Here is a 56,657-nt window from a genome sequence, read left to right on the forward strand (position 1 = left end):
ACGATGAATGTGCGTTGACAGTTGCGGTGTGTCGGCGTTAGAAGCCCCTCCACCGACGGGCGCTGCGGACTTGATCTGAGGCGCTTGGACGGGTAGATTGGATGGCCTTGCTACGAACCTTTTGGTTCGCAGGTTGAGATTTTCCTCTCTAGCTCTTTGACAATTGCATAGGCTGGGAAGGGATACGCTGGTGGCGTTTCTGGGGATTGGTTTACTGATCTCTGCTGGGTGATTTGGTTCATCTGGGTGATGATATGAGGGCGGGATTAAGTTTCTGTTTTTGCCTCTGTCGTTATGGAAGCGTGGCTGGAGTATTTCTTTTGAAATTACGTACAGAAACGCTTCGAATATTCTTGGTCTTTGACTGAGAGACGACATGTTTGAGCAGGGCTTTTTTCATTTATATTTAGTGCCGGTTAGGCGCTGGGTAGGATGAACTTGAGAGTTTGATCCTGGCTCAGAGCGAACGCTGGCGGCATGCTTAACACATGCAAGTCGCGCGGTCAGCAATGGCAGCGGCGGACGGGTGAGTAACACGTAGGAATCTATCCCAGGGTGGGGGACAACAGCGGGAAACTGCTGCTAATACCGCATGATACCTGAGGGTCAAAGGCGCAAGTCGCCTTGGGAGGAGCCTGCGTCTGATTAGCTTGTTGGTGGGGTAAAGGCCTACCAAGGCGACGATCAGTAGCTGGTCTGAGAGGATGATCAGCCACATTGGGACTGAGACACGGCCCAAACTCCTACGGGAGGCAGCAGTGGGGAATATTGGACAATGGGCGCAAGCCTGATCCAGCAATGCCGCGTGTGTGAAGAAGGTCTTCGGATTGTAAAGCACTTTTGGCAGGGACGATGATGACGGTACCTGCAGAATAAGCCCCGGCTAACTTCGTGCCAGCAGCCGCGGTAATACGAAGGGGCTAGCGTTGCTCGGAATGACTGGGCGTAAAGGGCGCGTAGGCGGCATGTACAGTCAGAAGTGAAATTCCTGGGCTCAACCTGGGGACTGCTTTTGATACGTGCAAGCTAGAGTGAGGAAGAGGGTTGTGGAATTTCCAGTGTAGAGGTGAAATTCGTAGATATTGGAAAGAACACCGGTGGCGAAGGCGGCAACCTGGTCCTTAACTGACGCTGAGGCGCGAAAGCGTGGGGAGCAAACAGGATTAGATACCCTGGTAGTCCACGCTGTAAACGATGTGTGCTGGATGTTGGGGAACTTAGTTTCTCAGTGTCGTAGCTAACGCGATAAGCACACCGCCTGGGGAGTACGGCCGCAAGGTTGAAACTCAAAGGAATTGACGGGGGCCCGCACAAGCGGTGGAGCATGTGGTTTAATTCGAAGCAACGCGCAGAACCTTACCAGGATTTGACATGGGAGGACCGGTACAGAGATGTACTTTTCCCGCAAGGGACCTTCCGCACAGGTGCTGCATGGCTGTCGTCAGCTCGTGTCGTGAGATGTTGGGTTAAGTCCCGCAACGAGCGCAACCCTTGCCTTTAGTTGCCATCATTTAGTTGGGCACTCTAGAGGAACTGCCGGTGACAAGCCGGAGGAAGGTGGGGATGACGTCAAGTCCTCATGGCCCTTATGTCCTGGGCTACACACGTGCTACAATGGTGGTGACAGTGGGAAGCTAGGTAGTGATACCGTGCTGATCTCTAAAAGCCATCTCAGTTCAGATTGTACTCTGCAACTCGAGTACATGAAGGTGGAATCGCTAGTAATCGTGGATCAGCATGCCACGGTGAATACGTTCCCGGGCCTTGTACACACCGCCCGTCACACCATGGGATTTGGTTTGACCTTAAGTAGGTGCGCTAACCGCAAGGAGGTAGCCTACCACGGTCGGGTCAGAGACTGGGGTGAAGTCGTAACAAGGTAGCCGTAGGGGAACCTGCGGCTGGATCACCTCCTTTCAAGGATATGATCCTGAGCATTGGTTGGCTTTGGCTGACTGATTTGGGATTTTCCTGAAAAAAAGACCTGGATCGGATGATCTAGGCAACACATCCTGTCCGGATGTTGTCATGAAGCGCCATCAACGTATCCCTTTCCTGTAACAGCGGCGATGTCGGCCTTTGGGTCGATATCAACCGATGCGGACTTTAGATCTCGGGCTAGTAGCTCAGTTGGTTAGAGCACACGCTTGATAAGCGTGGGGTCGGAGGTTCAAGTCCTCCCTGGCCCACCATGATTGGTGGTGGTGTTCGTGAGGATGCCATGCCTGCCGATGACGAAGCAGCTTGCTGCGAAGTCTGAATCGGCCAGGCCAGTTTAACTTGCTGGGGATGTAGCTCAATTGGTAGAGCACCTGCTTTGCAAGCAGGGGGTCGTCGGTTCGATTCCGTCCATCTCCACCAGATTTTGGTTGGTTTTGGGTGTAGGGCCTTGAGTGGCCTTGCGCGGATGTCTGTTACAGGTAAGCACGAGTTTCGAGCTGATTTACCTTGTTCCTGAAAAGGTCAAGGCGAAGAGGCTTGGATGTTTGTTCCCAGCTGCAATGTCGGGAACGAATTTGTTCTTTGTCATGGTGAATAGGTTTTGGTGCATCTGGATGCGCGCATTGGTTTTTGGGCTTTGGCCTTGAGGATCGGTCCGGGCTTCTTGTGTTGGGTTGTCTGACCCGTGGACGGTGAAAGCCGGAAGCGAGACACAAGATGGTTCGAGTGTTCAGTGCATGTGTGATCTCATCTGCCTAACAGTCAAACGCTGTTGGACGTTGGGTTTGCTCGATGAAGCGATTTTGGTTTTTGCCGTACCTAGCGGTGGAGCTGAAAGAGCGGAGGGTGAGCCGGAACGCCGATGGATGGTTCCTGTTTATGGTGGGTAGCGCGTTATTGTGTGTTCAATGCGATGACGTGTGGTGAGAACGAATTGAACGACAAAAGGGCATTCGGTGGATGCCTTGGCACCAGGAGGCGATGAAGGACGTGGCACGCTGCGTAAAGCTTTGGGGAACCGCGAGCAGGTTTTGATCCAAAGATATCCGAATGGGGAAACCCCTCCGCAAGGAGATCTCTATCTGAATACATAGGGTAGAGAGGCAAACCCGGGGAACTGAAACATCTCAGTACCTGGAGGAAAAGACATCAATTGAGATTCCGCTAGTAGTGGCGAGCGAACGCGGAGCAGGCCAGTGCCTCAAATGACGTTAGCAGAACGGTCTGGAAAGTCCGGCAATATGGGTGATAGCCCCGTATGCGAAGACAACATTTGAGGACTTGAGTAAGGCGGGGCACGTGAAACCCTGTCTGAACATGGGGGGACCATCCTCCAAGCCTAAATACTCCCTGGTGACCGATAGTGAACAAGTACCGTGAGGGAAAGGTGAAAAGCACCCCGACAAGGGGAGTGAAATAGACCTGAAACCGGATGCCTACAAGCAGTCGGAGCACCTTTTGGTGTGACGGCGTACCTTTTGTATAATGGGTCAGCGAGTTTCTGTTCGCGGCAAGCTTAAGTCGTTAGACGTAGGCGCAGCGAAAGCGAGTCTGAATAGGGCATTCAGTCGCGGGCAGAAGACCCGAAACCAAGTGATCTAGCCATGGCCAGGCTGAAGGTGGGGTAACACCCACTGGAGGGCCGAACCCACGCCTGTTGAAAAAGTCGGGGATGAGCTGTGGCTAGGGGTGAAAGGCCAATCAAACTTGGAGATAGCTGGTTCTCCGCGAAATCTATTGAGGTAGATCGTCGTATGTATGCCCTGGGGGTAGAGCACTGGATGGGCTAGGGGTCCCAAAGACTTACCAAACCTAACCAAACTCCGAATACCCAGGAGACTTGTACGGCAGACAGACGGTGGGTGCTAAGGTCCATCGTCGAGAGGGAAACAGCCCAGACCACCAGCTAAGGTCCCCAAATTATGGCTAAGTGGGAAAGGATGTGGGAATTCCAAAACAACCAGGAGGTTGGCTTAGAAGCAGCCATCCTTTAAAGAAAGCGTAATAGCTCACTGGTCTAATAGAAATCCTGCGCCGAAAATGTAACGGGGCTCAAGCCATATACCGAAGCTGTGGGCGTGATTTATCACGCGGTAGCGGAGCGTTCTGTAGGCCTGCGAAGGGATACGGGTGACCGGTCCTGGAGGTATCAGAAGTGCGAATGCTGACATGAGTAGCGACAAACAGTGTGAGAAACACTGTCGCCGTAAGTCCAAGGGTTCCTGCGCAAGGTTAATCCGCGCAGGGTGAGCCGGCTCCTAAGGCGAGGGCGAAAGCCGTAGTCGATGGGAAACAGGTGAATATTCCTGTGCCTGCTAGAAGTGACGAATGCGAGATGTTGTCAGGTCTTATTGGATTGATCTGGCTTTTTAAGCATTCCAGGAAATAGCTCTAGCATATAGACCGTACCCTAAACCGACACAGGTGGACTGGTAGAGTATACCAAGGCGCTTGAGAGAACTATGCTGAAGGAACTAGGCAAATTACTCGCGTAACTTCGGGATAAGCGAGACCCAATTGTGGGCAACCATGATTGGGTGGCACAAAAGAGGGGTAGCGACTGTTTAGTAAAAACACAGGGCTGTGCGAAGTCGAGAGACGACGTATACGGTCTGACGCCTGCCCGGTGCCGGAAGGTTAAGAGGAGGTGTGCAAGCACTGAATTGAAGCCCCGGTAAACGGCGGCCGTAACTATAACGGTCCTAAGGTAGCGAAATTCCTTGTCGGGTAAGTTCCGACCTGCACGAATGGCGTAACGACTTCCCCACTGTCTCCAGCGTAGGCTCAGCGAAATTGAATTCCCCGTGAAGATGCGGGGTACCCGCGGTCAGACGGAAAGACCCTATGAACCTTTACTGCAACTTTGCAGTGGTATTAGGAGAGTGCTGTGTAGGATAGGCGGGAGGCATTGAACCCGAGGCGCTAGCTTCGGTGGAGCCAACCTTGAAATACCGCCCTGAACTCTTCTGATATCTAACCGAATCCCGTTATCCGGGATCGGGACCCTGCATGGTGGGCAGTTTGACTGGGGCGGTCGCCTCCCAAAAAGTAACGGAGGCGCGCGATGGTGGGCTCAAGCCGGTCGGACATCGGCTGTTGAGTGCAATGGCATAAGCCCGCCTGACTGCGAGAGTGACAGCTCGAGCAGAGACGAAAGTCGGCCATAGTGATCCGGTGGTTCCGCATGGAAGGGCCATCGCTCAACGGATAAAAGGTACTCTAGGGATAACAGGCTGATCTCCCCCAAGAGTCCACATCGACGGGGAGGTTTGGCACCTCGATGTCGGCTCATCACATCCTGGGCTGGAGCAGGTCCCAAGGGTTCGGCTGTTCGCCGATTAAAGTGGTACGTGAGCTGGGTTTAGAACGTCGTGAGACAGTTCGGTCCCTATCTGCCGTGGGTGTTGGAGGCTTGAGAGGATCTGTCCCTAGTACGAGAGGACCGGGATGGACGTACCTCTGGTGTACCGGTTGTCGCGCCAGCGGCATAGCCGGGTAGCTAAGTACGGAAAAGATAACCGCTGAAAGCATCTAAGCGGGAAACTTACCTCAAAACTAGGCCTCCCTGAGGGTCGTGGTAGACCACCACGTTAATAGGCCGGGTGTGGAAGCGCAGTAATGTGCGAAGCTAACCGGTACTAATCACCCGATAGAGTTCAACATCGTCTCACCAACCCCATAAGCAGCAATCATCCATCCGGACGATACGCTGATATGAAAAGCAAACGAGATCACACACACCAAAACCTCAACCAGACAGCATATATTGATAGGCTGGACGACCTGGTGGCTCTGGCGGGGAGCCTACACCCGATCCCATCCCGAACTCGGACGTGAAAATCCCCAGCGCCAATGGTACTGTGTCTTAAGGCACGGGAGAGTAGGTCGCCGCCAGGTCTTCCAGCCTATCAATACAAAAATAAAAAAACCGCCCAAGGACACCAAGGGCGGTTTTTTACTCGGTGACGCGGGGTGGAGCAGCCCGGTAGCTCGTCAGGCTCATAACCTGAAGGTCCCTGGTTCAAATCCAGGTCCCGCAACCAAATTATCCAACAATTCCAATGCATAATGGCCCCGAACAAGGGGCCGTTTGCGTATCTAGGTCCTAATGCAGCATTAGGGCATTTTAACTCGAAATCCTAAACCTGACAGCCTATGGTCGTATCGTAGCCATTGATCCTCAACCAACGCGGACGCCGACACCGCGGAAGGGGGCAACATGCCGACGATCGATTTGCTGGGCGGGAAGGTCCAGATTTACCAGCGCGACAATAGCCGGTTCTGGCAGGCCAGGGCCTCTGTTGGCGGTAAGCAGCGCCAGTTCAGTACCAAGCAGGAAGGCCAGGAGCTGGCCGCCAAGGCGGCGGAGAGCTGGTACTTCAAATTACACGGCCAGGCCGAAGCGGGTGTATTAAATGACCGTCCGACCTTCAGGAAGGCGGCCGAGCAGTTCCTGAAGGAATATGGCGTCATCACCGAGGGTGAGCGGTCCGAGAAATGGACCGAGAGCCACGCGATCAGGTTGCGGGTGCATCTGTTGCCGTTCTTTGGGGCGTTACCGTTGGACAAGGTGACGCCCGGCAAGGTGCAGGAATACCGCGTGCACCGGATGACGAGCTATGCAGCGCCGAACCCGCATTCGAAAAGCCAGCACAAGCCGAAGGCCAAGCCGCCGGCGCGCAGTACGCTGCATGATGAGGTGGTGACCCTGCGCATGGTGCTCAAGACCGCCATCCGGCATGGCTGGCTGGAGCATCTGCCGGATCTGACGCCGCCTTACCGGACGCAGGGTAAGATTACGCATCGGCCCTGGTTCAGCCCGGAGGAGTACAAGCAGCTTTACGAGGCGGCGCGGGCTTATGCGAAGGAGCCGTTCCGTTCGCACCTTAAATGGAACGCCGAGCAGGTTTATGACTTCGTGCTGTTCATGGCCAATACCGGGTTGCGCCCGGATGAGGCGTTCAATCTGCAGCATCGGGATGTGACGATTGCCGAGGGGGACGGCAAGCAGGAACTGCTGGAGATTGAGGTCCGCGGGAAGCGCGGCGTCGGGCATTGTAAGAGCATGCCGGGGGCGGTGCGGGTTTATCAGCGGCTGCGGGCGCGGGCCAAGCCGGTGCAGGCGGAATCCCGCCGGGAGCGGCAGCACCGGCGCAGGACTGGCGGGGACGCGCCTGTCCCGTCCGCGCCGGAATATCCGGCGGCGATGGATCTGGTATTCCCGGGAAATCACATCAAGCTGTTCAATAATCTCCTGGCCCGGACTGGGCTCAAGCTGGACCGGGATGGCAAGGCCCGGACCGCCTATAGTTTGCGCCATACCTATATCTGCATGCGGCTGATGGAAGGGGCGGATATTTATCAGGTCGCCAAGAATTGCCGCACCTCGGTCGAGATGATCGAAAAGCACTATGCGGTCCACCTGAAGAACACGCTCGATGCCACCGCTATCAATGTCATGCGTAAGCGGGCCGGGAATAGGAAAACGACAACCGGTGCGCGGAAAGGCGCGTGGAAGGCAGGTGAACTGGATGACGCGGATTGATGTTCGTTAAGCGCCGGGCGTAGGCCCGGCCAGAGAGCGAGCCGCTTGGCGGATCGCCAAAAGCGCCCCCCTTGCGGGTGCGCAATCAGGCCGAAGGGCCAGAAACTAAAACTGGTTTCGTAAATTCCAGCATGCATCTCGTTGAAAACGAAGATTATCCCTAACAGTTTGCTGAAAAACCCCGAAACTTGGTTTTATTTTTTCTGATTTAGCTTTGGGGCCTGGATTTTGGTTCAAGTGATTGAAGTTTCTTGCCGGTTTCTGGACTTTTTTCGTCCAGCGGACAGACTCGTCCCTTATATTGCCACCATTTTTGGAATGCGTACCAGATTATAGGCGATCAGGTTGAGCATGAAGGTGCCGGCGACCCGCGCAACGCCGCGCAGCTTGGTCTTGCGCATCGTGCCGTGCTGCTTGCCCCAGCCGAATATGCACTCGATCATCGCCCGGCGGGTCTGCGACATCGCATAACCGGGATGGCGCGTGGTGCGTCCGTCAATCGCGCTGCGGCGGTGCCTGCCGGTTTTGGTCTCACCGTTGTTTTGTGTGACATGCGGTGTCACGCCGGCGTCGCGCAGATTGGCGACATGATCGGCGGTATCGTAAGCCTTGTCTTCGCCTACGGTGATCCGCCCGGCGGCCGACTTGGCTTTGGCTTTCAACATCGCTTCCGAGGCTTCACGCTCAGCCGTGCCTGTGGCCTGGGTCACTCGGCCACCCACCGCCAAGCCGTGCCGGTTGTCCATCAGCGCGTGCCCCATATACGAAAGCTTTGCCTCCCGCCCAGCGGCCTTGCGGTACAGCCGGCTTTCCGGGTCGGTGGTGCTGGCATGGGTATCGTTCTTACGCTTCTGACCGTGGAAATCCGAACCATCATCGTCGCTGCCATCCTTCGGCCGGAAGCTCTTCTGCGACGCCCACGCCTCGATCAGCGTGCCGTCCACCGAGAAATGCTCATCCGATAGTAGCGGCGTCACCCGCGGGTGGTTCAGCAGCCGGCTCATGAATTTCTGGAATATATCGCCGTTCTGCAGGCGCTCGCGGTTCTTGCTAAACGTGGTCGGGTTCCAGACCGGATCATCCGGGGATAAGCCCACAAACCAGCGGTACAGGAGATTATAATCCAGTTGCTCCATCAACTGCCGTTCCGAGCGAATCCCGTACAGCACCTGGATCAGCAGCGCGCTCAGCAATTGTTCAGGCGGCACCGAGGGCCGGCCTTCCCTGGAATACAGCCAGGCAAAGCTGCGGCTCATCTCATGCAGAACATCCCGCACCAAAGCACGGATCGCTCGCAACGGATGGGTCGCCGGAACCCGTGTTTCTGGTGAAACATACGAAAACATCCCGCCCTGATCTCGAAAAGAACCCCGCACCCCACGCCTCACAAAACCTGCCAGCCAAAGTGAATCACATCATAATCCCGGCCGCCAGGAGTTTTTCAGCAAACTGCTAAACGATGCGTTCTAACGCAAGCGCTACTCCCTGACCGCCGCCGATGCACAGCGTCACCATGCCGCGTTTGACCCCATCGCGCGCCATGGAGTGCAATAATCTTGTGGTCAGCACCGCGCCGGTTGCCCCAATCGGGTGGCCATGAGCGATGGCGCCGCCCTCGACATTTACAATGTCCTCGGGGAGGCCAAGTTTGTGCATGACCGCAAGCACAATGGCGGCAAAGGCTTCGTTGATCTCGATCCGGTCCAGATCACCGATACGCCATCCGGCGCGATCCAGAGCCTGCTGAACCGCGGGTACTGGGCCGAGGCCGAAGAACCCAGGTTCCACCGCTCCGATGCCATATGATACCAGCCGCGCCATCGGTACGAGCCCATGGCGTGCTGCCCAGCCCGCCTCAGCGACGATCATCGCGGCAGCACCGCTGTTCAGCCCGGGGCATTGCCGGCAGTTATGGTGCCGTCCTTGCGGAATGCCGGTTTTAACGCCGCCAGACTCTCAGCGCTGGTATCCGGCCGGTTATGTTCGTCGTGCCCGAAATGGATTGACTCCTTGCGAGACGGGAGTTCAATGGGCACAATTTCACTTGCGAACTTGCCCGAGGCCTGCGCCGCGGCAAATCTGGTTTGTGAACGCAACGCCCAGGCGTCCTGCGCCGCCCGGCTAATTTCAAACTTGTTTGCCAAGTCTTCGGTATGCCAGCCAGAATGCTGACCGGAAAAGGCGTCGTTCAAGCCGTCTTCCAGCATTGCATCGGCCAGCACGCCAGGCCCCATGCGATAGCCCCAACGCGCTTCGCGTTGTAGATAGGGCGCTAGGTCCATGTTTTCCATGCCACCGGCGATGGCGCTGTCGATGAGTCCCAGCATCACCTCTTGCGCGGCCGAGATGATTGCCTGCGCGCCGGACCCGCAGACACGGTTTACGGTCAGTGCTGGAACAGTGACTGGCAAGCCAGCGGCGATCGCAGCTTGGCGGGCGGGGTTCATTTTGGTTCCAGCCTGGATCACGTTGCCCATCACCACGGTGCCGATTGCATCAACGGCCAAGCCAGCGCGGGAGAGAACGGCATTGATGCAGGCAGCGCCCAGCGCCGGTGCTGTCATGGTTTTCAAGCTGCCGCCAAACGTGCCGATTGCAGAACGCTGGGGCGCGCAAATCACGACTTCATTGTGAGCCATCACCGAATTCCTTTCTTTTCACGTGAAGTCTGTTAGCTGTGGCGGCAATATGAACTGGCCCGGGTCAATCCGCTGGAGCGCGCCGTGACAGCGTGCCCGTGAGTTCCACCACCGCGGCGATAGTGTTGAAGATGGTGCCGTATTTGCGGATGTTCTCGTGCATCAGCTCAAGCCTCCGGTCCGGTTCGTCCGTATCGAGCACGATCTCGTAGTCGATACGGGTAAGTCTGGGCGGGTGATCCTCCCGCACGGCATGAACCCGTACCTCGGCGCTGGAGAAGCGGAACGTCAGCATTGGTGCGACGCGTTCCAGGTTCTTCAGCATGCAAGCGGCAACGGCCGCGAGCAACAGCTCGGCGGGGTTGAACGCATCGGATCCGCCCGCAGGATCGGTATCCATCTCAAGTTCGGCCTGCTTGCATGTAGCGAGGCTGCCATGGTGGTCCCGGCGTACTGCGCGGATGGAATAGTCCAGCATCGAAGTTTCTCCTGATCAGCGCGGGCCAATGGACAGCGTGGCGTGGTCGAAAGGTATGGCAGGCCCACTGCCTGACAGGGGTGAATTTAGCATCCCGGCGGATACGCGCATTGACCGGGGTCAAAGGTAATCTCAGGGTTGGTACCGGGGCTTGCCTTTGAAGCAGAAGGGACGTGATGCTTGATCGACGTCAAGGACATTTTTGTATGGTGGTGGTTAGCGTCTTTGTATGGTGGTGGTTATCGTCGGGTGAAATGGTTTTTAAGGTTCGTCAATAAGTTGCGGGCCTGCGGCGTGAGTCGCCAAGTCTCGAGGGGAAGGGGTCATGATTGCTCCGTGCATGTGGCGCAGTTGGGAGGCGCAGAAGGACGAATTACGGTCTTTTTTGCATCGCCGCCTGGCGGACGCGCCCGCGACCGAAGATGTATTGCACGAGGTTTTCCTTAAAGCGGCGCTTCAGGGCGGTCAATTTTGCCAGATCGAACATCCGCGCGCGTGGTTCTTTCAGGTCGCGCGCAACGTCGTGGCGGATCGGCACCGTCGGGGCCGGGTGTTTGAGCCCGTACCCGATGACTTGCCAGCCCTATCGCAAGAGACTTCACCCGTGGAGGCCTTGGCACAATGTCTGCCCCAAGCCTTGGCGACTCTTGCGCAGGAAGACCGGGATGCCCTCGAGCATTGCGAGATCGCGGGATGACGCAACGCGACTATGCGGCATTGCGCGGGTTGAGCTTGCCGGCGGCCAAATCCCGTGTTCAGCGCGCCCGCGCCAAGCTGCGGGAGATTCTGGTTGGCCAGTGCGGGGTGCGCTTTGACAAACAGACAGGGCAGGTTTGTTGCCATGTGCCGCAGGATGCGCGGGGGTGAATTATTTTTGCGTCCTTTTGCCTGGTTTCGCGTCTTCAGAGGTGATTACGGAACCGCGGCGGAGTTTATCATGAGCATCCCCTTGTCCTCACCAACACCAGCCCCGCATGGACCCGTTTGGCGGCCCTGGGCCGTGCCGGTGCTGTTCGTGCTGGGCTGGCTTGCCCTCTACAGCCAGTTGCAAACTGCCGCGAATGGTTTCGCGGCGTATCTCTTTGCCCTGCTGGGGATCGACCCTCACTCACATTTGGCCTCGGCATTGAGTTTTTTCATGTTCGAGGTTCCGAAAGTGTTGATGTTGCTGACGCTGATCGTGTTCATCGTCGGTGTCATTCAGACCTTCTTTTCTCCCGAGAAGACCCGCGCCATTCTGGCGGGCAAACGCCATGGCGTGGGCAATGTGCTGGCGGCGGCGTTGGGCATTGTCACACCGTTCTGTTCGTGCTCGGCGGTGCCCCTGTTCATCGGCTTCCTGACATTCGGTGTGCCGCTTGGAGTCACCTTCTCCTTCCTTGTGTCATCGCCGATGGTCAATGAGGTGGCGCTGGCCTTGCTGTTTGGCCTGTTCGGCTGGAAGATCGCGCTGCTTTACATGGGATTGGGCTTGTCCGTGGCCATCGCGGCTGGGCTGGTCATAGGGCGGTTCAATCCGGTGGGGCTGGTTGAACCCTGGGTCTTTGAAATTTCCGCGATCGCCGCCACCGAAACCGTGCCCAGCTGGGCTGAGCGCTTTGCCCAGGGCTGGTCGCATGTGCGCGATATCGTCTTGAAGGTCGCGCCGTATATTGTCGCGGGCGTTGGGGTTGGCGCCTGGATTCATGGGTATGTCCCGCAGAATTTCATGGCGCATCTGATGGGACGGAGCGCCTGGTGGTCGGTGCCGCTGGCGGTGCTGATCGGCGTGCCGATGTATTCCAATGCCGCAGGCATCATTCCCGTGGTGCAGGCGCTGTTGGGCAAGGGGGCCGCGCTGGGCACGACGCTAGTCTTCATGATGTCTGTTACCGCCTTGTCCTTTCCTGAATTCATGATTTTAAAGAAAGTGATGCGGCCAAAGCTCATCGCCCTGTTCGCCGGCGTGGTCACGGTTGGGATCATCATCGTCGGTTATGTGTTCAATGCAGTCATGTGAGGATTGCACGGTTTTTCATCTTGGAGGTCATTTCATGAAAACGATCAAAATTCTCGGCAGTGGTTGCGCCAAATGCAAGGCCACCCAACAAATCGTGGAGGAGGTTGTGGCCGCGCAAAATGTGCAGGCGCGGATCGAGAAAATCCAGGACATAGCGGAGATCGCCCGCCATGGGGTGATGCGGACGCCAGCCGTGATGATCGACGAAAAACTCGTGCATGCAGGCAGCGTGCCGGACCGCGCAGAGGTGGCCGGGTGGTTTGCCGTTTGAGGGCTGTTGGTGCCACGCAATCGCTGCGGCGCGGCGGTGGAGATGAAATATGAAGCTGGCCAGAAAAGCGCGGCTCATTGGCGCGGGCCTGGCGCTGGTGCTCATGGCCGGGGGGATATGGCTCGTACTGCGCGGCCGCGAGGCGGCGGGCAACAGCTTGACCTTATATGGCAATGTCGATATCCGTGAAGTCGATGCGGCGTTCTATGATTCCGGGCGGATCAGCCAGATGCTGGTGCAGGAAGGGGATCGGGTTCACCCCGGCGAATTACTTGCCACCCTCGACCAAAGCCGCTTCGCCGATGCGCTGACCGCCGCTACCGCCCAGGCCGCCAACCAGAAGCAGGTGCTGGCGGCTTTGCTGGCGGGCTCGCGCCCCGAGCAAGTCGCCCAGGCCAAGGCGCAGATGGACGCGCTGGAAGCGGTATACCGGAACGATGCCGCCAATTACAGCCGCTACGCCACGCTGGCGCCGGGCGGGGCCGCGACCATCCAGCAGCGTGACGACGCGCTCGCCGCATACCAGAACGCCAAACAGACCTATGAGGCAGCCAAACAGGCTTACATATTGGCGGTGAAGGGGCCGCGCGCGGAGGATATAGCCGCGGCCCAGGCCGCTTATGACGCTGCCCAAGCCAACGCGGCGCTGGCCGCGCAGGAATATAAAGACACTAAACTCTACGCCCTGCCGATGCCGTTGTGGAAGAGCGCGTGCAGGAGCCAGGTGACATGACCTCACCCGCCATGCCGGTTTATACCTTGGCGCTTATCAACCCGATCTGGGTACGGGCCTATGTGCCGGAGAGCGATATGGGCAAGATCAGGCTCGGCATGGCGGCCGAAATCAGCACCGATTCCTACCCCGGAAATCTTTACGAGGGGTGGGTTGGGTATATTTCGCCGACAGCGGAATTCACGCCTAAAAATGTAGAGACGCCTGATCTGCGGGCCGAGCTTGTTTATCAGATACGAGTTTATGCTTGCGACCCGCATGGGCAATTGCGGCTTGGCATGCCCGCCACGGTGAGCATCACGCTGAACCAGAGCATACAGGTCAACGCGCCGCGCGGGCCGCAAGCCTGCACCAGCCATGCCACCAGCCACTAACCCGCTGGCGCTGGAAATCGCGGGGCTGAGCAAGCGGTTTAGCCTGGACAAACGCCAGGTCACCGCGCTCGACGGCATCTCGGCGCGCACCAAGGCGGGGCTGGTGACCGGGTTGATCGGCCCCGATGGCGCCGGGAAAACAACCCTGATGCGGCTCATCGCCGGATTATTGCGCGCCGATGCGGGTGCCATCCGTGTGTTTGGCGTTGACGTGGGCGCAAGCCCATTGGCAGTGCAGGGCATGCTCTCTTACATGCCGCAGCGTTTTGGGCTGTATGAGGATTTAACCGTAAGCGAGAACCTAACCCTCTATGCCGATTTGCAGGGCGTGCCCCGCGCTCAGCGTGCCGCCCAGTTCGCCACCCTGCTGGAGATGACCGGCATGGCCCGCTTCACCTCCCGGCTGGCGGGAAAGCTCTCGGGCGGCATGAAGCAGAAGCTGGGCCTAGCCTGCACACTCATCCGCGCGCCACGCCTGCTGCTGCTGGACGAACCGACCGTGGGGGTGGACCCTGTTTCACGGCGGGAATTATGGCACATCGTCGATCATCTCGTGCGCGGCTCAGGCATGAGCGTGCTGGTTTCAACCGCGTATCTCGACGAGGCGGAGCGTTGCGACGAGGTGCTGCTGTTGCATGAGGGGCGGTTGATTGGCGAGGGCCAGCCCGGCAACTTTACCGCCGCCATGGCGGGGCGGAGCTTCCTTGTGCGCACGCCAGCACTTTCAAAGCGTGCCGCGCAGGCGCTCCTGGCCGCCCAGCCCGGCGTAGCGGACGCGCTGATCCAGGGCGAGGCGGTGCGGCTGGTGATGGCCAGTGCGCGGGCGCCGGATTTTGTCGGTGTGCCGAGGCTAGGGGAAGCCAGCATCGTCCCAGTGGCGCCGCGCTTTGAAGACCGGTTTGTCGATTTGTTGAAGCAAACCGCGCCAACCCCGGCAACGGCGCCAGCTCCGCGCGCGGCCGCATCGGAACCCGGCACACGGGTGATCGAGGTGGAGCATCTGAGTAAGCTCTTTGGCGCTTTCCGCGCCGTGGATGATATCAGCTTCACGGTACGGCGCGGCGAGATTTTTGGCCTGCTGGGGGCCAATGGCGCCGGTAAATCCACCACCTTCCGCATGTTGTGCGGCCTGCTGCCCGCTAGTGAGGGCACATTGCGCGTGGCCGGGTTTGATTTGCGCCGCGCCGCGGCCCCGGCGCGCGCCAGGCTGGGCTATATGGCGCAAAAATTCTCGCTTTATGGCGATTTATCGGTGCTGCAAAACCTACGCTTCTTCAGTGCCGCCTACCGGCTGAGCGGCGCCCGGCAGGCGGCGCGCATCGGCTGGGCGCTGGAGGAATTCGAGCTGCGGCAGGTGCAGGGTGCCACGGCGCGGGATTTGCCGCTGGGCTTCAAGCAGCGTCTGGCCCTGGCCTGCGCCCTCATGCATGAGCCTGACATTCTGTTTCTCGATGAGCCGACTTCCGGTGTCGACCCGCTGGCGCGGCGTGAATTCTGGCAACGCATCAACGCCCTGGCGGAGGCTGGCGTGACGGTTCTCGTCACCACGCATTTCATGGATGAGGCGGAGTATTGCGACCATCTGGTCATCATGGCACAGGGCGGATTCTTGCTGCCGGCAGCAGCGAGGAGCTGAAACAGGCTGCGAGTGGTCCGGCCGCGCCGGACCCGACGATGGAAGATGCTTTCATCGCGCTAATTGAGGCTGATACGCGCCGCGGGGCGGCGGCATGAGCGGCGGCGCTATGCGGCTGGCGGGGCTGATCCGCAAGGAGGCTTTGCAGATTTTGCGCGACCCGTCCTCGCTCGCCATCGCCTTCATTCTTCCCGCGATGCTGCTGCTGCTGTTCGGCTATGGCGTCTCACTGGACGCGCGGCATGTGGGGCTGGGCATCGTGACGGACCAGCCCAGCGCGGCGGCGGCGAGTTTTACCGCGCAATTCCGGCAATCACCCTATTTCTCGCCGCGCGATTTTTCCAGCGCCGCCGCCGCGCAAACGGCGTTGAGCAATGGCCAGATCGACGGTTTTATCTGGATGCAGGGCGATTTTTCACGGCAAATGCGGGCGGGACACAGCCCGGCGATTGGCGAGTTTGTCAATGGAATCAACGCCAATAATGCCCGGCTGATCGAGAATTACGTGCAGCAGAGCTGGGTGAACTGGCTCGCCCAGCAAGCCATGCAAGCAGGTGCCGCCAGCCCGTTCCCCATTGGCGTGCAGCCACGCATCTGGTTCAACCCCGAGGTCAGCAGCCGCGACTATTTGGTGCCGGGGTTGATCGCGGTGATCATGACCCTCACGGGCGCGCTGCTTACCGCCCTGGTGATCGCCCGGGAATGGGAGCGCGGCACCATGGAGGCGCTGATGGTCACCCCTGTGAGCGTGGCTGAAATTCTGCTCTCGAAGATCATCCCCTATTTTCTGCTGGGCATGGGCGGCATGGCGCTTTCGGTGCTCATCGCGGTGTTTCTGTTCGGTGTGCCGCTGCATGGTTCGCTTCTGGTGCTCACGCTGGCCAGCGCGTTGTTCATGCTGGCCGCGCTTGGCATGGGGCTGCTGATTTCCACCGTGGCGAAAAACCAGTTCGTAGCGGGGCAGATCGCCATCATCACCACATTTTTGCCGGCCTTCATCCTGTCAGGCTTCATCTTCGATATTTCCTCCATGCCCGGCGCGATCCAGCTCATCACCCACATCGTCGCCGCGCGTTACTTCGTTGCCTTGCTGCAAACCTTGTTTTTGGCGGGCACGGTGTGGGCGGTCGTGCTGCCCAATTTGTTCGCGCTGCTGATCATGGCCGTGCTGTTTCTGGGCCTGGCCCGGCGCGCTTCGCGCAAGCGGCTGGATTAAGCCAATGCCCTATCATCTGCTTGCCCTCATCATCAAAGAATTTCTCGCCATTCTGCGAGATGCCAAAAGCCGCATGGTGCTCATCGGCCCGCCGCTCATCCAGCTCGTCGTCTTCGGCTATGCCGCCAGCTTCGACCTGAACCATGTCCCTTTCGCGGTATATGACCAGGACCAGAGCGTGGCCTCGCGCGATCTAGTGGCGGCGTTTTCCGGGGCACCCGCCTTTCAGCAAGTGGCGCAATTGCACAGCGCGCGTGACATCAAGCCGCTGATCGAGTCCCGGCAGGTGGAAATGGTGCTCGACATCGACCCGCGTTTCTCGCGCGACCTGTTCACGCATCAGCCCGCCCCGGTGCAGGTCATCGTCGATGGCCGCAACTCCAACACCGCGCTGCTCATTCTGGGCTATGCCAACAGCATCATTTCCGATGAAGGCTCGGTCTGGGCCACCGCGCATGGCGCCCCGGCACCGCTCGCGCGGCTGGAGCCGCGCGCGCTTTACAATCCAAACCTCGACTCGCACTGGTTCATCATCCCCGGCATCGTGGCGTTGCTGACCCAGGTTGTGACTTTGCTCGTGGTCGGCCTGTCGGTGGCGCGCGAGCGCGAGGCCGGCACGTTCGACCAGATTCTCGTGACCCCGCTGACCCAGATGGATATTCTGCTCGGCAAGAGCATTCCCGGCCTCATCATCGGCGTCATCGAGGCCAGCGTCATCATCGCCGCCACGGTGTTCTGGTTTCACGTGCCGTTTCAGGGCGGGCTGTTGCAGCTTTATGCCGGTCTCGTATTGTTCACCATCGCGGTAACCGGCATCGGGCTGATGATCTCGTCCCTCGCGGCCACGCAGCAGCAGGCATTGCTGGGGGCGTTTTTGTTCATGGTGCCATCCATCATTCTGTCCGGCTTTGCCACGCCCATCGCCAACATGCCGGTGCCGGTGCAATGGCTCACGCTCATCAACCCGATGCGCTATGCGCTCGTCATCATCCGCCGCTGCTTTTTGGAGCAGCCCGGCTTTGCGGCACTCTTGCCCGATTATGCGGCGATGGCGGCGCTGGGTTTTTGCAGCCTGCTGGCCGCAGCCTGGCTGTTCCGCAAGCGCGCGGTGTAAGCCGCCACCCCGCCAGCCCACGCGCCTGCCAGTCAGCCTCAAGTCTGGCTGGTTTTAAATGGACCGCTGATTGACCCGCCGGGATAATTCCTCGGCGTTTTCCTTGCGCTCGCTATAGCGGTCCACCAGGTAATCGGCGCAGTTGCGTGTCAGCAGAGTGAATTTCACCAACTCCTCCATCACATCCACGATGCGGTCATAATAGGCGGAGGGTTTCATGCGGTCATTCTCGTCAAATTCCGCGAAGGCTTTCGCCACCGATGACTGGTTGGGGATGGTGATCAGGCGCATCCAGCGGCCCAGAATGCGAAGCTGGTTGACCGCGTTAAAACTCTGCGAACCGCCGCAAACCTGCATCACAGCCAGGGTTTTGCCCTGGGTGGGGCGTACGGCGCCAAGCGCCAGGGGAATCCAGTCGATCTGCGCCTTCATGATGGCGGTCATGGCGCCGTGGCGCTCGGGCGAGCACCATACCATGCCCTCGCTCCAACTTACCAAGTCGCGCAATTCCTGCACCTTGGGGTGGCTGACCTCGGCATCGTCGGGCAGCGGCAGGCCCGAGGGGTTGAAGCAGCGTGTCTCGGCACCAAAACGCTGTAAAATCCGCGCGGCTTCCCTGTCGCCAGCCGGCTGAAGGAGCGTGGGCGTACCGAGCCGTAAAGCAGCAGGATGCGTGGCTTATGCGATACAGGCGGCGCGCCTTGGAGGCGGGATGGGTCAACCGGCGCGAAGCAGGATTCGACGATGTTGGGCATGGCGAGATCAGCCATGGGCGGCACCATGCTCGTACCATCCTTTTGATGCCGTCACGATCTTGACCACCAGCAGCATCACCGGCACCTCGATCAGCACGCCCACCACCGTTGCCAACGCCGCGCCGGAGTTGAAACCGAACAGGCTGATTGCCGCCGCCACCGCCAGTTCAAAAAAATTCGACGCGCCGATGAGTGCTGAGGGGCAGGCGATATTATGTTTCTCGCCCACCAGCCGGTTGAGCACGTAGGCAAGGCCCGAGTTGAAGAACACCTGGATGAGGATGGGGATGGCAAGCATCACGATCACCATCGGCTGGCGCAGAATCGCCTCTCCCTGAAAGGCGAACAGCAGCACCAGTGTGAGCAGCAAGGCGAGGATGGACCAGGGGCCGATCCGGCTCATCGCGGCATCGAACACCGCCTGCCCCCCGCCCAGCAAATGCCTGCGCCAGACTTGCGCGATGACAACCGGAATAATGATGTAAAGCACAACCGAGGTGATGAGCGTGCTCCAGGGCACGGAGATGGATGAAATGCCCAGCAGCAACGCCACGATGGGGGCGAAGGCGAAGACCATGATGGTGTCATTCATCGCCACCTGCGAGAGGGTGAACAACGGATCGCCGTTTGAAAGCCGGCTCCAGACGAACACCATGGCCGTGCAGGGGGCTGCGGCCAGCAGAATCAGCCCGGCGATGTAACTATCAATCTGCCCAGGCGGCAGCAGCGGGCGGAACAGATGCCCGATGAACACAGAGGCCAGCAGCGCCATAGAAAACGGCTTCACCAGCCAGTTCACGAACAGCGTCACGCCGATGCCGCGCACATGCTGCCTCACCTCGTGCAGCGCGCCAAAATCCACCTTCACCAGCATCGGGATGATCATCACCCAGATGAGAATGCCAACCGGCAGATTGACCTGGGCGATTTCCATGCGCCCCACGGCCTGGAACAACCCCGGCGCCATCTGGCCGGCCAGAATTCCGGCAATGATGCAGAGAAACACCCAGAGGGTGAGAAACCGCTCGAACACGCTCATCTTCGCCCCGGCGGCCGCCTTGGCGGTTACGTCACATTGAACTGACATGGCGACTCCTTACAGGCTCAGCGCTGCGCTCACGGCGGGCACCAGCCGGGCGCTGATGTCGTCACGAACCTTGATGAAACTTTCCAGAGGCTCGCCATGCGGGTCGTGGAAGGCGATGTGCAGGCGCGGTACGGGGCGGGGAAGACCGGGCAGGTTTCCTTGGCATTGTCGCACACGGTCACTACGAGATCGATCTCGTCGTTCATCACCGCGTCAATGTCTTTTGGGTAGAGCCCTTCGGTTGGCAGCCCGGCCAGTTTCAGTGCCGCGATGGCACCGTCTGCCACCTTGGGCTGCGGGCGCGTGCCCGCCGAGAGGACGCGCACAGCGCCCCCAATGCCTGGCGCAGGATCACTTCCGCCATCTGCGAGCGGCAGGAATTGCCCGTGCAGAGGATGAGAACGGCTTTTTCCCAGGTCATGCCGCTTGCTCCTTACAGATTATGCGTGATGGTGGTGGCCGCGCTCACGACGATTTCGCCGTCTTCCTTCGTAAAGGCCCCGCGCTGGGGATCGGGCAGAATCTCCAGCACCGTTTCCGAAGGGCGGCAGAGTTTCACGCCCAGCGTCGTCACCACAATTGGCCGGTTGATGAGGATCGGGTGCGCCATCATCGCGTCGAGGAGCTGATCGTCCGTTAAAGCTGGATTATCCAACCCCAACTCATCATAGGGCGTGCCTTTGCGGCGCAGCACATCGCGCGGCTTCACGCCCATCTGGCTGACAAGCCCCGCCAACACCGCGCGGCTTGGCGGGGTTTTCAGATATTCGATAATCGCCGGTTCCACACCGCTATTGCGGATCAGCCCGAGCACGTTGCGCGAGGTGCCGCAATCCGGGTTATGGTAAATCGTCACGCTCATCATGGGGTCTCCGTGGCGCTATCTGTGTTCAAGAGGCCAATGGCCCCGGCACGCTGCGCCAGCGCCATCCGGTCGAGGCTGGCAAAGGGCAGCACAGTGAAAATTTTGATCCGGTTTTCCAGCGCCCGCAGCGCTTCGCGGTAGGCTTGCATGCGGATGACCTCTGAACCGTCAATGGCCGCCGGGTCAGACATGCCCCAATGCGCGGTAATGGGCCGTCCAGGCCATGCCGGGCAGGTTTCGCCCGCCGCCTGGTCGCACAGGGTGAATATGAAATCCATCTCCGGCGCATCGGCGGCGGCGAACTCATCCCAGCTTTTGCTGCGTAGCCCTTCAACGGGTAGGCCAAGGGAGTTGAGCAGCGTCCAAGCCATGGGTTGCACGAAACCTTTGGGATGGCTGCCCGCGCTATAGGCATGAAATTTTCCCGCCCCCCACTTGTTCAACACCGCTTCAGCCATGATGCTGCGCGCGGAATTGCCCGTGCAGAGAAACAATACGTTGAAGGCGCGTTGGGTCATGTCAGCCTCGGCCGTTTTGGTTTGTCGAGCTTTGTTCCATCGCATGCCCCCACGCCACAGGCGGTGGCATCACCCAGGCAACAATTTTCGGTCAAATAGGCGAGCAGCGCATTCATGTTGGTGAACTCGGCTGAATAAATCAGCGAGCGGCTTTCCCGCTGAAAGCTGACCAGCCCGGCATGGCGTAATTCCTTGAGGTGGAAGGAGAGCGTGGCGGGCGGCAGGTTGAGCTGTTCGCCCAATTGCCCGGCAGGCATGCCGCCAGGCCCAGTTTGCACCAGAAGCCGGAATATATCGAGCCGTGTTTCCTGGGCCAGCGCGGTCAGCGCGGCTAGAACGTCCACTTTTTCCATAATTCCATTTATATGGAATTAAAAGTATTAGGTCAAGAAACCAGCGTCGTGGAATTTACCCGACGCTATGAGCAATATTTTGCCTATGCCGCTGGAACTGTATTTTGGTCAGCTCTCTTGTACACTGTGTTGGTCGCATGGCGGAGACATCCAATGTCTGGTCGCGTTAGGAATTTGTCCCGGTATCGACCCTTCTGGTCGTAACGAGAGCCAGAGTTTGGCTGGATTTTTCATGACGGGTTTTGGGTCGGGAGAGTGTCTTCCGGCGCCTGTCATGGAGATTTGCCATGAACATCAATGCGTCTGCCGCAGTTGCGGCTATAGGGTCCAACGCTGGCCGGGCTGGGGCGACGGGTTTTAAGGTCGATGTCAGTCAGGGCGAGCGATTGGGGCGGGTGTCGTCGGAATGGTTTTCGCGGCCCGATGATGAGCGCCTTTTGTCTCTGCCTGAGCTGTATGGCGCGGTCCGTGCCCGGGCGGAGCGGGCGGAGGCGCGGAATGTGGAGAGCCGGGCGATCCGGGTGGATGCGCGGCGCGATGACGGTGAGAACCTGGCGCTGATCGTGCCGGGGCAGGAGCGGCCGGTAGTGCCGACGCATTGGAGTTTTGGGCAGCTTTGCGGGCTGGTGGGCGCACCGGCGGGGTATTTGCGGGATCTGCCCGGCCCGCTGGCCGGGATCAATCTGCAGCACGGGCTGCTCAACCATCGCGCCGAGCTGGTGAAGACGCTGGAGAGTGATGACGGCCGGGTGGAACTGCGCGCGGTCACAGGGCCGGATTATGGGCGGATTTGGGACCATGAGCTGGTTTCGGCGGTGATGCGGATTGCCGGCAACGGCACTGGCGATACGAACTGGAAAGTTCCGGGCGTGCTGGACTGGGCGACGATGACGCATAACCCGTTTGTGGATGTGACGAAGGAGACCACCACGCTCTATGCCAGCGACAGGGACGTGTTTTTGTTCCTGGTCGATGACACGCATCCGATCGAGGCCGGACGGTTGGCGAATGGTGAGCCGGATTTGTTCTTTCGGGGATTCTATTGCTGGAATTCCGAGGTGGGCTCGAAGACGTTGGGTATCGCATCGTTTTATCTGCGCGCGGTGTGCGCCAACCGGAACATCTGGGGGCGGAGGACTTCCAGGAGATCAGCATCCGGCACAGCAAATTCGCCACCCAGCGTTTTGCGCATGAGGCTGCACCGGCGCTGCGGCGCTTTGCCAATTCCTCGCCGGCGCCGTTCGTGGCGGGGATTAAAGCGGCACGGGAACAGATTGTCGCCCGCCAGGATGATGAGCGCGAGAGTTTCTTGCGCAAGCGCGGCTTCAGCAAAGGCGAGACGGCAAAGATCATCGCCACCGTGCTGGAAGAGGAAGGCCACCCGCCGGAGAGCGTGTTCGACTTCGTGCAAGGCATCACCGCTTTGGCGCGGACGCGCCCGCATCAGGATGCCCGGCTGGAGCTGGAGGGCAAAGCCAAGCTGCTGCTCGACCGGGTGGCCTGAGCGGCGTGCGTTGGCGTGAGGTTTAAAATATGCGTGTGTGCAAGCCGTGGGCCGGGGAGCAGGTCCACGGCTTGTTTTGTGGGGCGGGCGGGCTTGAACGGCTGAGCCTGAGCCGGGTCCAGCGCTGAGAGGCAGAGGGCGGCTGGGCGCTTGGTGACGGGTGATAGGCGCGGAGAGTGGCTCCGGGCCGCCCGTCATGGAGTTTGTCCCATGGGTAAAACCACGAAAACTGTTCAGAAAATCACGCTGAGCGCCTCGCGCGATATTCCGTTTGACCGGCTGGTGCTGAGTCAGGCCAATGTCCGGCGGGTGAAGGCGGGCGTCTCGATCGAGGAGCTGGCGGCGGATATCGCCCGGCGTACGCTGCTGCAGAGCATCACCGTGCGGCCGGTGCTGGATGAGGCGGGTGCCGAGACCGGCATGTTTGAAATCCCCGCCGGCGGGCGGCGCTACCGGGCGCTGGAATTGCTGGTACGGCAAAAGCGTCTGGCCAGGACCGCGCCTATCCCGTGCGTGGTGCGCACCGAGGGCATCGCCGAGGAAGACAGCCTGGCGGAGAATGTGCAGCGCGCCCCGCTGCATCCGCTGGATCAGTTCCGGGCGTTTCAGGCGCTGCGCGAGAAAGGGCAGAGCGAGGAGGAGATCGCGGCAGTGTTTTTTGTTGCGGTCTCGGTGGTGAAGCAGCGGCTGCGCCTGGCTGCCGTCTCGCCTCGGCTGCTTGAGGTTTATGCTGAGGATGAGATGACGCTAGAGCAACTGATGGCGTTCTCCGTCAGCCCCGACCACGAGCGCCAGGAGCAGGTGTGGGAGGCGGTGCAACGTTCCTACAACAAAGAGCCCTACCAGATACGCCGGATGCTGACCGAAGGCGCGGTGCGCGCTTCGGACAAGCGGGCGCAATATGCCGGCGAGGAATATGTCGCGGCGGGCGGTGCCATCATGCGCGATCTGTTCCAGCAAGATGATGGCGGCTGGCTGCAGGATGTCGGGCTGCTGGCTCGCGTCGTGGCGGAGAGACTGGAGCGCGATGCCGATGCGATCCGTGCTGAGGGCTGGAAATGGGTCGAGCAGGCTCCCGAATTCCCGTATGGCCACAGCTACGGCATGCGGCGCATTCCGGGCACGCGCCGTCCGCTCACCGAAGATGAGATCGCCCAGGTCGAGGCGTTGCGGGCCGAGGCGGAGCGGATCGAAGAGAAAGCTGCCGCGGCAGATGAATTCTCCGATGAGGCCGATGCCCGGCTCAATGAGATCGAGGCGGAGATCGATGCGCTGACCCAGCGCCCGCCGGTATATGATTCCGTCGAGATCGCTATGGCGGGGGCGTTTGTCAGCATCGATGGCAGCGGCAAGCTACGTGTTGAGCGCGGCTATGTGCGGCCCGGGGATGAGCCGGTGGTGGTCGAAGAAGCGGATGAGGCCGAATTGGTCGCGGAGGACAATGCACAGGGGCAGAATGAATATGCCGTGGCTGGCGCTGACTCCGACGTGGCGGAACCCGAGGCGGAGACGGAGGAGGAAGACGGGCTGAAACCTTTGCCGGACCGGTTGCTGACCGAACTGACCGCTTATCGCACGCTGGCGCTGCGCGAGGCGTTGGGCAATGAGCCCGGCATTGCCTATTTGGCATTGTTGCACGCGCTGTGCCTGCGGCTGTTCTACCGCTATGGCGCGGATTCCTGCCTGGAGATCGAGGCCAAGAGCGTGATGTTCGGCGCTCAGGCACCGGGCTTGGCGGACACGCCCTTGGCCGAGCGGGTCGACGCGCGGCACGAGACTTGGGCGGCGCAATTGCCGGAGGATACAGCCGAACTTTGGGATGCCCTCACCGATTTTGACAGCGATAGTCGGGAGGCTTTGTTCGCGCATTGCGTGGCGCTGACGCTGAACGGCATGCACGATGCCTATAACCGCCGTCCCCGCGCGCTGGCGCATGCCGCGCGGCTGGCGGATATTCTGGCACTCGACCTGGCCGCTGCGGGCTGGGCGCCGAATGTGGAGAATTACCTCGGCCGGGTGACCAAAGCGCGCATCCTCGAGGCCGTAAGCGAAGCCAAGGGCGAGCAGGCCGCGCAACGACTGGAGGGTCTGAAGAAGGGCGACATGGCCGAGGCCGCCGCGCAGGCGCTGGCGGGTACCGGCTGGCTGCCCGAGGTACTGCGCACGAAAGGCATGGAGACCATGGCGATGCCGGCAGATCCTGCTGCAGAAGCCACGCATAGTGCCTTCGCCGACGCCAGCGCGGATGCGACCGGCGAGGAGGCTGAGGTAGCCGATCTTCCGTCCGCCGAAGACCATGAACAGCTCGAGCCGCACGAGATCGCGGCGGAGTGATCCCAGAACCCGAGGCGGCCCAAAGGCTGCCTCGGGTCTATTTCCTCATCCAACCTCAATTCAAACCCGGCTTCGTGCCGGGTTTTGCATTTCTGGAGACAGATCATGTCAGACAATCACAATCCAACACCTGGCCAGCAAGCGCCTGCCAGTCCCGATGCATTTTTGGCTTCATGGGAACAAAAAGAACGTGCGTATCGGGAGCGTGCGAGCGCCGTGCTCGCGGACAACAAAAAAACGCTGTTCGGCATTCTGGCGGAACATAGCATCACCGCCGTGATCGTGAATTTCGACGGCTATGGGGATAGCGGCCAGATCGAAGACATCACGGCCCAGAGCGGCGATGTTGCCGTTGAATTGCCGGATGAGCGGATCGAGATTTTTCGGCCCGGTTGGGATAGCCCGGACATCGAGCGCCAGACCCACACGGTACGTGAAGCCATCGAGGCGCTATCCTATGATTTTCTCGTGCAGACGCATTGCGGCTGGGAGAACAATGATGGAGCCTATGGCGATTTTACGTTCGACGTGACGGCGGGCAGCATCACGCTCGATTATAATGAGCGTTATACCGCCACCGAAAATTATTCCCATGAATTTTGAGGAGGCGGCAATGGCACATCCTTACCATCACGCTTTATCCTCCGCGAAAAAATGGGGCGGCACGGCGGAAGATTTTTTGTCGCTACATTCTTGGTTCGATGAGAGCAAGATGATCTCATCGGATTTTCGGCACCGGGCACTTCGCCATCATGCCGAGGGCATTTTTATGGCGGAGAGATTTTTCGGCCATGTCATGACGATCTCGACGGGGCGTGTCGTACCTGTGCGTTTGATCGGCGAGCAGCACGTTCGTGAAGACCTTGGCTTCATACCAGGCTTCGCGGATTGGATCAAAGCCATCCGCCCCGAACCCTGGATGGGCCGGGCCATGGCGCTGCATAGACTGCTCGATCCATTTGAAGCCGATGCCGCCTGAACATCGGCTTTCACCATCTATCTTGTTCAACACAGAACCCGGCCCCGTGCCGGGTTTTGCATTTTTGGAGGCCGACATGGCGGATTATTTTTTACCGACCGTGATCCCGGAGATCATCCCGAACGCGGACATGACGAACCTGGAGTTGTTGTTGCTCTCGCATATGTTCGATGCGGACGCAGATGGCGGCGGAACCTATTTCCATTCCTGGCAGGGACCCTCGGATCTGATCTTGGTCAATCGCGCCGAACTCAGCGCGGCGCTGGACACGGCCCGTAGCAGTGACAGCCAGGTGCGCGCCTATGTGGAAGAAAAACTCAAAAACGCTGCCGCGGATGATACATCCGTTGAACTGGATATGAGCGGCGTGTCCTGGGAGGTGATTCTCCAGGATATCGTGCGGCGTTCCACCAAGCTGCGCTACATCACCGTGACAACGGCGTTTACCTGTTCAAAAATGCGTGCCGACGGGTTTGGCGGCATGGCGCTGTTCATCACCGCCGATGCGATCAAAGCCTGCTCGACCACGGAGTTTCTGTCAGATTGTCTTGCCGACATCGACGGGCAGGAGAGCGGATAGACCGATGCTCTGGGCAATCCATGACCAATCATGACCAATGCGGATGGGCCGGACCTGGCAGGGGACGGCCCATTTTGCGTGGGGGTTACAGCAGCATCGTCTTTACGCCGAGTACCGCGCCTGCCTCGCCGAGGCGGCGGTCGAGCGTGCACAGGGTGGCGCCGTGATCCGCGCAGATGGCGAGATGCAGAGCATCGCCCGCGCGTAAACCCAGCGTGTATTGATCCGAGAAGCGGGCGGCGGTGCGGAATTGCAGCCCGCCGACAGCCAGGTGCAAGAAACTTTCGGCCGCCAATTGTGTGAACATGGCTAGGGCATCGGCACGATGCGCCGGTTGCAACTGGCCGGTGCGCAGCTTGACCGACAAGGCCGAGGAGAATTCGGTGACTACCCAGTCGCTGATGGCGAGGTCTCCAGCCTGTTGCGCGGCCAGCCAGGCCTGCATGCGCTCGGTCTCGGCTTCATTCGTCAGGGCGGCAACCAGTAGCGACGTGTCGAGATACAGGCTCAATAGCGCGCCTCATCGCGCATTTTGCGGATTGTCTCGCGCGCGGGTTCCGCCTGTTTCGGCATGGCGCTGGTCACGGCTTGCAAGGCACTGAGACTGACCGGCTTGCGCGGCGTATTGGCGGAGACGATCTGCGCTACCGGCTTGCCCCGGCGGGTGATACCCACGGCCTCGCCGGCGGCGGCCCGTTCGACCAGCTCGCTGAGATGTGCCTTTGCGTCGGCGAGACTGACATTGCCCATGGGGTATTCCTGACCAGTTAGATGGTCACCTATAGCATAGACCTTGGTCGAGTGGAAGAGTTGCGAGGGGACGGCGCCCGCGCACTTCCGATTCGGAAGTAGCGCACGGGCAGGGCTGGGCGATAGGCTGCGCTGTTCGGCTCAACGCCGAGGGTGGAGCCGGATTGGAGGCAATCTGTAGCGATGGAGGGGCAACGATGCCCAAGCCTGATTTTTCCATGCCGGTGGCCGAGCTGGCACAGATGCTGGCGCGGCAAGCCGAGGCTGTGTGCCGGTATTATATCTGCCAGCCGGGCGGCGCGAGGGGCGTTATTGGCTGGTGGGGGATGTTCATAACACGCCGGGGCGGTCCTTGTTTGTGCGTCTTACGGGCGGCGTCACGGGCAAGGGGCTGCCGGGCGTTGGCAAGACGCAGCTGAGGGCACGCATGGCGATTTACTGGATTTGATCCGGGAAAACTGCGGCCTGACGGAATTTCGGGAGGTGGCCGAGGAGGCAAGGCGGTTTTTGGGGCTGACAGGGGATGATCATACTGCGGGTTACGAACACTGCTGCCGCCCTCTGGGCCATCTGCCCAGTTTACCGGGCTCTTGTGCCATCCCTGAGCCCCAGGCGGACGACGGCTGTGATCCCGCCCCTGATGCCGCCCAAGCCCAACGCGCCGCCAGGCGGTTGTTCGGCATGGCGCAGCCCCTCCCAGGCACCCTTGCTGAAACCTATTTGCACCGGCGCGGCATCACGCCAGAGGCACTTATCGGAATCGATGCCTTGCGGTTCCATCCGCGCTGTTTCCACCGTGCGACGCCGGAGGCACAGCCCAAACCTTGGCCAGCACTGATCGCAGCGGTCACGGACCTCGATGGCCGTATCACTGGTATCCAGCGCACCTGGCTTGATCCAGACGGGTGCGCCCCGCTTGATCCCATCCGGCTGGGTAAGGCACCACTGGCAACGCCACGCCGGGCGCTGGGGTTGCTGCTGGGCCATGCGGGGCGGTTTGGCACCGCGCCAGGGCTGGAGTGCGAACCGGTGAACGGTTTGCTCATGGCTGGCGAAGGCATCGAGACCGTGCTGTCCCTGCGCTGCGTGCTGTCCGCCATGCCGATGGCGGCCGCACTCTCGGCCGGGCATCTGGCCGCCCTCCTGCTCCCCGCTGGGCTGCGCCGGCTCTATATCGCCCGTGACGCCGATGCGGCCGGTGACCGTGCCATGGCAAGCTTGACGGAACGCGCTATTGCCGCCGGGGTCGAGGCGATCACGCTCTCGCCCCGCCTTGGCGATTTCAACGATGACCTCCGCGAACTTGGCGTCGCTGAATTGCGGGCAAACCTGCGGGTGCAACTGGCGCCCGAGGACGCGCAACGCTTCTTGGTGTCCGGCTGAGATTTAGTCTGGCGGATGACGAGATGATGGCCCGCTAACGCCGGGATCATCGCGCCCGTTGGGCACTTCATGCACCTGCCTACCACGAGGCCGCGCCGGCGGCCTTCCGAGAGGGCGCTCTGTGCCGTGGGCGGCGGCGGCCCGCAATGGCGGCGAGGCCGCTATTTTCCGCCGCCCCGGGGCTTTGCATCGCGAGACAAAATAGCGGCCCCGCCGCCATCCTCCGCTTACGCTCCGGCCCTGCGGGTGCAGGCCGCCGCCGCCCACGGCCTGGATCGCCATGGAAGGCCGCGATGGGCGCGGGCTTCCGGCAAACAGGAGCATCCCATGACCCGCGAGCATGACGATACCGGCTATGAGCCACCCCATGCATCCTCACCGACCGCGCATATCCTCAGCGAACTGCAACTCTACGGCTACCATCCCGGCCAGGACGAGCCTGACCCGCGGCCTTTGCCCGAAGCGCCGCTGATTGCCGGGGCAATCGCGGATATCTTCGATGCTTTCACCGCCACCTTGAGTGACACGCGCTTGGAGCCTGACCTCGAGGAATTGCTCTGGGCCACGGTTAATCTGTTCCACCGCGCCACCGGGCGGATTGAACGGCAGCTCGACGATAACGAGCAGGCGCAAAAGCGCAGCCAGAAGGAGCAGGATGGCTCAGAAATCCGCTCGGTCGAACTGGAACGGCTGACCGCGGAGGGACAGACATTGCTGGAACGCCGGGACTGCCTGGAATTCTTCCGCGACCAGGCATCCGAGCAGTTTGAACGGCACACACGCACCGCCTGGCGGCCCCGCGCGGGCTCGATGGTCAATCGCCGGGCGCTGACCGCCTCCCTCATCGACAGTCGCGACTTCATTACCGCCAAGCGCCAGGCGCAGATCGCACCACTGCTGCCAGCCGGCCCAAAAATCGCCTTTACCGGCGGGATGGAGTGCAATGACCACATGCTGATCTGGGACAAGCTCGACCGCGTGCATGCCAAGCACCCGGACATGGTGCTGCTGCATGGCGGCAGCCCGAGGGGCGCTGAGCGCATCGCCGCTGCCTGGGCCGATGCGCGCAAGGTAACGCAGATTGCCTACCGCCCCGACTGGACCCGGCACGCCAAGGCCGCCCCGTTCCGGCGGAATGACGCCATGCTGGAGGCATTGCCGATTGGTGTCATGGTGTTTCCCGGCACCGGCATCCAGGATAATCTCGCCGATAAAGCCAAGAAGCTCGGCATTCCGGTGTGGAGCTTTGGGAGCGGGGCGCATAGCCCCCACAATTCAGCCCGCGCATGCCGTATCCCCGACGACGGAATAAGGCTGCCCGACCCGGCGACCTTATTCATCGGACAAGCTCCCGCCAACACCCCGCCTGGCAGCGCCGGGCGGGGTTCATCGTGGCATGTGTTCCGTTTTGCTGGCGGAACCTGACGTGAAAGGCGTTGCCCTCGCGCCGGATTGTCGTTGATTGGCAGAGTCAGGCGCGCGTCTCGACTCATCGCTTGACCGGAACGATCTCTCCACGGCGAAGTGCATGACCATATGCCGTCCAATCCGCTTGTCCATCAATGTGAAGGCAGGGGGCGTCGGAGCAACCGGTTATACACGGCATGATGACGCGGCGAAATCTGCAAGGCAGGTTACGCTCGCACACCATGGATGACGCCGCTTTGATGAATGCCCCGAGTGTCGCCAGACATCTCCTGAATGCCTGCCCCAAGCCGCGCCACGCGGCCTCTCCGTGGCTGATCTGACCGAAGGACGATCGCCTTCCTGCAATGGCGGCTTCTAGCTTTTTTCCCCGGCAGCGATGCTGCCTCCTCGCGGAACGCTGCGCTCCAAAAAAGCCAGAAGCCGCCATCCTCCGCTGACGCTACGGCCGCATGCGGTGCAGGCCGATCGTGCCCCCGGTCAATAGATCGCCATCGAGGCTGCGATGGTCGCGGGCTCGAAACAGCATAGGAGATTTGACATGGCCACCATCGGAACCTTCAAGAAAGCGGGCAATGAAATCCACGGCGAGATCGTGACCCTGAGCGTGCAGACGAAGAACGTGCGTATCGTGCCTGAAGCCAACCGTGGCAACGACAACGCCCCCAGCCATCGTATCTTCTGCGGAAGGGCTGAGCTAGGTGCTGGCTGGTCCAAGCGTTCCGCCGAAGGGCGCGATTATATCTCGGTCAAGCTGGATGATCCGAGCTTCAGCGCGCCGATCTACGCCAACCTCTTCGACGATGAAAGCGGCGAAGGCTACACCCTTATCTGGTCTCGCAGCCGCAAGCAAAACGGGGAGTAAGAACCCCGATGAACCCCGCCCGGCGATGCCGGGCGGGGTTTGTTGTGTAAATTGGCGGGAGCTTTTTGGAAATGTTCATATCATACGGAGAAAATTTCGAAACAAAAACGCAGCTTTTTGAAAAAAGCTGCACCAAAAACTTTTGAATTATTAGAGAGGATTGGCCATGCTGGAGCGCCCTTCTGACAGACTTTACGAATATTCACGCCCAGTATCAGTCGTAAATGATTTATCTGTTCGCAGTGATTCAAAAAATGGCTGCTGTCTTGCCGACATCTTCCATTCCGAGGCTCCCATCAATGCTTCCGATTATAAGCAGGATGGGCCGGGAGCGGACAATCGGCTTTGAGGCGAAGAAGGCAGAAAACGGACACGCACCTGATATGTACACCAGAAATAGCTAGACCGGCTCTGTAACCCCAAGCTGTTACATAATTCTTGATTATTGGAACATCATTTTCCTAAGAGCTTCGGCAAATTCCGCCCCGTTTTTCTGGACCGCTTCAGTAAATTCTGGGTAGTCCGCTGGATTTTCCATCATGTGTGAGCCTATGCGCTTCAAAAGCTTCACGACCACAATTTCTCTTGAATCAAGCTTCGGCGCGGAAACTGGCCGAAGATTGCTATACTCTGCGGCAAGCGCTCGTGATTCATCCGTAGCCGCAGGAGTGAAAACCGAGACGAACGCTAATCTTCTATAAATCAGTATGAGCAGTAGAAAATCGAGCAGCATAACGGTTCGGAAAAAATTCAAATCCTCATCAAAATCTCCGAACACACCATGTAATATGCCATGTCTGTTGAAATTTTGGTGGCCGGTGTAAAGGTCGGTATTTTTGAGAAATTTATCCCGCATAAAATCTAGTAGTAGTTCGAACATAAAAAGGCGTTCATCGAAGCGCTCAGGAGAGGATTTTTCTTCCTCAACAAGTTTCTCCAGCTCGACAATTAACCCTTTCGTTCCATGGCCGACGTTTCGATTCGCCGAGGTAGCCACCTTTCTGAGAACGCCCTCCAGCACGGGTATCATCAGAGTTACTGCGGCTGATCTGTATCCGGAAAAGAAAACCCGGAAGGACTCATCAATGCGGTTCGCAAATTCACTGATATGCGGAACCTGGATATACCTATGCAGATACATGGCGGCCAAATATGGCGGACTATATATAGCCGCCACGCTTTCTCTGAGCACTTCCAGCTTTTCGTGCTCAGGCGAAATTTCAATCGCTCGCGCGAGAGTTTCGGTAAATGCTACCGTTTGAAATGCGGGGATGAGCCAATCCACGGTGCGCAGCACTTCGCCCGTCCACACCAATTTCTGAAATGGGCTCATGGTTAAGTTTAGCGGCAAAGCCATTCCCCAGTCACCCCCACCCTCGGAGGAAAGAATTTGTAGGATCGCAGCGATTGTAGCACATGCCGGACCAGACGCGATCACTCGTCAGTATGACGAACAGCTATTCCGCAGGCGATGGTCAACTGCCTCAAATCATCTGCCTAAGCACCGTTCAACAACTCATGGACTTGATGGCACGAGTGTATATTTTTCGCCCTCAAATTTATAAACCTGCTCTTGCGCTGGAATGAGTTTATTGTTCGTATCCAACACCTTGCCATGACGATGCACGATGAATTCCGGCCAGCCATTGCTTTTCACGGGGGATATTCCCACCGTGCTGGTCCAAGAGTAGCAGGGAATCCTACCAGGACTAACAGTTTGCTGAAAAACCCCGAAACTTGGTTTTATTTTTTCTGATTTAGCTTTGGGGCCTGGATTTTGGTTCAAGTGATTGAAGTTTCTTGCCGGTTTCTGGACTTTTTTCGTCCAGCGGACAGACTCGTCCCTTATATTGCCACCATTTTTGGAATGCGTACCAGATTATAGGCGATCAGGTTGAGCATGAAGGTGCCGGCGACCCGCGCAACGCCGCGCAGCTTGGTCTTGCGCATCGTGCCGTGCTGCTTGCCCCAGCCGAATATGCACTCGATCATCGCCCGGCGGGTCTGCGACATCGCATAACCGGGATGGCGCGTGGTGCGTCCGTCAATCGCGCTGCGGCGGTGCCTGCCGGTTTTGGTCTCACCGTTGTTTTGTGTGACATGCGGTGTCACGCCGGCGTCGCGCAGATTGGCGACATGATCGGCGGTATCGTAAGCCTTGTCTTCGCCTACGGTGATCCGCCCGGCGGCCGACTTGGCTTTGGCTTTCAACATCGCTTCCGAGGCTTCACGCTCAGCCGTGCCTGTGGCCTGGGTCACTCGGCCACCCACCGCCAAGCCGTGCCGGTTGTCCATCAGCGCGTGCCCCATATACGAAAGCTTTGCCTCCCGCCCAGCGGCCTTGCGGTACAGCCGGCTTTCCGGGTCGGTGGTGCTGGCATGGGTATCGTTCTTACGCTTCTGACCGTGGAAATCCGAACCATCATCGTCGCTGCCATCCTTCGGCCGGAAGCTCTTCTGCGACGCCCACGCCTCGATCAGCGTGCCGTCCACCGAGAAATGCTCATCCGATAGTAGCGGCGTCACCCGCGGGTGGTTCAGCAGCCGGCTCATGAATTTCTGGAATATATCGCCGTTCTGCAGGCGCTCGCGGTTCTTGCTAAACGTGGTCGGGTTCCAGACCGGATCATCCGGGGATAAGCCCACAAACCAGCGGTACAGGAGATTATAATCCAGTTGCTCCATCAACTGCCGTTCCGAGCGAATCCCGTACAGCACCTGGATCAGCAGCGCGCTCAGCAATTGTTCAGGCGGCACCGAGGGCCGGCCTTCCCTGGAATACAGCCAGGCAAAGCTGCGGCTCATCTCATGCAGAACATCCCGCACCAAAGCACGGATCGCTCGCAACGGATGGGTCGCCGGAACCCGTGTTTCTGGTGAAACATACGAAAACATCCCGCCCTGATCTCGAAAAGAACCCCGCACCCCACGCCTCACAAAACCTGCCAGCCAAAGTGAATCACATCATAATCCCGGCCGCCAGGAGTTTTTCAGCAAACTGCTAGGTTGGTCGCCATCGCAGTTGGCCGTGGTGTCGTCGCCGGTAGCAATCGAACCTGCATTAAGCCATGACCCAACACCATACTGGCTGGGTTCGAAAACGAATACCTCGTAGCCCTGCTCGGCTTCGCCCATGCCTTCGTAGCTGTCATGTACGAGGGTGGCATATTTCCTATTGCCGAGATCAAACTCCGGCGCGTCAAGGCGATCCAGCGCTGTGTATGAGGCGTGGGGCTTTTTCAGAGGCTCGACATCACCATAAGAGCCGAGCTGGGCGAAGTTTGCCTGAGTACTTTGTCGATATATGCCCGACAATGATTGCCGTAAGTCCTGCGACATGTCGAAAGTGACGACGCTAATGCTTGCCGCTGCGGCGTGATAATCTCCCCCCTTTGTTACCATGAACACCGCATAATATTTTTTTCCGCTAATGGTAAATTCACGAGAAAACCATATACGGCTATTTTGGTATACGGAATGATCTGACGACGATGCCAAGATATAGTCTGGCGCCAAGTCCTCATAGCTGGCTGTGGTTGGTAGCGGTCTACCAGGCGTCCACTCGCTCGACATTGCTTGAGCATCGGCAATCTGTCCGAGTGTCATATTCTGCGCCACCTGATCACGTTCAGCTTTGGAGCCGTCGTTTCCCTGTGCTACGGCAAGATTAAAGTACATGTAGGACAAGACCGTGCTGCGCTCCACACCCTTGCCGTTGTCGTACAACTGACCAAGCGCATCCTCGGCGGACGCATAATTCTGTTCGGCCGACTTCATGAATAATGCTGCAGCCTTAGGATCGTCCTCGGTTACACCCTGAGCGTTTAGGTAATCTACACCCAAATTATATTCGGCTTCGGCATTTCCCTGGTCAGCGGCTTGCTTGAAATATCTGCTGGCCTTTACGTAGTCCTGCGGAACGCCTTGGCCGGCGTAATACATGTAGCCAATCTCTTCTTCGGCATTGTCATTGCCCTGGGCTGCGGCTTCCTTAAACAAACTCACCGCCTGCGCGCTATCCTGTGGAACACCCCAGCCATTTTCGTACATCGTTCCCAACCCATATTGAGCATTGGAAACGCCTTGATCGGCCGCCTTCTGGAGCAGTGCAAAGGCTTTCGTATAATCCTGGTGAACGCCATGGCCCCCCATATAATTTCCGCCGAGATTTGTTTCGGCATCTGCATAGCCTTGGTCGGCTGCCTTCTTGTACCAAATATTCGCCTGGACGTAGTCTTGCTGCACACCATTTCCGGTGTCGTAAAATAACCCAATCTCCCACTCGGCACTAGGTAGGCCCTGATCGGCAGCGAGCTGAAACCAGTGGATGGCATCGGCTTGGTTGGCCGGCACGCCATCGCCTCGGGTATACAAAAGTCCCAAATTGGCTTCACCACGGGCATAACCGACGTAAGCCGCTTCCTGGAAAAGTTGAAATGCCTTGCTGTAATCTTTATTCACTCCGTTGCCGTTGACATAGAGATCTCCCAAGTCAGTCTCGGCCTGAGGACTGCGCCATCCGTCAAACGGGCTTAGAGCAGCATACGCCGTTGTATAATCTTTGGCTAAGAATGCCCGATGGCCGATTTCGATCTGGTGCTTGCGATACCAAACCCCAACCCCAACCGCAGACCCGAAGATAGCCAAAACGCCTAGCAGTTTGCTGAAAAACTCCTGGCGGCCGGGATTATGATGTGATTCACTTTGGCTGGCAGGTTTTGTGAGGCGTGGGGTGCGGGGTTCTTTTCGAGATCAGGGCGGGATGTTTTCGTATGTTTCACCAGAAACACGGGTTCCGGCGACCCATCCGTTGCGAGCGATCCGTGCTTTGGTGCGGGATGTTCTGCATGAGATGAGCCGCAGCTTTGCCTGGCTGTATTCCAGGGAAGGCCGGCCCTCGGTGCCGCCTGAACAATTGCTGAGCGCGCTGCTGATCCAGGTGCTGTACGGGATTCGCTCGGAACGGCAGTTGATGGAGCAACTGGATTATAATCTCCTGTACCGCTGGTTTGTGGGCTTATCCCCGGATGATCCGGTCTGGAACCCGACCACGTTTAGCAAGAACCGCGAGCGCCTGCAGAACGGCGATATATTCCAGAAATTCATGAGCCGGCTGCTGAACCACCCGCGGGTGACGCCGCTACTATCGGATGAGCATTTCTCGGTGGACGGCACGCTGATCGAGGCGTGGGCGTCGCAGAAGAGCTTCCGGCCGAAGGATGGCAGCGACGATGATGGTTCGGATTTCCACGGTCAGAAGCGTAAGAACGATACCCATGCCAGCACCACCGACCCGGAAAGCCGGCTGTACCGCAAGGCCGCTGGGCGGGAGGCAAAGCTTTCGTATATGGGGCACGCGCTGATGGACAACCGGCACGGCTTGGCGGTGGGTGGCCGAGTGACCCAGGCCACAGGCACGGCTGAGCGTGAAGCCTCGGAAGCGATGTTGAAAGCCAAAGCCAAGTCGGCCGCCGGGCGGATCACCGTAGGCGAAGACAAGGCTTACGATACCGCCGATCATGTCGCCAATCTGCGCGACGCCGGCGTGACACCGCATGTCACACAAAACAACGGTGAGACCAAAACCGGCAGGCACCGCCGCAGCGCGATTGACGGACGCACCACGCGCCATCCCGGTTATGCGATGTCGCAGACCCGCCGGGCGATGATCGAGTGCATATTCGGCTGGGGCAAGCAGCACGGCACGATGCGCAAGACCAAGCTGCGCGGCGTTGCGCGGGTCGCCGGCACCTTCATGCTCAACCTGATCGCCTATAATCTGGTACGCATTCCAAAAATGGTGGCAATATAAGGGACGAGTCTGTCCGCTGGACGAAAAAAGTCCAGAAACCGGCAAGAAACTTCAATCACTTGAACCAAAATCCAGGCCCCAAAGCTAAATCAGAAAAAATAAAACCAAGTTTCGGGGTTTTTCAGCAAACTGCTAGTAAAGCCACCCATAGCCGCATTATTCGCCATCCCTGGTTGTTGAGCTTAATATACGAATTTCCGGAGGCGAGACAAATCTGGCCAGATCGGCCGAAGTTAGCGATCGAAAATGCAAGGGGGCCCTTGTTCAAACGATCGCTTTTGGCAAATTGCTCCTGTGGAAACCGACGAGTCGGCAATGTCCGGCGTTGCGCAGCTATCCTAGGGCCAGGAACGACCGCAAAGTGCGCAATCGCGCCGGAAGTGGCCGTCGGAGGCGGAATGGCGGCTTTCTGAACATTCCCGCCGCCCACGACCGTGCTCAGGGCAGGCGGATAAATGGATCATGTACCGCCACGCCCAACGGCTCAAAATGCCGCAGGTTCCGGGTCAGGATGGTCAGCCCGTGGTGCTGGGCGGTTGCGGCGATGATGATGTCGGCGAAGCCCGGGGCATGACCCTGACCACGGGCGCAGTCTGATAGACTGCCGGCGAGGCGGGCGCTGGCCACGTCGAAGGGCAGGATGCGGGCCGCATAAAGGTGCAGCACGGTCTCCAGCCAGGCGGTAAGGTCACGGGCTTTGCGGGTTGCTCCCTCACGCTTGGCCTTGGCGATGCCGTCCTCGATCTCAGCGATTGTGACCGTGGAGAGGAATAAATCGGCCGAGTGGGCATCCATCCAGGCGGCCAAATCGGGCAGAGGGACGCGCGAGGGCGCCCGCGCCGAGATGACATTGGTGTCGACGAGATACAAGGATCAGAGGCCGCTATCACGGAGCGGAGATGGATTGCGCGGCGGCAGATCGTCCGCATCGAGAGGTGCCGCCATCAGCAATTGGCCGAAAGAGGGCACATGCGAGAGCCGCTGCCATTCCTCGAAGCTGAGAATGACCGCCTCGGGCTTGCCGTGGCGGGTGATGATCGCGGGTTCGCCGCGTAGGGCCTCATCGACCACAGCCGATAGGCTGGCCTTGGCGTCGCGAAGTTGGATTTCCCGCATGGCGGCCTCCGAACAAATTAGAACTACAGTAGTCATATTTAGGGCTGTGTGCGGGGATGGGCAAGGGTAATGTTCCCAGGCGGCGGCGCTGGAGGCTATTGAACGGGGGCTGAAGGCACGGCGGGGGATATCGGGTCCGTCCACACCGGCATAAAGCAAAAATGCCGCCCGCTGGCGTCTTGCTGCATGGATTTGCGGCAGGCGGCCATGGCGGTGACGCCGTCATTATCCTGCATCAGCTGCCCCCAGGCGATTGCCTCGGCTGGGCTGGCCTTCATGGCGGCGGAGATCAGGTGAGCGGCGATTTCGGCCTGGAATCGGCCGTCATTCAGCCCGGCGGCATAGGTAAATAGGCTGGGCACCAGGATGGCCAGCGCCAATGCCAGACCCAGGCCCACGATGCTGCGGATACGCAGGGTGGTGATTTTCATGCGCATGGTGCGGTCAGCTGCGTTGGCCAGTTGCGGGGCGAGCTGGTTGACGATGTCCATGCCCGAGGCGTGGACCCGGGAAATGGCTTCATCCGCGATTACGCCGGTCTGGGTTTTCAGCGTGTTGGCGATATCGATCTGGGTGGCTTCGCTGGCCTGGTACAGATCGCTCAGCGCGCCGACGCACACGGCCAGGGCCTGGAGCTGCTCCGCCAGAGGATCGCTTTTCAGGGCGGCGGCCGCGGCGGCGCGGCGCAGGATCATCTGCGCCTCGCTGATCTGTTCGTGCAGGGCTTCCCGGCGCGCGGCGGGGCTTATGGGATCCATGATCTGACCCCCGCGAAACGGCGGTCCATGGCGTCCAGCCAAACGCGGACCCGGGCGGCATCGAACAGCCCCAGAGATGGCGTGACGGTGCCATCGCGCGCGGCGGCGAAGCTGCATTGCCGGCTTTCCACGGCCTCGGCGGCGTGCAGCCGGGGCATCCAGAGCTTCACACAATCTGCCGCCAGACGGACATACGCATCCGACGCGGTGAGACGGGCAAAGGCGCGCTCACGGGTTGCGCCCGGCTCAATGCTATATTCGTTGAACACCAGCGCTTGCGCTGCTGGCGTGAAACCGCGTGCGGCCAGGGTGAGTGCAGGAAGCAAATCCTCGGGCTGAGCACCGGTGAGGTGGAACATGACTGGCGCCATGCCGGCGGCTTCGATATGCGCCGCGAGGCCCGGCATCTCGGCGGCAAGAGACCGCAAGGTGGTATCACCGCCGCCCAGATCAACGAGGGCGGATTGGCGCTCATGGATGCAATATTCGATCAGCTCCTGCAGCCAGGCGGTGACCCCGGCGGGATTATCGGTCTCCGGGCGGGCCACATCGGCAAAATAGGCGGAGAAAGTGGCATTGCTCGGGTCGACATCAGCCAGGATCGGCGTGCCGCCATTGCGGATCGAGGTCTCGGTAAGCCAGCGGAGCAGGGTGGTTTTGCCCGTCTTGCCCCGCCCGGCGGCAAAAATGATTTTGGCTTGGCCCGTGAGGTCGATTCCCTGTCCGATCTCAGGCTCGGCTTCCTGAGGCGGCGCCAAGCTGACGATATCGGAACGCGCGCCGGTGAATTTCGCCATGTTCGGGCGATAGGGTGTGGCGCCGGACGGCTTGCCGCCGTTCGATGCGGTAACCGGCTGGGGTTTGTCATCGGACATTGGCTCTACTCCTTGGGTTCAGGCGGCCCGAATGTCAGGCAGCGGTTACGCTCGATCTCTGCGCGTTCAGCCTCACTCGGCACCGGAGGTGGTTCAAGGACCCGAAGCGAGGCGGGTTTGAAACGGGGGCAGCGGATGGCCCCGGCACCGGCGGTAATGGAGCCATGATAGGTGCTGCGGGCACTGCCGCTGGGGGAACCACCCCTGCTCCGATTGTCACCGGCGCCTCTACGGGCGGTGGCGCAGACGCCGCGTCTTCCGAGCGGCCCAACCTACGCCTGTAGCCCTTCAGCGGCATCTGTGCGCGCGAGAATTCGCTGCGCAGGGCTTTGGCCGTCCAGGGCGCGCCAGTGCGGTAGGTAATCCCGGCCTTGCTCAGCGCGGCGCCAATCGCGGCCCAGGACCATTCGCCATGCACCAGCGCCAGCAGCATATCGCGGTGCTGGCGCAGCCAGGGGCGCACAACATCACCTGACCGCCAGAGCGGGCGGATTGTCGCTGCCAGCGTTTCGATTTCTGTGTCAGTCGGCTTGCGCTTGAGTGACATGAGCACCGGCTCTCAAAAATAGCAGTGCAGAATTTCACCATTTTTGACAGGGCGTGCAATCTTCCGAATCGGAATCTTGACAGGCCGGATGTCTCAATCGTCAGCGCAATCCATAGCTCATTCGCCAACTCAAAGGCTGGCGCAAAAGCTGGTGCGTTTGTCAGCGCAATGGCTGGTGCAAACGCTGTCTCTAATCTCGTAGGCTTCATGTGGTAATATTTTATGCAGCTACAACAGGCCAAGGAATGCTAGCGCATGCGGATATAGAGGGTAGAAGGCGCTTGCGGTGGGTGGCCGGGTTCGCCTGTTCCGGCGCACGAATGCCAAGTTCATGGAGGCTGGTACGGTTGGGAATATCAGGCGCAATGGCACGGTGCTGGAGATCGCCGCCATTAACGAGGCTGGACTGACCCTGAAGACCACCACGGGTAGGCAAGGGCTGGTAGCGTGGGAGAGCTTGCGGGGCGAGCCAAATGGTAGAGTTCAACTGGCCTATGGCGATGCGTTGACCACCAACACCGCGCAGGGGAGCGCAGTTACTGAGCACATTCATGCGATGCCGGCTGGCACGAAGCTGGTCTCGGCATTCGGAGCCTATACCTCAGGCAGCCGGCACCGGGACCAGAGTTTTATCGTGACGTCCGAAGGGACGGAGCGTGCCGAGATCATCGTCCGGCGGCCGCTGGGCTACCGGCGCGAGATCGGGCGCGGTGATGTGCGGAACAACATCGTGCGCAATTTTCCACAGGCGCCGGAGAAGCAAGCGGCGCTGGCGCTATTGGAGCGTCAGCCGGGCTACGGCGCGGGGCGGTTCAGGGGGGCGCAGAGAGTACGCCAGGCGGCGGAAGCGCGCGGGAGCGGTCTGGAGCGGCCATCAGTGCTGCGGGAACGGATGTTGAGCCGCCGGATAGCGCAGGCATTTGAAAAGCGGCTGCCTGGTTTGGTGGCAAAACTCCGGCGTCATGGTGAGGTGTGAACCGCTCCATGTTTGCCGGAGGCATCAACTCTTGAGAGGATGGTGTCATGACGAACAGAACGAGCAACAAGTTTTCGCCTGAGGTTCGCGAGCGTGCGGTCCGACTGCTGCTGGAGCACAAAGGCGAGTACCCGTCGGAATGGGCGGCGATGACCTCGATAGCGGCGAAGATTGGCTGCACGGGGAGACGCTGCGGCACTGGGTTCGGCAGGCGGAGCGTGATCAAGGTCTACGAGCCGGCCCGACGAGTGAGGATCGGGAGCGGATCAAGGCTCTGGAGCGGGAGGTCAGGGAACTGCGCCAGGCCAACGAGATATTGCGCAAGGCGAGTGCGTATTTTGCGCAGGCGGAGCTCGACCGCCGGTTCAAGCCATGATCGCGTTCATCGATGATCACCGAGGTGAGTATGGGGTCGAGCCGATCTGCAAGGTACTGCCGATCGCCCCTTCCACCTACCATGCGCAAGTGGCGCGGCGTGCCGATCCGTCCCGGCGCTCGGCGCGATCACGACAAGATGAGGTTTTGAAGGCGGAGATTTGTCGCGTGTACGGGGATAATTTCTCTGTCTACGGCGTGCGCAAAGTGTGGCACCAGCTACGGCGCGAGGGCCGGGATGTTGCCCGCTGCACGGTGGCGCGGCTGATGCGGGCGATTGGATTACAAGGGGTTATTCGCGGCAAAAAGCTCAAGACCACCCTGAGCAACAAGGCGGCCCCATGCCCTCTGGACCGGGTGAACCGCCAGTTCCGCGCGCCATGCCCCAACCGGCTATGGGTCAGCGACTTCACCTATGTCTCGACCTGGAGCGGCTTTGTGTACGTGGCATTCGTCATCGATACCTTCGCCCGGCGCATTGTCGGATGGCGGGCCAGCCGCACCGCCCATACCGGGTTTGTACTCGATGCCCTTGAGCAGGCCCTGCACCAGCGCCGGCCAGTAGGGGGCCTCGTTCACCACAGCGACCGCGGCTCTCAATACGTGTCCATCAAGTACACCGAGCGCCTGCGCGATGCCGGTATCGAACCCTCCGTCGGCAGCGTCGGCGACAGCTATGACAATGCCCTGGCCGAGACGATCAACGGCCTGTACAAGGCTGAGGTCATCCACAGGCGGGGCTCTTGGCGATCCTTTGAGGAGATCGAGTACGCCACGCTGAAATGGGTCGACTGGTTCAACCATCGCCGGATCATGGAGCCCATAGGCTACATGTCGCCGGCTGAAGCCGAGAAACGCTACTACGCCGCGCTGCGAGAGCAGTCCATGGCAGCGTGACTCAAACCAAATAGCCTCCGGGAAAACCGGAGCGGTTCAGTGCTGGGGCGAGTGGCTCGTATCGGCGCAGATGTGGCGGAAATGCTTGCCAGCTTCAGCCGCCGCCAGAGTCATGTAGAATTCTGGCGTGAGCTTGGCCAGCGGGCCGAGCGAGGGCCCGGGTGGGTGGATCAACCCCGGCAATTGCGGCGGCGCGGGTGGTGAGAGAAAGGCTAATTTGTATTGCATAAAGCGCTACAATCAACTATATTCCGCTCATGACAAGAACCACCGCCATGACCGCCTCGCCCAAGCGTAAAGACCATCCGCTCTCGATGCGTTTGCCGGAAGGCGATATCGCGATTATCGACCGTGCGGCGGATTTGCGCGGGCGCTCGCGCACGGATTTTGTGCGGGAAGCCGCGGTGCGGGCGGCCGAGGAGGTGCTGATGGAAAGCACGCTGGTGCGTATGAGCCCGGAAGGGTTTGAGGCGTTTGTTCAAGCCGTGTCCGCCCCCGCGGCGCCCGTGCCGGAAATGGTGGCCTCTCTGCGCCGCAAGGCGCCGTGGGAAAAAGATACCACGACGCGTTGATGGGGGAGGTATTGCTCTCCGCACCGGAGCTTCTGCATGCCGGGCATGATGTATCCCACTTCTCCTGCGGCAAGCCTTCGCTCGATCATTGGCTGAAGAACCGGGCGCTGGCCAACCAGCAGAAAGGATTCTCCGTGGTCATGGTGGTCCATGTGGCGGGCCGAGTGGTGGGCTACTACGGCCTGGCCCCTACCGCTGTTGTTCCAGCCACCCTGCCACGCGCCATCCGCACCGGCCAGCCGCCGAGCCCGATGCCGTGTATTCTACTCGGCCAGCTTGCCACAGACACGGCCTGGGCGGGGCAGGGGATTGGTATTGGGTTGCTCAACCATGCGCTGGCCCGCAGCGTGAATGGGGCCGCGCTGATCGGCGGGCGGGCGTTGATGGTCAATGCCATTGATGATGAGGCCGCCGCGTTCTGGCGGCGCCGGGGGTTTTTGCCGTCGAAAGACAATGCGCTCATGCTGTTCCGGTCGATCGGCGATATCGCAGCTTCGTTGAGGGCGGCCAGCGAGGTGTGATTTCCCGGGGGACGTGTCAGCTGCGCCAATACCGACACGTGCCGCCCCGATAGTTTTGGACTGGTGTCAGCCAGCAGCGTGCCCGACGATGTCCATGAGCTTCTCGTAACTGGTAACGACATCGTATTTGACGCGATCCTCGCTGACGCTCTGTTCGATCTCGTCGAAGAACTTCCGGGCACAAGCGATCTTGGTGTTCTCGATCTCGCGGAGCTTCATCGAGGACATACTGCCCTTGGTCTCGGCGACGAAGTAGATGTGCTTGACGCTACCTTCCTTAAAGGAAATTGCCCAGTCAGGGTTGTAGTCGCCGACAGGAGTCGGGATCAGGAAACCACGGGGAAGCTTAGCATAGACCACCACCTCGCTGCTGGCATCCAGCTGACCGGCGAATTTGCGTTCAATATCCGAGTCCGCGACGACATAGTCATAGATATGGTGCTTCAGCTTGGCGCTGGCCTTGGAGAAGTCCTGCCCTGTCTGGTTGGCCGTGAAGATGTCCACGTCGTACCGCTCGGACAAGCCGTCATAGGCGAGTCGTTCGATGATCATCGTTGCTTTCTGCTCGGCGATGATCCGCGACGCCTCCGCGATGAAGTGCTCGGGGTTCTCCCTGAACTGACCGAAAACGCTGGCCTGAATTGCCGTGAGGATGTCGGCTACCGTCTTGCGCGTCAGCTCTGTGTTTTCGGCGACCTTTCCGAGAAGATCGTATTTCACGAGGGAATGGATCGAGCCGCCGCACTCGGTCGTCGACCCGGTGAGGGAAAAGCCGTCGCCGGCCTTCAATTGCTCATCGTGTTGATTTCCGCTGAGATCTGCCCCTGGAAGGCCGGATTTTTCCACTGAGATTTGACCCATGTTTGACTGTTTCCCCGTCTGGAACTGGCGGGGGCGAACGGAGTGTTGGACATGGCATTTTTGAGCATTATCCGCCGGTGGCATAAGCGTGAGCATGTGCCGATCCGGGAGATTTCCCGGCGGCTTGGGGTGTCGCGGAACACGATCCGCAAATATCTTCGATCTGATCTGGTGGAACCGAGATTTCAGGTGCCGGATCGGCCGAGCAAGCTGGACCCGTACGCGGAGAAGCTGGCGGCATGGCTGCGACGTGAGGCGAGCCGGCCGCGCAAGCAGCGGCGGACGGTGAAGCAGCTGTACGGCGACCTTGTCAGCCTTGGCTATGACGGTTCCTACAACCGTGTATCGGCCTTTGCCCGGGCCTGGAAGGAGGAGTGCCAGCGTCTGCAGCAGACCGCCGGGCGTGGCACTTTCGTGCCGTTGGCGTTTGCGCCAGGCGAAGCGTTCCAGTTCGATTGGAGCGAGGATTTCGCGGTCATCGGGGGTGTCCGCCTGAAGCTGCAGGTGGCGCATACCAAGCTGTCATACAGCCGCGCCTTCATCATCCGAGCCTATCTGCTGCAGACACATGAGATGCTGTTTGACGCGCATACCCACGCCTTCCGGGCGCTTGGCGGTGTGCCGCGGCGCGGCATTTACGACAATATGAGCACTGCCGTGGACAAGGTCGGCCGCGGCAAGGAGCGCAGCGTCAATCTGCGTTTCCAGGCGATGACCAGCCATTATCTTTTTGAACCTGATTTCTGCAATCGTGCGGCAGGTTGGGAGAAGGGGCAGGTTGAGAAGAACGTCCAGGATGCCCGGCATCGGCTGTGGCAGTCCATGCCGCCATTTGAGACCCTCGACGCCCTCAATGATTGGCTGGAGCAGCGCTGCCGGGAGCTGTGGGCGCAAACCGCGCATGGTGGCGAGCCGGGGAGTATTGCCGATGTCTGGGCGAGCGAGGTCGAGAGCCTCATGCCGATGGGGCGGCCGTTCGATGGGTTCGTGGAACACACCAAGCGGGTCTCCTCGACCTGCCTGATCCATTTTGAGCGTAACCGCTACAGCGTACCGGCCTCTTTCGCCAACCGGCCGGTCAGCCTGCGGGTCTATCCCAACAGGCTGGTGGTGGCGGCGCAAGGGCAGATCATCTGCGAGCATCCGCGCATCATCGACCGGACGCATAATGGCCCCGGGCGCACCATCTATGACTGGCGGCATTATCTGGCGGTGATCCAGCGCAAGCCGGGCGCCTTGCGCAACGGCGCGCCCTTCCTGGAATTGCCCGATGCCTTCAAACAGCTGCAACAGCCTCTTCTGCGCCGCCCCGGCGGTGACCGGGAGATGGTGGAGATCCTGGCCCTGGTGCTGCACCATGACGAGCAGGCGGTGCTGGCGGCGGTGGAACTGGCTCTGGAGGATGGCGTGCCCTCCAAGACGCATATCCTCAACCGGCTCCACCGGCTGATCGACGGCACACCCGCCACCCCGCCAGCGGTAACCGCGCCGCAGGCGCTGAGCTTGGCCAATGAGCCCAGGGCCGATGTCGAACGCTACGACAGCTTGCGCCAACCCAAGGAGACCCGCCATGCGTCATGATCCCGCCACCGGCGCGCTTGTCATCATGCTGCGCAGCCTGAAGATGCACGGCATGGCACAAGCGGTCGACGAACTGGCGCAGCAGGGCGCGCCAGCCTTCGAGGCCGCCATCCCGGTGCTCTCTCAACTGCTGAAGGCCGAGACCGCCGAGCGCGAGGTCCGCTCCATGGCTTACCAGCTCAAGGCGGCGCGCTTCCCGGCCTACCGCGACCTCGCCGGCTTCGACTTCGCCAGCAGCGAGGTCAATGAGGCCCTGGTCAGGCAGTTGCATCGCTGCGACTTCATCGAGCCCGCGGACAATGTTGTGCTCGTCGGCGGGCCGGGCACCGGCAAGACCCACATCGCCACCGCACTCGGCGTGCAGGCCGTCGAGCATCACAAAAAGCGTGTCCGCTTCTTCTCAACCGTCGAACTGGTCAACGCCCTGGAACAGGAAAAAGCCCAGGGGCGGAGCGGCCAGATCACCGGCCGCCTGATCCATGCCGATCTCGTTATCCTCGATGAGCTCGGCTATCTGCCCTTCAGCGCCTCGGGCGGGGCCTTGCTGTTCCACCTGCTCAGCAGGCTCTACGAGCGTACCAGCGTCGTTATCACCACTAATCTGAGCTTCAGCGAATGGTCCGCCGTCTTCGGCGACGCCAAGATGACCACCGCCCTCCTCGATCGCCTCACCCACCACTGCCACATCCTCGAGACCGGCAATGACAGCTTCAGGTTCAAGCACAGCTCGGTGCAGAAAAACCAAAAACGAAAGGAGAAAAATCAGGCCTTGACCCCATCTTGAAACCCAAACCATAACCAAGAGGCGGGTCAATTCTCGGTGGAATTCCAGGGTCAGATCTCAGCGGAAATCAACAAGGACGAAGCCAACAGATTTAACCGTCTTGGATAGGTTAACTGACGCTGTCCGCTAAGGTATGCACAATGTCGGCGCGGCTAACGATGCCAACGACGCTTGCGCCATCAATAATCGGCACGCGCTTGATATGATGCTTGACAAGCAGTCCCGCTAAATCATGCGTCGTCGTATCCGGTGTCGCCGTGACAACGGCTTTTGTCATGACATCCTTTGCAGTATGCCAGTCTTGCGCAATATATTGTAGATATTCGGGTGCCAGTCTCTCACCTTCGGCAAGTAACTCCAGCCACCACTCCCGGCGGTTATTGGAATTGGCGAGAAAGGGTTTCATCAGATCGCCTTCACTGACCATGCCGAGCAATTGCCCCTGCACATCAATGACAGGTATGGCGCTGATTCCATGTTTAGCGAGAAGAGTCGCAATGTCGGACACGGCCGTATTGGGGCCTGTCGAGATGACGCTGCGTGTCATGATGTCTGCGGCGGTCGCGATCATGGTTGTAACTCCTTTTCCGAGAGCCGGACGCTACAGTTGATGCTCATCACCGGCCTTGACTTTGATCAACTGCGCCGCATCGGCCGCCCGGATCCAGTTACGCACGGTCGATACGTCCATTCCTCCTGACTCCGGTCAAAGCGGAAAATTCGCCCTTCATATAACAGCGAAGATGATTTGTGCCCACGGGTCAGCCGTTGCATCTCGATATTACGACTATGATGTTTCAAAAATCATCTCGCGTCATATAAGGAAGAAATTCTATATTCCAATTTTTTTACTTTCAGGGCTACCAGCCATTGACGAGGCACATAGCATTTCCACCATTTTCAGGAGAGCATCGAAGCTCATAGGCTTTCCGATCGTTGGTCGATCACAAAACTCGGGTGGGAGATAACCGGCTCCGTCTCCGCTCATGAAAGCAAAGGGAAGATTCTGTGCGACGAGAGACGCCGCCAATGAATAACTGGTACCATCTGTCAAGTGAATATCGAGCAGCGCCGCGTCAAGCTGTGATGACGCCACTAGCTTTGCCGCATCCACGCACGTCGCAACGGGACCGACAACATCGTAGCCAGTTTCTTTTAGTACGTCGCAAAGAAGATGCGCTATGCTGGCCATGTCCTCCGCGATTAGAATGCGAAGAGGTGTAGATTTTGATATCGACTTATTCTTTTTTGGCATGAGAGGAGAAAACCTGTCGCTAGTGTTGCTTAAGCTTTTCTTAGAACCTACAACTCAAGCGACTTTCATCACGGCTTGAAGCCTTTTCTGACGATCCCATTTTGCGCAACGCTCTGCCATTTTCCGCGCCGCATGCTTCGCTGTTTCAATGTCGGATACCGTACCCGACCCTAATATCCTTCCTGAACGGCTCGACACAATAAACCGCCCATAAAGATTATCTTTTGTCCTTTTAACTTTCATTGTAATTTCGGAGATCTCCGCAACCAAGGTATCGTCTTTACCAGAACACCAGTACAGTTTTTCCATTGTTCGATCCTCACACTGACTGCCCGAAATCAAATATCTATTGGCCGAATATGTTAGTAATCGGCCGCCCTATGAAGGGAAACTAGCGGATTTCCTCTAGCAGTTTGCTGAAAAACTCCTGGCGGCCGGGATTATGATGTGATTCACTTTGGCTGGCAGGTTTTGTGAGGCGTGGGGTGCGGGGTTCTTTTCGAGATCAGGGCGGGATGTTTTCGTATGTTTCACCAGAAACACGGGTTCCGGCGACCCATCCGTTGCGAGCGATCCGTGCTTTGGTGCGGGATGTTCTGCATGAGATGAGCCGCAGCTTTGCCTGGCTGTATTCCAGGGAAGGCCGGCCCTCGGTGCCGCCTGAACAATTGCTGAGCGCGCTGCTGATCCAGGTGCTGTACGGGATTCGCTCGGAACGGCAGTTGATGGAGCAACTGGATTATAATCTCCTGTACCGCTGGTTTGTGGGCTTATCCCCGGATGATCCGGTCTGGAACCCGACCACGTTTAGCAAGAACCGCGAGCGCCTGCAGAACGGCGATATATTCCAGAAATTCATGAGCCGGCTGCTGAACCACCCGCGGGTGACGCCGCTACTATCGGATGAGCATTTCTCGGTGGACGGCACGCTGATCGAGGCGTGGGCGTCGCAGAAGAGCTTCCGGCCGAAGGATGGCAGCGACGATGATGGTTCGGATTTCCACGGTCAGAAGCGTAAGAACGATACCCATGCCAGCACCACCGACCCGGAAAGCCGGCTGTACCGCAAGGCCGCTGGGCGGGAGGCAAAGCTTTCGTATATGGGGCACGCGCTGATGGACAACCGGCACGGCTTGGCGGTGGGTGGCCGAGTGACCCAGGCCACAGGCACGGCTGAGCGTGAAGCCTCGGAAGCGATGTTGAAAGCCAAAGCCAAGTCGGCCGCCGGGCGGATCACCGTAGGCGAAGACAAGGCTTACGATACCGCCGATCATGTCGCCAATCTGCGCGACGCCGGCGTGACACCGCATGTCACACAAAACAACGGTGAGACCAAAACCGGCAGGCACCGCCGCAGCGCGATTGACGGACGCACCACGCGCCATCCCGGTTATGCGATGTCGCAGACCCGCCGGGCGATGATCGAGTGCATATTCGGCTGGGGCAAGCAGCACGGCACGATGCGCAAGACCAAGCTGCGCGGCGTTGCGCGGGTCGCCGGCACCTTCATGCTCAACCTGATCGCCTATAATCTGGTACGCATTCCAAAAATGGTGGCAATATAAGGGACGAGTCTGTCCGCTGGACGAAAAAAGTCCAGAAACCGGCAAGAAACTTCAATCACTTGAACCAAAATCCAGGCCCCAAAGCTAAATCAGAAAAAATAAAACCAAGTTTCGGGGTTTTTCAGCAAACTGCTAGGTGGTTTTACCCAACTGGCGTTGGCGGATGATAATACATCGGCGACCTAGCCTTGACGAACGGCTTTGGCGAAATCAAGGCTGCATGTTGGAGTCAAATCATCCGTCAATTTGAGATCAATATGATCAGGCTCATGGTCGCCACCGCTGCCGAGATTATGAAGCGCAATGTCGATTTCAATAGGTCAGTTTTGACGGTGCTGGGTGCTGGCGATCGCACGGCTCCTTGGCGTGACTGACGCTGACGCTTGACCGGTTATTGATTTGTAAGGTTAGTCACTTGGTATAATGAGCGACGACAATTTGACGAACCTTTTTGTAGCAGGATAGACTTCATCAAGAATGTCGGCTCGATGTATTGGCGCAGGACGGGCACTTGTCGTTTAAATGTCCGGGACATATCAAGTAAGATTGGCATATCTACAAGGACGTGTCGGCTAGCGGAATGATAACCGCGCTGCCCGAAATAGCGTTTCGGGAGCTAGCAGTTTGCTGAAAAACTCCTGGCGGCCGGGATTATGATGTGATTCACTTTGGCTGGCAGGTTTTGTGAGGCGTGGGGTGCGGGGTTCTTTTCGAGATCAGGGCGGGATGTTTTCGTATGTTTCACCAGAAACACGGGTTCCGGCGACCCATCCGTTGCGAGCGATCCGTGCTTTGGTGCGGGATGTTCTGCATGAGATGAGCCGCAGCTTTGCCTGGCTGTATTCCAGGGAAGGCCGGCCCTCGGTGCCGCCTGAACAATTGCTGAGCGCGCTGCTGATCCAGGTGCTGTACGGGATTCGCTCGGAACGGCAGTTGATGGAGCAACTGGATTATAATCTCCTGTACCGCTGGTTTGTGGGCTTATCCCCGGATGATCCGGTCTGGAACCCGACCACGTTTAGCAAGAACCGCGAGCGCCTGCAGAACGGCGATATATTCCAGAAATTCATGAGCCGGCTGCTGAACCACCCGCGGGTGACGCCGCTACTATCGGATGAGCATTTCTCGGTGGACGGCACGCTGATCGAGGCGTGGGCGTCGCAGAAGAGCTTCCGGCCGAAGGATGGCAGCGACGATGATGGTTCGGATTTCCACGGTCAGAAGCGTAAGAACGATACCCATGCCAGCACCACCGACCCGGAAAGCCGGCTGTACCGCAAGGCCGCTGGGCGGGAGGCAAAGCTTTCGTATATGGGGCACGCGCTGATGGACAACCGGCACGGCTTGGCGGTGGGTGGCCGAGTGACCCAGGCCACAGGCACGGCTGAGCGTGAAGCCTCGGAAGCGATGTTGAAAGCCAAAGCCAAGTCGGCCGCCGGGCGGATCACCGTAGGCGAAGACAAGGCTTACGATACCGCCGATCATGTCGCCAATCTGCGCGACGCCGGCGTGACACCGCATGTCACACAAAACAACGGTGAGACCAAAACCGGCAGGCACCGCCGCAGCGCGATTGACGGACGCACCACGCGCCATCCCGGTTATGCGATGTCGCAGACCCGCCGGGCGATGATCGAGTGCATATTCGGCTGGGGCAAGCAGCACGGCACGATGCGCAAGACCAAGCTGCGCGGCGTTGCGCGGGTCGCCGGCACCTTCATGCTCAACCTGATCGCCTATAATCTGGTACGCATTCCAAAAATGGTGGCAATATAAGGGACGAGTCTGTCCGCTGGACGAAAAAAGTCCAGAAACCGGCAAGAAACTTCAATCACTTGAACCAAAATCCAGGCCCAAAGCTAAATCAGAAAAAATAAAACCAAGTTTCGGGGTTTTTCAGCAAACTGCTAGTGCAGCTGCTGGTGAAATTTCGCTTCGAGCGAGGCTGGATATTCGATGATGTCCGCGTTGTTGGAATTGTCAGCAGTACAATGCGCACTCTTTTATGCTCGTGTTCCGTTTATCTCGAAACCGGCTTGCGTCAATTCCCATGCGTGCTGGCCCATACTGCGATGAAGTATGGCCCATATCACCCCACACCCAGCAGTTAGAACTTACGAGTGGTAGGAGTGTTCCAAAGGCAAGGAAAAAATTTTATCTGGCGAATGCTGGCCTAGGACAGAATGACAAGCCTATTTCAAATAAATCAGAGAATATATTGGTTTGACTTGAACAACTCGGCACGCTGTCGTTCCAACGAATATTCAAATCTGCGGTCGCGGATTAAGTGTTGGCATGAGTTCCTCCAGATGCTTCCATAACTTGTCGTTTGGAGTTTTTACAAGATCCTTATCGACTTCACCAAGAAGCTTTGCAAGGACCAATGGATGCAGCGTTCTCTTCATCACGCTCAGGATATGGGAAGGGGCAACGATGACAAGGCTATCGAAGTCTTTTGCCTGCATACCATTGATTTCATCCGCGATGAGACGCGCAAAACGTTCCTTTTCAAGCTCGTGAGGATCGTGGCGCGGCGTGATGGCATGATGGGCAGTCGAATCACTGTGGAAACTCGCCCCTGGCCGGTCGCTACGCAATTCTGCGGACCGGCGATGCGCTTCCGCTGATGTTAGCGTCCGTACGGTGTGTAGTACGTTGGTTTTTGTCAAGCGAATGAAGCGCGCTTGTTCCCATCAAGCAAAACAATGAGCAGATTAATGCTTTTTTCATCTCCACTTTCTCGAAATTTACGCATGATGGAACTCCGCCTCAAGTAAATTCAAGATGGTCCTCAATTTCACGAACCGCTTGAATAGAACGTACGGCCGCCAAGATGACATCGCGCTCGTGCCAGCTATCCACTTTTCCTCTGACTGTTACCTTGGCTCCCTCGACTTGAAGCTGGATCTTGTTTGCTTCAATTTCCGCATTACGATTCAACGCGGCGTCGATCGTCTGTTTGACATTTGACGCGATGACTGTGGGCATTACATCGATTTGGTTAATGACGCCGACCACACCACTCAACTTATGCACGGCACGCTCAGCCGCCGTCTTTTGAAAGTAATGGCTGACCCTGCCGGTCAATGCCACCAATCCCTGACGGACCCTAACCTGAATTTGGCCTTCGGGAAGGGAGCTGTCCCAGGCGATGATTTTGATAGCTCTGCCGGCAATTTCATCATCCGCAAGTCGTTTTCCGCTAGGCAGTCGGACCTCGATCTCTTGAGCTATACCATGAACACCCCTGACCCGTCGTGCGGCAAGTTCGGCTGCGCGCCGTTCCGCATAACTGTCGACATATCCGGTCAGTGTGACGACATGGCCGGCGACGGCAACGCCGATATGTGCGGCATTCACTCGTGGCTCGAATTCAAGTTCCGCAACAACCCTCTGTCGAATTGTACCCTCACTCATGTTGCCTACCCTTCCGTTGAGCCGAAGCCACCAATAAGGATGAACTGGATGGGCCAAATGGAGCCAACGGGCATTGATCTTCGTCAAAATTTAAAGCGAAAATCATTATAAAAAAGCAATCAAACCGCGATGTCGAATGGGATCCAACGACAATCGAAGCATCTGCAAACATATACGGCATATTGCATGCCGCGTCTGATCGAAGCCTATATGACGCTTAAAGTAACTCAAACAACGCCTTTTCCGAATAGGTTCAACTCAGCTTGTCTCGATTCATGCTTTCAAATCTGCCAAGGCAGACGTACCGGGCGTAGCCTCCTCCTCCTCCTCGACGCGTCCCAAGCTATCACGCATGGGCGATCAGGCGCACCAGAGCTGCCAGAGATTTCGTGCCCATCTTGCGCATGACGCTCTGGCGATGATGCTCGGTGGTGCGTTCGCTGATGCCCAGATCGACCGCTATGTTTTTGTTGAGTTCACCACGCACCACCCGCTCCATCACCTCACGCTCGCGTGGCGTCAGACTAGCAAGCCGGTCGGCGAGGTCCGGGGGCGCAGCGATGCGCGCCCGGCTTTGCTGTCTCAGCGCTGTCATTACACTTTGGAGCAGTGCCAGCCCGTCTACCGGCTTGTGCAGGAAATCCGAAGCGCCGTTACGCAAGGCCTGCACAGCCAAAGGCAGGTCCACGCTGCCTGTGAGAAAAATGATCCGCGGAGGATCGGCTTCGGTCTTCAGCAGCGTCTGCAGGGCGGCTCCGCTCATCCCTGGTAAGATGACGTCGATGATAATGCACCTGAACCTGGCGCGCGCCGGATCGGCCAGGAAAGCCTCCGCGGAGCTGTAAGCTTCCACACCGTATCCGCCAGCTTCCAGCACGTCGCGCACGGCGCCGCAAATGCTCTCCTCGTCGTCAATGACGGCAATCTCAGCAACCGCCGTACCGTTACTGGCAGGCGGGGCAAGCGCCATGGAGCGCCGCACGCTATCATCCGCCCGCCAGCCAGGCGCCATGCGGCTTACCACCTGCTCGATCGCACCCAGCAGGCGGTGGGGCTGCACCGGCTTCAGGATGAACTGCGTGTCGTTGTCTCCAAGCTCTGGACTGCCATTCTCCCATGCCCTGCTACAGAGCATGATGGTCGGAATCTGCCGCAGCAATGAGGCACGTATTTGCCGCACGAGATCCGTACCGCTTTCTTTGCCAGGCAGATCCTTATCGGCGACAATGACGAGCGGCACATCCAGCGGTAAAGAGAGGATGTCCTCCGGAAGCGCGGCAATATCATGCAAAATTCGCACTTGGTAGGACTCCAAGCTCAGCAGGGTCTGCAATGCATCGCGCTGGGCCGGGTCATCCTGGATAAGCAGGATCCAAGGAGTTTGCTTATCCTTTTCATGTCCAGCATGATCTCGGCCGCCGGAAAAATGCGGATGCAGGATAATCAGAGCAAACATGCTGCCACGCCCGGGGGTTGATTGGACCTCTGTCTCATAGCCCAACCGCGCGCAGAAGCGCTTTACAATATGCAGGCCAAGCCCCAAGCCAGCCTGCTCGTTACCCGCCGGATGCAGCCTCGTGAATTCGTCGAAAATCCGTCCAATCTGCCCGGCCCGGATACCCGCGCCAGTATCCCATATTTCGATCCTGAGCTGCGCGCCGCGCCGTCGGCAGCCCATTAGAACCTTGCCTTTGTCTGTATATTTCAATGCGTTGTTGAGCAGATTGCTGAGGATACGCGCGAGCATCCGCCGGTCTCCCCGTATGGTGGCCGAACACGGAACACAGCGTAACACAATCCCCCTGGCGGCAGCGGCGGGCGCAAAATCGTCTGCAAGACTGAGGAGGAGGGGCCAGAGGCGGATATCCGCCAACTCCACCGGTAAGGTACCGCTTTCGATCTGGCTGGCGTCAAGCATGCTTTCCACCAAATCTTGCATGTGCCTTACGGCGTCGTCCAGCTTGGCCAGAGTGGTGAAGGCCGGCGGGTTTATCACCTGCCGCTCCAGCACGGATTTCAGCAGCCCGATGGTTTGCAGAGGCTGACGCAGATCATGCCCGGCGGCGGCGAGAAAGCGCGTCTTGGCGGCACTGGCCTCTTCGGCGACCTTGCGGGCGGCGGCGAAGGCCGCGTCGGTCTGCGCACGGTCGATCAGTTCCGCGCCAAGATGCAGATACAGATCCGTCATGCGCAGCTCGCGTTCGGATGGGACATGCGGATGGCGGAAATGGGTGGAAACCACGCCTTTGACAGTGCCGCCTCGCAACATGATGGGGTGGATTGCACCGCCCTGAACCCCGCAGCCGCCGCGACCGCACGATACGGCGCACATGCCTCGTCCAGCAACACGTCTGGGACGACCACCCGCGTCTTGGCCCGTAGCGCCCTCTCGTAAGGCGTCCCATCCGCCGAGCCAACACGCTCAAACCGCGCGAGGAACGGCGGACGGAACCCCTTCTGGACGGCCAGGGTGAGCCATGCGCTTTCCGTATCGAGGAGCTGGATATTGCCGAAATCGGCGTGCTGCAGGGCCATTACCGCGTCCAGGACTTCCTCCAGGACCTTGTCCAGCTCTGATATTTCGGCGAGCTTCGTAACGAGCATGTGAAGCTGGCGCATGCCTTCCAATTCGGCCTGCAACTCGGCGCGTAACCTGTCCAGTTGGGCTTCGGTCTGCTTTATGCCACGCAAATCGTGGATGGTTGCCAGAATTAGCGCTCCCTCGACTGTCTCCACTGGACAAAGGCCGATATCCAGCGGCAGCCTTGTTCCATCTTTGGTGAGGCCAAAAACGTCCTGGTTTGCACCCATTGGCCGGCCGGCAGGAGCCGTCATGTATCTGTCGTGAAACGCCTGATGTCGTTGGCGCAGTTCAAGCGGCACAAGCACTGTCACCGGCTGACCGATCAGCTCATCTGCGCTGTAGCCAAACAAGGACAGAAGTGACGCACTGACGCTATGTATACGCGCCGCGGCGTCAAGAGCGAGAGTGGCGACGGGCAGCGCATTGATAAGCAACTGGATTTGTTGACGCAGAATTTTGTCCTGGCTATCCGTACCGGCACAGTCGAGAGGCTTTACCTTTTCTATCAGCGAGATATCGGGCGGTGGCTTATCTTCAGGTCCAGCCCTATTTTGTGCTTTTCCACCCATAGGAAACATCATGTTTATACCTTAGTGGCAATGAAGCCTGTCACCAGCGCAACCTCTGCGTGTGAACTCTCCGCGAAGTTTGGTGCGTTCCGGCGTTATTGAATATTCATTACACTGAAATTTCACCGAGTAAAACATATTTCGATACAAAGCTTAAGATTGGGATAAATACCTACGGGGAATCCGAAGCTGGATTTGGCCGTTTCAATCCGCAAACTGATGCTCGCACATTCAAAACGAAGGCGAGA

51 protein-coding genes, 3 tRNA genes, 3 rRNA genes, 6 pseudogenes and 1 other annotated feature are annotated in these 56,657 nt (G+C 59.0%); of the genes and pseudogenes, 34 read left to right on the forward strand and 29 right to left on the reverse strand.

Annotated features, from left to right (window positions below):
• The first annotated feature begins 434 nt into the window (after positions 1 to 434).
• The 7 genes from GT370_RS00005 (at position 435) to GT370_RS00035 (ending at position 7,486) form a co-directional block, all read left to right on the forward strand.
• Positions 435 to 1,917, forward strand: a 16S ribosomal RNA gene (locus GT370_RS00005).
• 198 nt (positions 1,918 to 2,115) lie between these two features.
• A tRNA-Ile gene (locus tag GT370_RS00010) sits at positions 2,116 to 2,192 on the forward strand.
• A 93-nt stretch (positions 2,193 to 2,285) separates the two neighbouring features.
• Positions 2,286 to 2,361 (forward strand) — tRNA-Ala (locus tag GT370_RS00015).
• Between the two features lie 513 nt (positions 2,362 to 2,874).
• Positions 2,875 to 5,604, forward strand: a 23S ribosomal RNA gene (locus tag GT370_RS00020).
• A 119-nt stretch (positions 5,605 to 5,723) separates the two neighbouring features.
• Positions 5,724 to 5,838, forward strand: a 5S ribosomal RNA gene (gene rrf / locus GT370_RS00025).
• The 16S, 23S and 5S rRNA genes sit together here with 3 tRNA genes alongside, the layout of an rRNA operon.
• A 69-nt stretch (positions 5,839 to 5,907) precedes the next feature.
• Positions 5,908 to 5,984, forward strand: a tRNA-Met gene (locus GT370_RS00030).
• A gap of 176 nt (positions 5,985 to 6,160) precedes the next feature.
• Positions 6,161 to 7,486, forward strand: coding sequence for a tyrosine-type recombinase/integrase (locus GT370_RS00035; RefSeq protein WP_008495833.1), 1,326 nt, complete (start codon positions 6,161 to 6,163; stop codon positions 7,484 to 7,486).
• Positions 7,487 to 7,782: 296 nt separating this feature from the next.
• Here GT370_RS00035 and GT370_RS00040 read toward each other — a convergent pair whose 3' ends face one another.
• The 4 genes from GT370_RS00040 to GT370_RS00050 all read right to left on the reverse strand — a co-directional run bounded on the left by GT370_RS00040 (position 7,783) and on the right by GT370_RS00050 (position 10,603).
• Complete coding sequence (locus GT370_RS00040) at positions 7,783 to 8,862, reverse strand: IS5 family transposase (protein ID WP_083878918.1); 1,080 nt, start codon at positions 8,860 to 8,862, stop codon at positions 7,783 to 7,785.
• Positions 8,863 to 8,938: 76 nt separating this feature from the next.
• Positions 8,939 to 9,355, reverse strand: coding sequence for a hypothetical protein (locus tag GT370_RS20635; protein WP_333489986.1), 417 nt, complete (start codon positions 9,353 to 9,355; stop codon positions 8,939 to 8,941).
• A gap of 17 nt (positions 9,356 to 9,372) precedes the next feature.
• Positions 9,373 to 10,125 (reverse strand): thiolase family protein, encoded by a 753-nt coding sequence (locus tag GT370_RS20640; protein ID WP_333489987.1) that lies wholly within the window; start codon positions 10,123 to 10,125, stop codon positions 9,373 to 9,375.
• A gap of 64 nt (positions 10,126 to 10,189) precedes the next feature.
• A complete protein-coding gene (locus GT370_RS00050; protein WP_008495741.1) occupies positions 10,190 to 10,603 on the reverse strand; it encodes an OsmC family protein in 414 nt (137 codons plus the stop codon).
• A gap of 340 nt (positions 10,604 to 10,943) precedes the next feature.
• Here GT370_RS00050 and GT370_RS21080 point away from each other — a divergent pair, with 340 nt between their 5' ends.
• The 9 genes from GT370_RS21080 to GT370_RS00095 all read left to right on the forward strand — a co-directional run bounded on the left by GT370_RS21080 (position 10,944) and on the right by GT370_RS00095 (position 17,946).
• Positions 10,944 to 11,300, forward strand: a complete 357-nt coding sequence (locus GT370_RS21080; protein WP_442865520.1) for a sigma factor — start codon at positions 10,944 to 10,946, stop codon at positions 11,298 to 11,300.
• Positions 11,297 to 11,470: a hypothetical protein gene (locus tag GT370_RS00060; protein WP_270183694.1), complete on the forward strand. Its 174-nt coding sequence runs from the start codon at positions 11,297 to 11,299 to the stop codon at positions 11,468 to 11,470. Before GT370_RS21080 ends, GT370_RS00060 begins: the two co-directional genes overlap by 4 nt.
• Positions 11,457 to 12,602, forward strand: coding sequence for a permease (locus tag GT370_RS00065; RefSeq protein WP_270183695.1), 1,146 nt, complete (start codon positions 11,457 to 11,459; stop codon positions 12,600 to 12,602). Before GT370_RS00060 ends, GT370_RS00065 begins: the two co-directional genes overlap by 14 nt.
• 34 nt (positions 12,603 to 12,636) lie before the next feature.
• Positions 12,637 to 12,873 carry a thioredoxin family protein gene (locus GT370_RS00070; RefSeq protein ID WP_008495738.1) on the forward strand — a complete coding sequence of 79 codons (237 nt, stop codon included), beginning with the start codon at positions 12,637 to 12,639 and terminating at the stop codon, positions 12,871 to 12,873.
• 49 nt (positions 12,874 to 12,922) lie between these two features.
• A complete protein-coding gene (locus GT370_RS00075; protein ID WP_270183696.1) occupies positions 12,923 to 13,606 on the forward strand; it encodes a biotin/lipoyl-binding protein in 684 nt (227 codons plus the stop codon).
• Positions 13,603 to 13,980: an efflux RND transporter periplasmic adaptor subunit gene (locus GT370_RS00080; protein ID WP_270183697.1), complete on the forward strand. Its 378-nt coding sequence runs from the start codon at positions 13,603 to 13,605 to the stop codon at positions 13,978 to 13,980. The genes GT370_RS00075 and GT370_RS00080 overlap by 4 nt, the downstream gene beginning before the upstream one ends.
• Positions 13,964 to 15,616, forward strand: coding sequence for an ATP-binding cassette domain-containing protein (locus tag GT370_RS00085; RefSeq protein WP_270183698.1), 1,653 nt, complete (start codon positions 13,964 to 13,966; stop codon positions 15,614 to 15,616). The genes GT370_RS00080 and GT370_RS00085 overlap by 17 nt, the downstream gene beginning before the upstream one ends.
• A 94-nt stretch (positions 15,617 to 15,710) precedes the next feature.
• A complete protein-coding gene (locus GT370_RS00090; RefSeq protein WP_039885735.1) occupies positions 15,711 to 16,832 on the forward strand; it encodes an ABC transporter permease in 1,122 nt (373 codons plus the stop codon).
• Between the two features lie 4 nt (positions 16,833 to 16,836).
• Positions 16,837 to 17,946 carry an ABC transporter permease gene (locus tag GT370_RS00095; protein WP_008495733.1) on the forward strand — a complete coding sequence of 370 codons (1,110 nt, stop codon included), beginning with the start codon at positions 16,837 to 16,839 and terminating at the stop codon, positions 17,944 to 17,946.
• 54 nt (positions 17,947 to 18,000) lie between these two features.
• Here GT370_RS00095 and arsH read toward each other — a convergent pair.
• The 6 genes and pseudogenes from arsH to GT370_RS00125 form a co-directional block, all read right to left on the reverse strand.
• A pseudogene (arsH, locus tag GT370_RS00100) lies at positions 18,001 to 18,716 on the reverse strand (arsenical resistance protein ArsH).
• Positions 18,709 to 19,788: an ACR3 family arsenite efflux transporter gene (gene arsB, locus GT370_RS00105; protein WP_008495731.1), complete on the reverse strand. Its 1,080-nt coding sequence runs from the start codon at positions 19,786 to 19,788 to the stop codon at positions 18,709 to 18,711. The pseudogene arsH and the gene arsB overlap by 8 nt, the downstream one beginning before the upstream one ends.
• A 29-nt stretch (positions 19,789 to 19,817) precedes the next feature.
• Positions 19,818 to 20,209: pseudogene (locus GT370_RS00110) on the reverse strand (arsenate reductase ArsC).
• Between the two features lie 12 nt (positions 20,210 to 20,221).
• On the reverse strand, positions 20,222 to 20,650 hold the full coding sequence (arsC, locus tag GT370_RS00115; RefSeq protein WP_008495729.1) for an arsenate reductase (glutaredoxin): 429 nt from the start codon (positions 20,648 to 20,650) through the stop codon (positions 20,222 to 20,224).
• A complete protein-coding gene (locus GT370_RS00120; RefSeq protein ID WP_008495727.1) occupies positions 20,650 to 21,171 on the reverse strand; it encodes an arsenate reductase ArsC in 522 nt (173 codons plus the stop codon). Before GT370_RS00120 ends, arsC begins: the two co-directional genes overlap by 1 nt.
• Positions 21,168 to 21,524 (reverse strand): ArsR/SmtB family transcription factor, encoded by a 357-nt coding sequence (locus GT370_RS00125; protein ID WP_008495726.1) that lies wholly within the window; start codon positions 21,522 to 21,524, stop codon positions 21,168 to 21,170. The genes GT370_RS00120 and GT370_RS00125 overlap by 4 nt, the downstream gene beginning before the upstream one ends.
• A 452-nt stretch (positions 21,525 to 21,976) precedes the next feature.
• Between GT370_RS00125 and GT370_RS00130 the strand changes: the two are divergent.
• The 5 genes and pseudogenes from GT370_RS00130 to GT370_RS00150 all read left to right on the forward strand — a co-directional run bounded on the left by GT370_RS00130 (position 21,977) and on the right by GT370_RS00150 (position 26,921).
• Positions 21,977 to 23,028, forward strand: a pseudogene (locus tag GT370_RS00130) (DUF932 domain-containing protein).
• Between the two features lie 210 nt (positions 23,029 to 23,238).
• A complete protein-coding gene (locus tag GT370_RS00135) occupies positions 23,239 to 25,362 on the forward strand; it encodes a ParB/RepB/Spo0J family partition protein (protein WP_008495724.1) in 2,124 nt (707 codons plus the stop codon).
• A 105-nt stretch (positions 25,363 to 25,467) separates the two neighbouring features.
• Positions 25,468 to 25,965: a DUF6878 family protein gene (locus GT370_RS00140; protein ID WP_051060416.1), complete on the forward strand. Its 498-nt coding sequence runs from the start codon at positions 25,468 to 25,470 to the stop codon at positions 25,963 to 25,965.
• Positions 25,966 to 25,975: 10 nt separating this feature from the next.
• Complete coding sequence (locus GT370_RS00145; protein ID WP_039885740.1) at positions 25,976 to 26,341, forward strand: DUF6915 family protein; 366 nt, start codon at positions 25,976 to 25,978, stop codon at positions 26,339 to 26,341.
• 76 nt (positions 26,342 to 26,417) lie between these two features.
• Positions 26,418 to 26,921 (forward strand): hypothetical protein, encoded by a 504-nt coding sequence (locus GT370_RS00150; protein ID WP_008495721.1) that lies wholly within the window; start codon positions 26,418 to 26,420, stop codon positions 26,919 to 26,921.
• Between the two features lie 85 nt (positions 26,922 to 27,006).
• Here the strand turns inward: GT370_RS00150 and GT370_RS00155 are convergent, their stop codons facing one another.
• Positions 27,007 to 27,432 (reverse strand): type II toxin-antitoxin system VapC family toxin, encoded by a 426-nt coding sequence (locus GT370_RS00155; RefSeq protein WP_008495719.1) that lies wholly within the window; start codon positions 27,430 to 27,432, stop codon positions 27,007 to 27,009.
• Complete coding sequence (locus GT370_RS00160; protein WP_008495718.1) at positions 27,429 to 27,671, reverse strand: type II toxin-antitoxin system Phd/YefM family antitoxin; 243 nt, start codon at positions 27,669 to 27,671, stop codon at positions 27,429 to 27,431. The genes GT370_RS00155 and GT370_RS00160 overlap by 4 nt, the downstream gene beginning before the upstream one ends.
• Positions 27,672 to 27,868: 197 nt before the next feature.
• Here GT370_RS00160 and GT370_RS00165 point away from each other — a divergent pair.
• The 3 genes and pseudogenes from GT370_RS00165 (at position 27,869) to GT370_RS00175 (ending at position 31,344) form a co-directional block, all read left to right on the forward strand.
• Positions 27,869 to 29,054, forward strand: a pseudogene (locus GT370_RS00165) (DUF7146 domain-containing protein).
• 327 nt (positions 29,055 to 29,381) lie between these two features.
• A pseudogene (locus GT370_RS00170) lies at positions 29,382 to 30,314 on the forward strand (DUF2493 domain-containing protein); the annotation flags it as partial.
• Between the two features lie 706 nt (positions 30,315 to 31,020).
• Complete coding sequence (locus GT370_RS00175) at positions 31,021 to 31,344, forward strand: DUF736 domain-containing protein (RefSeq protein WP_008495713.1); 324 nt, start codon at positions 31,021 to 31,023, stop codon at positions 31,342 to 31,344.
• A 442-nt stretch (positions 31,345 to 31,786) separates the two neighbouring features.
• On the opposite strand, the gene GT370_RS00180 is transcribed toward GT370_RS00175, so the two are convergent.
• The 3 genes from GT370_RS00180 to GT370_RS00190 all read right to left on the reverse strand — a co-directional run bounded on the left by GT370_RS00180 (position 31,787) and on the right by GT370_RS00190 (position 35,991).
• Complete coding sequence (locus tag GT370_RS00180) at positions 31,787 to 32,641, reverse strand: hypothetical protein (RefSeq protein WP_144052872.1); 855 nt, start codon at positions 32,639 to 32,641, stop codon at positions 31,787 to 31,789.
• A 548-nt stretch (positions 32,642 to 33,189) separates the two neighbouring features.
• Positions 33,190 to 34,269, reverse strand: coding sequence for an IS5 family transposase (locus tag GT370_RS00185; protein ID WP_083878918.1), 1,080 nt, complete (start codon positions 34,267 to 34,269; stop codon positions 33,190 to 33,192).
• 39 nt (positions 34,270 to 34,308) lie between these two features.
• Positions 34,309 to 35,991, reverse strand: coding sequence for an SEL1-like repeat protein (locus tag GT370_RS00190; RefSeq protein ID WP_270183699.1), 1,683 nt, complete (start codon positions 35,989 to 35,991; stop codon positions 34,309 to 34,311).
• A gap of 85 nt (positions 35,992 to 36,076) precedes the next feature.
• On the opposite strand from GT370_RS00190, the gene GT370_RS00195 reads away from it, so the two are divergent.
• Positions 36,077 to 37,156, forward strand: a complete 1,080-nt coding sequence (locus GT370_RS00195; protein WP_083878918.1) for an IS5 family transposase — start codon at positions 36,077 to 36,079, stop codon at positions 37,154 to 37,156.
• A gap of 438 nt (positions 37,157 to 37,594) precedes the next feature.
• Here the strand turns inward: GT370_RS00195 and GT370_RS00200 are convergent, their stop codons facing one another.
• The 5 genes from GT370_RS00200 to GT370_RS00220 all read right to left on the reverse strand — a co-directional run bounded on the left by GT370_RS00200 (position 37,595) and on the right by GT370_RS00220 (position 40,452).
• Positions 37,595 to 38,026 carry a type II toxin-antitoxin system VapC family toxin gene (locus GT370_RS00200; protein WP_008495710.1) on the reverse strand — a complete coding sequence of 144 codons (432 nt, stop codon included), beginning with the start codon at positions 38,024 to 38,026 and terminating at the stop codon, positions 37,595 to 37,597.
• 3 nt (positions 38,027 to 38,029) lie between these two features.
• Positions 38,030 to 38,272, reverse strand: a complete 243-nt coding sequence (locus tag GT370_RS00205; RefSeq protein WP_008495709.1) for a type II toxin-antitoxin system Phd/YefM family antitoxin — start codon at positions 38,270 to 38,272, stop codon at positions 38,030 to 38,032.
• Positions 38,273 to 38,367: 95 nt separating this feature from the next.
• Positions 38,368 to 39,030, reverse strand: coding sequence for a hypothetical protein (locus GT370_RS00210; RefSeq protein ID WP_008495708.1), 663 nt, complete (start codon positions 39,028 to 39,030; stop codon positions 38,368 to 38,370).
• Positions 39,018 to 39,905, reverse strand: coding sequence for a hypothetical protein (locus GT370_RS00215; protein ID WP_008495707.1), 888 nt, complete (start codon positions 39,903 to 39,905; stop codon positions 39,018 to 39,020). The genes GT370_RS00210 and GT370_RS00215 overlap by 13 nt, the downstream gene beginning before the upstream one ends.
• A gap of 34 nt (positions 39,906 to 39,939) precedes the next feature.
• Entirely contained in the window at positions 39,940 to 40,452 is a 513-nt protein-coding gene (locus GT370_RS00220; protein WP_270183700.1) for a hypothetical protein, read from the reverse strand.
• Between the two features lie 286 nt (positions 40,453 to 40,738).
• Between GT370_RS00220 and GT370_RS00225 the strand changes: the two genes are divergently transcribed.
• Both GT370_RS00225 and GT370_RS00230 read left to right on the forward strand, forming a co-directional pair.
• Entirely contained in the window at positions 40,739 to 41,428 is a 690-nt protein-coding gene (locus tag GT370_RS00225; RefSeq protein WP_008495706.1) for a hypothetical protein, read from the forward strand.
• Positions 41,429 to 41,475: 47 nt separating this feature from the next.
• Positions 41,476 to 42,700 (forward strand): annotated as a pseudogene (locus GT370_RS00230) (IS3 family transposase).
• Positions 41,759 to 41,875 (forward strand) — a sequence feature (AL1L pseudoknot). Its footprint overlaps the pseudogene before it by 117 nt.
• 36 nt (positions 42,701 to 42,736) lie before the next feature.
• On the opposite strand, the gene GT370_RS00235 reads toward GT370_RS00230, so the two are convergent.
• Complete coding sequence (locus GT370_RS00235) at positions 42,737 to 42,928, reverse strand: hypothetical protein (protein WP_144052869.1); 192 nt, start codon at positions 42,926 to 42,928, stop codon at positions 42,737 to 42,739.
• Between the two features lie 47 nt (positions 42,929 to 42,975).
• Here GT370_RS00235 and GT370_RS00240 point away from each other — a divergent pair, with 47 nt between their 5' ends.
• Both GT370_RS00240 and GT370_RS00245 read left to right on the forward strand, forming a co-directional pair.
• Complete coding sequence (locus GT370_RS00240; protein WP_008495702.1) at positions 42,976 to 43,272, forward strand: type II toxin-antitoxin system TacA family antitoxin; 297 nt, start codon at positions 42,976 to 42,978, stop codon at positions 43,270 to 43,272.
• On the forward strand, positions 43,272 to 43,793 hold the full coding sequence (locus tag GT370_RS00245) for a GNAT family N-acetyltransferase (protein ID WP_008495700.1): 522 nt from the start codon (positions 43,272 to 43,274) through the stop codon (positions 43,791 to 43,793). Before GT370_RS00240 ends, GT370_RS00245 begins: the two co-directional genes overlap by 1 nt.
• A gap of 66 nt (positions 43,794 to 43,859) precedes the next feature.
• On the opposite strand, the gene GT370_RS00250 is transcribed toward GT370_RS00245, so the two are convergent.
• Positions 43,860 to 44,639 (reverse strand): restriction endonuclease, encoded by a 780-nt coding sequence (locus GT370_RS00250; RefSeq protein WP_270183701.1) that lies wholly within the window; start codon positions 44,637 to 44,639, stop codon positions 43,860 to 43,862.
• A 66-nt stretch (positions 44,640 to 44,705) separates the two neighbouring features.
• On the opposite strand from GT370_RS00250, the gene istA reads away from it, so the two are divergent.
• Both istA and istB read left to right on the forward strand, forming a co-directional pair.
• Positions 44,706 to 46,235, forward strand: coding sequence for an IS21 family transposase (gene istA, locus GT370_RS00255; RefSeq protein WP_270183702.1), 1,530 nt, complete (start codon positions 44,706 to 44,708; stop codon positions 46,233 to 46,235).
• The gene (istB, locus tag GT370_RS00260) at positions 46,225 to 47,019 is read left to right on the forward strand and encodes an IS21-like element helper ATPase IstB (RefSeq protein WP_270183703.1); all 795 of its coding nucleotides are present in this window, start codon (positions 46,225 to 46,227) and stop codon (positions 47,017 to 47,019) included. Before istA ends, istB begins: the two co-directional genes overlap by 11 nt.
• A 109-nt stretch (positions 47,020 to 47,128) precedes the next feature.
• Here istB and GT370_RS00265 read toward each other — a convergent pair whose 3' ends face one another.
• The 3 genes from GT370_RS00265 to GT370_RS00275 all read right to left on the reverse strand — a co-directional run bounded on the left by GT370_RS00265 (position 47,129) and on the right by GT370_RS00275 (position 48,583).
• On the reverse strand, positions 47,129 to 47,590 hold the full coding sequence (locus tag GT370_RS00265; RefSeq protein WP_008495835.1) for a CBS domain-containing protein: 462 nt from the start codon (positions 47,588 to 47,590) through the stop codon (positions 47,129 to 47,131).
• Positions 47,591 to 47,851: 261 nt separating this feature from the next.
• Positions 47,852 to 48,211 (reverse strand): response regulator, encoded by a 360-nt coding sequence (locus GT370_RS00270; RefSeq protein WP_168118469.1) that lies wholly within the window; start codon positions 48,209 to 48,211, stop codon positions 47,852 to 47,854.
• Between the two features lie 117 nt (positions 48,212 to 48,328).
• Positions 48,329 to 48,583: a hypothetical protein gene (locus tag GT370_RS00275; protein ID WP_144052892.1), complete on the reverse strand. Its 255-nt coding sequence runs from the start codon at positions 48,581 to 48,583 to the stop codon at positions 48,329 to 48,331.
• Positions 48,584 to 48,759: 176 nt separating this feature from the next.
• On the opposite strand from GT370_RS00275, the gene GT370_RS00280 reads away from it, so the two are divergent.
• The 3 genes from GT370_RS00280 (at position 48,760) to GT370_RS00290 (ending at position 51,615) form a co-directional block, all read left to right on the forward strand.
• Entirely contained in the window at positions 48,760 to 49,839 is a 1,080-nt protein-coding gene (locus GT370_RS00280) for an IS5 family transposase (RefSeq protein ID WP_083878918.1), read from the forward strand.
• A 188-nt stretch (positions 49,840 to 50,027) separates the two neighbouring features.
• A complete protein-coding gene (locus GT370_RS00285; RefSeq protein WP_008495933.1) occupies positions 50,028 to 50,213 on the forward strand; it encodes a hypothetical protein in 186 nt (61 codons plus the stop codon).
• A gap of 322 nt (positions 50,214 to 50,535) precedes the next feature.
• Entirely contained in the window at positions 50,536 to 51,615 is a 1,080-nt protein-coding gene (locus tag GT370_RS00290) for an IS5 family transposase (protein WP_083878918.1), read from the forward strand.
• Between the two features lie 488 nt (positions 51,616 to 52,103).
• Here GT370_RS00290 and GT370_RS00295 read toward each other — a convergent pair whose 3' ends face one another.
• The 4 genes from GT370_RS00295 to GT370_RS00310 form a co-directional block, all read right to left on the reverse strand.
• Positions 52,104 to 52,508: a host attachment protein gene (locus tag GT370_RS00295; protein ID WP_270183704.1), complete on the reverse strand. Its 405-nt coding sequence runs from the start codon at positions 52,506 to 52,508 to the stop codon at positions 52,104 to 52,106.
• 100 nt (positions 52,509 to 52,608) lie between these two features.
• Positions 52,609 to 53,256 carry a BON domain-containing protein gene (locus tag GT370_RS00300; protein ID WP_008495773.1) on the reverse strand — a complete coding sequence of 216 codons (648 nt, stop codon included), beginning with the start codon at positions 53,254 to 53,256 and terminating at the stop codon, positions 52,609 to 52,611.
• A gap of 346 nt (positions 53,257 to 53,602) precedes the next feature.
• Positions 53,603 to 55,444: a response regulator gene (locus GT370_RS00305; protein ID WP_270183705.1), complete on the reverse strand. Its 1,842-nt coding sequence runs from the start codon at positions 55,442 to 55,444 to the stop codon at positions 53,603 to 53,605.
• Entirely contained in the window at positions 55,441 to 56,421 is a 981-nt protein-coding gene (locus GT370_RS00310; RefSeq protein ID WP_270183706.1) for a PAS domain-containing protein, read from the reverse strand. Before GT370_RS00310 ends, GT370_RS00305 begins: the two co-directional genes overlap by 4 nt.
• Positions 56,422 to 56,657: the final 236 nt, after the last annotated feature.

The sequence above is a fragment of the Acidocella sp. MX-AZ03 genome (assembly GCF_027626035.1).
Taxonomy (GTDB): domain Bacteria; phylum Pseudomonadota; class Alphaproteobacteria; order Acetobacterales; family Acetobacteraceae; genus Acidocella; species Acidocella facilis.

Bases quoted from the DNA above. Each gene is read 5' to 3' on its own strand.
- GT370_RS00035 (WP_008495833.1), top strand. From the start codon at position 6,161: ATGCCGACGATCGATTTGCTGGGCGGGAAGGTCCAGATTTACCAGCGC.
- GT370_RS20635 (WP_333489986.1), bottom strand. From the start codon at position 9,355: ATGATCGTCGCTGAGGCGGGCTGGGCAGCACGCCATGGGCTCGTACCG.
- GT370_RS20640 (WP_333489987.1), bottom strand. From the start codon at position 10,125: ATGGCTCACAATGAAGTCGTGATTTGCGCGCCCCAGCGTTCTGCAATC.
- GT370_RS00050 (WP_008495741.1), bottom strand. From the start codon at position 10,603: ATGCTGGACTATTCCATCCGCGCAGTACGCCGGGACCACCATGGCAGC.
- GT370_RS21080 (WP_442865520.1), top strand. From the start codon at position 10,944: ATGTGGCGCAGTTGGGAGGCGCAGAAGGACGAATTACGGTCTTTTTTG.
- GT370_RS00060 (WP_270183694.1), top strand. From the start codon at position 11,297: ATGACGCAACGCGACTATGCGGCATTGCGCGGGTTGAGCTTGCCGGCG.
- GT370_RS00065 (WP_270183695.1), top strand. From the start codon at position 11,457: ATGCGCGGGGGTGAATTATTTTTGCGTCCTTTTGCCTGGTTTCGCGTC.
- GT370_RS00070 (WP_008495738.1), top strand. From the start codon at position 12,637: ATGAAAACGATCAAAATTCTCGGCAGTGGTTGCGCCAAATGCAAGGCC.
- GT370_RS00075 (WP_270183696.1), top strand. From the start codon at position 12,923: ATGAAGCTGGCCAGAAAAGCGCGGCTCATTGGCGCGGGCCTGGCGCTG.
- GT370_RS00080 (WP_270183697.1), top strand. From the start codon at position 13,603: ATGACCTCACCCGCCATGCCGGTTTATACCTTGGCGCTTATCAACCCG.
- GT370_RS00085 (WP_270183698.1), top strand. From the start codon at position 13,964: ATGCCACCAGCCACTAACCCGCTGGCGCTGGAAATCGCGGGGCTGAGC.
- GT370_RS00090 (WP_039885735.1), top strand. From the start codon at position 15,711: ATGAGCGGCGGCGCTATGCGGCTGGCGGGGCTGATCCGCAAGGAGGCT.
- GT370_RS00095 (WP_008495733.1), top strand. From the start codon at position 16,837: ATGCCCTATCATCTGCTTGCCCTCATCATCAAAGAATTTCTCGCCATT.
- arsB (WP_008495731.1), bottom strand. From the start codon at position 19,788: ATGTCAGTTCAATGTGACGTAACCGCCAAGGCGGCCGCCGGGGCGAAG.
- arsC (WP_008495729.1), bottom strand. From the start codon at position 20,650: ATGAGCGTGACGATTTACCATAACCCGGATTGCGGCACCTCGCGCAAC.
- GT370_RS00120 (WP_008495727.1), bottom strand. From the start codon at position 21,171: ATGACCCAACGCGCCTTCAACGTATTGTTTCTCTGCACGGGCAATTCC.
- GT370_RS00125 (WP_008495726.1), bottom strand. From the start codon at position 21,524: ATGGAAAAAGTGGACGTTCTAGCCGCGCTGACCGCGCTGGCCCAGGAA.
- GT370_RS00135 (WP_008495724.1), top strand. From the start codon at position 23,239: ATGGGTAAAACCACGAAAACTGTTCAGAAAATCACGCTGAGCGCCTCG.
- GT370_RS00140 (WP_051060416.1), top strand. From the start codon at position 25,468: ATGTCAGACAATCACAATCCAACACCTGGCCAGCAAGCGCCTGCCAGT.
- GT370_RS00145 (WP_039885740.1), top strand. From the start codon at position 25,976: ATGGCACATCCTTACCATCACGCTTTATCCTCCGCGAAAAAATGGGGC.
- GT370_RS00150 (WP_008495721.1), top strand. From the start codon at position 26,418: ATGGCGGATTATTTTTTACCGACCGTGATCCCGGAGATCATCCCGAAC.
- GT370_RS00160 (WP_008495718.1), bottom strand. From the start codon at position 27,671: ATGGGCAATGTCAGTCTCGCCGACGCAAAGGCACATCTCAGCGAGCTG.
- GT370_RS00175 (WP_008495713.1), top strand. From the start codon at position 31,021: ATGGCCACCATCGGAACCTTCAAGAAAGCGGGCAATGAAATCCACGGC.
- GT370_RS00205 (WP_008495709.1), bottom strand. From the start codon at position 38,272: ATGCGGGAAATCCAACTTCGCGACGCCAAGGCCAGCCTATCGGCTGTG.
- GT370_RS00210 (WP_008495708.1), bottom strand. From the start codon at position 39,030: ATGGATCCCATAAGCCCCGCCGCGCGCCGGGAAGCCCTGCACGAACAG.
- GT370_RS00215 (WP_008495707.1), bottom strand. From the start codon at position 39,905: ATGTCCGATGACAAACCCCAGCCGGTTACCGCATCGAACGGCGGCAAG.
- GT370_RS00220 (WP_270183700.1), bottom strand. From the start codon at position 40,452: ATGTCACTCAAGCGCAAGCCGACTGACACAGAAATCGAAACGCTGGCA.
- GT370_RS00235 (WP_144052869.1), bottom strand. From the start codon at position 42,928: ATGCAATACAAATTAGCCTTTCTCTCACCACCCGCGCCGCCGCAATTG.
- GT370_RS00240 (WP_008495702.1), top strand. From the start codon at position 42,976: ATGACCGCCTCGCCCAAGCGTAAAGACCATCCGCTCTCGATGCGTTTG.
- GT370_RS00245 (WP_008495700.1), top strand. From the start codon at position 43,272: ATGGGGGAGGTATTGCTCTCCGCACCGGAGCTTCTGCATGCCGGGCAT.
- istA (WP_270183702.1), top strand. From the start codon at position 44,706: ATGGCATTTTTGAGCATTATCCGCCGGTGGCATAAGCGTGAGCATGTG.
- istB (WP_270183703.1), top strand. From the start codon at position 46,225: ATGCGTCATGATCCCGCCACCGGCGCGCTTGTCATCATGCTGCGCAGC.
- GT370_RS00265 (WP_008495835.1), bottom strand. From the start codon at position 47,590: ATGATCGCGACCGCCGCAGACATCATGACACGCAGCGTCATCTCGACA.
- GT370_RS00270 (WP_168118469.1), bottom strand. From the start codon at position 48,211: ATGGCCAGCATAGCGCATCTTCTTTGCGACGTACTAAAAGAAACTGGC.
- GT370_RS00275 (WP_144052892.1), bottom strand. From the start codon at position 48,583: ATGGAAAAACTGTACTGGTGTTCTGGTAAAGACGATACCTTGGTTGCG.
- GT370_RS00300 (WP_008495773.1), bottom strand. From the start codon at position 53,256: ATGAGTGAGGGTACAATTCGACAGAGGGTTGTTGCGGAACTTGAATTC.
- GT370_RS00305 (WP_270183705.1), bottom strand. From the start codon at position 55,444: ATGACGGATCTGTATCTGCATCTTGGCGCGGAACTGATCGACCGTGCG.
- GT370_RS00310 (WP_270183706.1), bottom strand. From the start codon at position 56,421: ATGATGTTTCCTATGGGTGGAAAAGCACAAAATAGGGCTGGACCTGAA.